We start from the raw sequence: 56929 nt of genomic DNA, 5'->3' as shown, positions 1-56929 counted from the left end.
GGCGCAGTCGCTTGTTGAGACCCCCTCGGGCGACAACTCGCCCCAGATGGCACAATCGGTGCATGGAACGCGACAGCCAACTCGAGCTCTATGGCCAAGTCGCCGCCCGATTGAAAGAAGCACACGCAAAGGTGCGCGAACTGCAAGTCCCGGAGGGCGTACGGATGGCGCTGTCCCGGAAGCTGCTGGTCGTTACGGCCGCGGCTAAGCACGATCTCCCAGGCGCGGCAAGGCGTCTGGACCGGTTGATGAAGGACCTCGACGAGGGCCGATTCCCCGAAGGTGACTGACTCCGCGGACAGCGCGGCGGTCGACTTCGTTGCGGCACTAGGGTGATTAGCCCGTTTCGTGTTTGATTTGCGGTATATATCTGCCTAACGTGCGAAAAAGCCTGAACAGTTTCGTTCCGGCAATGTCTCCGAAGGGGAAGACGTGAACAAGGCGCAGCTCGTAGAAGCGATTGCCGACAAGGTCGGCGGCCGTCAGCAGGCCGCAGACGCGGTCGACGTGGTACTCGACGCGATCGTCCGTGCCGTCGTCGCGGGGGACCGTGTCTCGGTCACCGGCTTCGGCTCGTTCGAGAAGGTCGACCGCCCCGCCCGGTACGCCCGCAACCCGCAGACGGGCGAGCGCGTACGGGTCAAGAAGACCTCCGTGCCCCGTTTCCGTGCGGGACAGGGCTTCAAGGACCTGGTGAGCGGCTCCAAGAAGCTCCCAAAGAACGACGTGGCCGTGAAGAAGGCCCCCAAGGGCAGCCTCTCGGGCGGTTCTTCCACCCGTACGACGGCGAAGGCGGCCGCGAAGAAGGCCACCGCCAAGAAGGCGACGGCACGCAAGACCACGGCGGCCGCGAAGAAGACGGCCCCGGCGAAGACCACCGCCAAGAAGACCACGGCGACGGCCAAGAAGACCGCGCCGGCGGCGAAGAAGGCGGCCCCGGCGAAGAAGACGACGGCGACGAAGAAGACCGCCGCCGCCAAGACGGCGCCCGCCAAGAAGACCACGGCGAAGAAGGCGCCCGCGAAGAAGACCACGGCTCGCACGACCACGGCCAAGAAGGTCACCGCACGCAAGAAGTGAGACCGGGCACCGCTCGTTCCTCATACGCGCCGGGCCGGGCTCCCCTCGGGGAGCCCGGCCCGCGGGCTGTTCGGAGGCGCTCTCAGAGCGTCTGCAGCGTCACCAGGGTGATCCGCAGCGCGGCGCCCTCGCCCTCGGTCTCGATCCGCACCCGCTGCCCCGGGCGCAGCAGCCGCAGCCCTCCCGCGTCGAACGCGGGTGCGTCGAAGTCCACCGGGGTGCCGTCGTCGAGAAGCACGCTGCCGGTGCGGGTCTCGGAGTCGTACGTGAACGAGGTCGCCTGCATGAACGGCAGCCTATCGGTCCGCGGCAGGAACCACGGGGGCCGCGAGCGCGGCGGTGAACCGCCCCACTCCCAGGGCCAGCGCGGCCTCCAGATCGTCGCCCGTGTCCACGTCCCTGCGGACCGAATCGATGCCCGGCAGTGAGATCTCCACCGCCCCCGACGCCAGGTGCCGCGCCCGCGACGCCCCGCCGAAGGCCGGCCGCAATTCCACCCCGGGTGCCGCGGAAAGAAAAGTGGTGCCGATTCCCTGCGCGTCACCGACAAATGTGCGGGGAAATGCCGCGGCGAATTCGAGCACCCGCGCCAGATCATCCGCACGCAATGCCGGAAGATCGGCGTTGAGCACGGCCACCGCCGCACCCCCGCGCCGGCCGCGCGCCGACCGGACCCCGTGCTCCATCGCCGCGTCGAGCCCGGCCGCCGGGGTGTCGGCCACCGTCCGCGCGCCGAGCGCCGCCAGCGCCGTCCCGGCCACCGGGTCGTCCGTGACGACCACCACATCCCGCACCGCCGGGCAGGACAGCGCCACGGACACGGTGTCCTGGGCGAACGCCAGGGCCAGGCGCGGACGCAGACCCCCGCCCACCGCCCGGCCGAGCCTGCTCTTGGCCCGTGCGAGCGGTTTCAGCGGGACGACCAGGGACCAGGGGCCGGTCGGGTCGGTGTTCGTGGCGATCTCCCCCTCCGTACGCATCAGCCCTTATTCTCGCCTGCCGGTACGACAACCCGGAGGTCCGCCCCCACGGGTGAGGCGTACGGTGTTCTCCACACAGCAGGGGCCCAGGGGCGAGGCAGCAGAGCCCGAGCCCCGCGCAGCTCAGTTCCTAGAGGAAGGCACCCGAGTGTCCCGCCGCAGAATCGGCTTCTGGTACCGCCTGGCGGCGGTCATCGCAAAACCGCCCCTGGTGGTTCTGTTCAAGCGCGACTGGCGGGGAATGGAACACATTCCGGCCGATGGCGGATTCATCACCGCGGTCAATCACAACTCCTATCTGGACCCGCTGTCGTACGGGCATTTCCAGTACAACACCGGACGCGTGCCGCGGCTCCTCGCGAAGGCCGGACTTTTCCGGACGCCTTTCGTCGGAATGATTCTGCGCGGCACCGGCCAGATCCCCGTCTACCGGGAGACGACCAACGCGCTCGACGCCTTCCGCGCCGCGGTGGACGCCATCGAGCGGGGCGAGTGCGTCGCCTTCTATCCGGAGGGCACGCTCACCCGCGACCCGGACATGTGGCCGATGGCCGGCAAGACCGGCGCCGCCCGGGTCGCGCTGATGACCAAGGCCCCGGTCATCCCCGTCGCCCAGTGGGGCGCCAACCTGGCGATGCCGCCGTACGCCAAGGAGAACAAGCTCCAGCTGTTCCCCCGCAAGACCCTGCGGGTGCAGGCCGGTCCGCCGGTCGACCTCTCCCGTTACTACGGCCTGGAGCCCACGCCCGACGTCCTGCGCCAGGCGACCGAGACCATCATGGCCGCGATCACCGCCCAGCTCGAGGACGTACGCGGCGAGAAGGCCCCCGCCGAGCTCTACGATCACCGCAAGGCCCGCGCCGAACAGCGGCGCAAGGCAGAGGGAAAGGGAACGACGTGACGCACCCCGCGAAGGCGGCCGTCTTCGGAACCGGCTCATGGGGTACGGCCTTCGCCATGGTCCTCGCCGACGCCGGCTGCGAGGTGACCCTCTGGGGACGCCGCGCCGAGGTCGCCGAGGCCGTCAACACCACCCGCACCAACCCGGGCTACCTGCCGGGCGTGGAACTGCCCGCCTCGGTCCGGGCCACGACCGATGCCGCCGAGGCGCTGCGCGGCGCCGACTTCGCCGTCCTCGTCGTGCCCTCGCAGACCCTGCGCGCCAACCTCGCCGACTGGTCGCGGCATCTGGAGCCCGGCACGGTCCTCGTCTCCCTGATGAAGGGCGTCGAACTGGGCACCGCCAAGCGGATGAGCGAGGTCATCGAGGACGTCACCGAGGTCACCCCGGACCGGATCGCCGTCGTCACCGGCCCCAACCTCGCCAAGGAGATCGCCGAACGCCGCCCCGCGGCCGCCGTCGTCGCCTGCTCGGACGAGAGCGTCGCCCAGCGCCTCCAGGCCGCCTGCCACACCCCGTACTTCCGGCCGTACACCAACACCGACGTGGTCGGCTGCGAGCTCGGCGGCGCCGTGAAGAACGTCATCGGTCTCGCCGTGGGCATCGCCGACGGCATGGGCCTCGGTGACAACGCCAAGGGCTCCCTCATCACCCGCGGCCTCGCCGAGACCACCCGGCTGGGACTCGCCATGGGGGCCGACCCGCTCACCTTCTCCGGACTCGCCGGACTCGGTGACCTGGTGGCGACGTGCTCCTCACCGCTCTCGCGCAACCACACCTTCGGCACGAACCTCGGGCGGGGGATGACCCTCCAGGAGACCGTCGCCGTCACGAGCCAGACCGCCGAGGGCGTCAAGTCCTGCGAATCCGTGCTCGATCTGGCGCGCAGGCACGGCGTCGACATGCCGATCACCGAGACGGTCGTCGGCATCGTCCACGAGGGCAAGCCGCCGGTGGTCGCCCTCAAGGAGCTGATGTCGCGCAGCGCCAAGCCCGAGCGACGCTGACTCGAGCCCTACCAGCAGGTACGCTCATCGCGATATGAGCAGCCAGAACCTCCCCCAGAGCCCTGAGAGCCCGCTGAGCTCCGAGCAGAGCTCCGATCCGGGCCGCAAGCCGCGCGTGGCCGTCGTATTCGGTGGCCGCAGCTCCGAACACGGCATCTCGGTCGTCACGGCCGGTGCCATCATGAGCGCCATCGACCGGACGAAGTACGACGTCCTGCCGATCGGCATCACGAGGGACGGACGTTGGGCCCTCACGTCCGACGACCCGGCCCGCATGGCCATCACGGACCGGCGGGTGCCCGACGTGGAGCAGCTGGCCGACTCCACGCAGGGCGCGGTGACGCTCTCCGTCGACCCCGGCAACCGGGACGTCGTCGTCAGCGAACCCGGTGCGGTGCCCACGGTCCTGGGCGAGGTCGACGTCGTCTTCCCCATGCTGCACGGCCCCTACGGCGAGGACGGCACGCTCCAGGGACTCCTGGAGCTCTCCGGCGTCCCCTACGTCGGCGCCGGTGTGCTGTCCTCGGCCGTCGGCCAGGACAAGGAGTACATGAAGCGGGTGTTCACCTCCTTCGGGCTGCCGGTCGGCCCGTACGAGGTCGTCCGCCCCCGGGAGTGGGAGTCGGACCGCCCCGCCGCCCGCAAGCGCATCATGGAGTTCGCCGCCGAACACGGCTGGCCGCTCTTCGTGAAGCCCGCCCGCGGCGGCTCCTCCATGGGCATCACCAAGGTGGACGACCCCTCCGGCCTCGACGAGGCGATCGAGGAGGCGCGCCGCCACGACCCCAAGTTCCTCGTGGAGTCCCTGCTGCGCGGCCGCGAGATCGAGTGCGGCGTGCTGGAGTTCGAGGACGGACCGCGCGCCAGCGTGCCCGCGGAGATCCCGCCCGTCACCGCGCACGACTTCTACGACTTCGAGGCCAAGTACATCGACTCGGCGGCCGGCCTGGTGCCCGCACCGCTCACCGAGGAGCAGACCGCCGAGGTGCGGCGCCTCGCCGTCGAGGCGTTCGAGGCGGCCTCCTGCGAGGGCCTCGTGCGCGCCGACTTCTTCCTCACCGAGGACGGCACGTTCGTCATCAACGAGATCAACACCATGCCGGGCTTCACCCCGATCTCCATGTTCCCCCGCATGTGGCAGGCGACCGGCGTGGAGTACCCGGAGCTGGTCGACCGGCTGATCACCTCCGCGCTGAACCGCTCCACCGGCCTGCGCTGAGCCGTCAAGGGCTGTCCCGCGCGGGACAGCCTTCAGAGGCTCTCGGGGACCGTCCTGCTCACGGGCACCGCGAACGCGGACAACGGGGTGATGTCATGGGCGTACTCCGTCCCGAGCGTCACTTCGACATACGCCTTGCGGTAGGTGGTCGTGAACCGCGGGCCGGCGTCATCGGGCTGCTCCAGCAGCCAGTTGACGCCGTCCGCGTCGACGCCCTTCGCCTGGGAATCATCCATCCTCGCGGGCCGCGGGACACCGCAGCGCAGTACGATCGCCCCGTCCCCCCAGCCGGCGGTCAGGTCCGAATCCGGTGAGGGATCACTCCGCTCCAGGTCGTCGACGGTCTCCGGCAGCTCCTTGTGCAGTTCCTCGCAGTACCCGGCGGCCTCCGACGACGGCGTGGGAACCGCCACCGAGGGCTGGTCACCGCCGGAACAGCCCGCCACGGCGAGCAGGCACAGAGCGGCGGACGGGGCGAGAACACGGGAACGGGGGGGCCGGCGGCGGGTGTGAGTCACCGGACCAGCGTAGACAGGGGTCAGAGGTGGACGACCGGGCAGGTCAGGGTACGTGTGATGCCGTCCACCTGCTGGACCTTGGCGACCACCATGCGGCCGAGGGCGTCGACCGTGTCGGCCTGTGCGCGCACGATCACGTCGTAGGGGCCTGTGACGTCCTCTGCCTGGATCACTCCCGGAAGCTTTGCGATGGTCTCGGCGACGATCGACGCCTTGCCCACCTCGGTCTGGATGAGGATGTACGCCTGTACCACGGAACCTCCAGGGCGGCCACGAGGATCATGTGGGGGAAAGGGACGCCACGTTATCGCGTTGCCCCGGGCCGCGGGGAGACCTGCGGGCCGGTTGACGCCCACAGCGTGGCGTACGCACCACAGAAGTTGACGTATCTCTTGACGGTACCGACAGCAGTTGGGGCTCGCGACCGCAAGCCCACCGGTGCGTACGGGCGACAGCGACGCCCGTACGCACCGGGGCCACCGGCTCCCGTGGGCCGTCCGTCCACGGTCCGGACCTCCGGCCGCTGAAGCAGCCCGGACAGGTGTCCGGTGCGATAGATGAGAGGTGAGACTCGGTGAAGGGAACCGTGGGCGAGTTGGGGGAGTTCGGGCTCATCAGAGAGCTCACGTCCCGGCTCACCACCACTCCGGCGGTACGGCTGGGACCCGGCGACGACGCCGCGGTCGTGGCCGCTCCCGACCGCAGGGTCGTGGCCAGTACGGACATCCTGCTGGAAGGGCGGCACTTCCGCCGCGACTGGTCGACGGCGTACGACGTCGGCCGCAAGGCCGCCGCCCAGAACCTCGCCGACATCGCCGCCATGGGCGCCGTGCCCACGGCGCTGCTGCTCGGTCTCGTCGTACCGGCCGACCTGCCGGTCACCTGGGCCGCCGAACTCATGGACGGACTGCGTGACGAGTGCCAGGTCGCCGGTGCGGCCGTCGTCGGCGGTGACGTCGTCGGCGGCGACACCATCACCGTCGCGATCACCGCGCTCGGCGACCTGCGCAACCACGAACCCGTCACCCGGGCCGGCGCCCGGCCCGGCGACGTCGTGGCCGTCACCGGGTGGCTCGGCTGGTCCGCCGCCGGATTCGCCGTGCTCTCCCGGGGGTTCCGCTCGCCGCGCGCCTTCGTCGAGGCCCACCGGCGCCCCGAACCGCCGTACCACGCGGGCCCCGCGGCCGCCGGGCTCGGCGCCACGGCCATGACCGACGTCAGCGACGGACTCGTCGCCGACCTCGGGCACATCGCCGAGGCCAGCAAGGTCCGCATAGACCTGCGCTCCGGGCTCATCGACATCCCCTCGCAGATGTCCGACATCGGGCAGGCCGTGGGGGTCGACCCCCTGCAGTGGGTGCTCACCGGGGGAGAGGACCACGCGATCGTGGCGACGTTCCCCGCCGATGTGAAGCTCCCCGCACGCTGGAAGGTCATCGGAGAGGTCCTCAACCCGTCGGCGCTGCCCCAGGTCACCGTCGACGGAGCGCCCTGGACGAGCAAGGGCGGCTGGGACCATTTCGGATCCATCGAGGACGCTTAGGGCGGGCGGACGGCGCTGCTTCCCCCACACGTCCTAGTAGATTCCGGGGCATGACCGCACCTGCCCCGATACCGCCCCGTGTCCTCACCGTCGCCGGATCAGACTCCGGCGGCGGTGCGGGCATCCAGGCCGACCTCAAGACGATGCTGGCCCTCGGCACCCACGGCATGAGCGTGCTGACCGCGGTGACCGCCCAGAACTCGCTGGGCGTGCAGGGAGCCTGGGAGCTGCCGGCCGACGCCGTACGCGCCCAGTACCGCAGCGTCGTCGACGACATCGGCGTCCAGGCGATCAAGACCGGCATGCTGTCCTCGGCCGCGCTCGTCGACACCGTCGCGGAACTCCTCGCGGGGACCGGCGCACCCGTCGTCGTCGACCCCGTCGGGGTGTCCAAGCACGGGGACGCGCTGCTCGCCGCCGAAGCCCTCGACTCCGTACGCACGAAGCTGCTGCCCGTCGCCACGGTCGCCACCCCGAACCTCGACGAGGTGGCCCAGCTCACCGGCGTCACCGTCACCGACGAACCGGGGATGCGCAGAGCAGCCGCCGAGATCCTCGGCCACGGACCGCGCTGGGTGGTGATCAAGGGCGGCCATCTGCCCGGCGACGCCGTGGACCTGCTGACGGACGGCAGCGAGGAGCACTGGCTGCGGGCCCCGAGGCTCGACAACCGGCACACCCACGGCACGGGCTGCACCCTCGCCTCCGCCATCGCCTGCGGACTCGCCCACGGCCAGGACGTCCCGACCGCCGTACGGGGCGCGAAGGAGTACGTCACCGGCGCGATCCGGGGCGGCTTCGCGCTGGGCAGCGGGATCGGCCCCGTCGATCACGGCTGGCTCACGCGCCCCACGGGCTGAACACAGCAAAAAGCCGGTCCACCGAGGTGGACCGGCTTTTTGGGCAACCGGAAGGCTGCGCTACGACGAGACGTCAGCGCGCGACCTTGCCGGCCTTGATGCACGAGGTGCAGACGTTGAGCCGCTTCGGCGTCCGACCGACCACGGCACGCACGCGCTGGATGTTGGGATTCCAGCGACGGGACGTACGGCGGTGCGAGTGCGAAATGCTGTTGCCGAAGCTCGGCCCCTTGCCGCAAACGTCGCAGTTGGCAGCCACGGGTCACTCCAAAGACTTCAGATGCACTTACAGTGAATTCCGGCGCGCCGGAATCATTGCTGAAGTGGCGGTACCGGAGGGATTGGCCCGGCTTTCGTCGGGCAACCGAAGCAGCATACAACGGCTGCGTCGGAGATACGAAACTACCACGGCTCCCCGACGGCTCCGCCCCGCACCTGCGCCCGCCGGGCCCCCGCACGACGGCTACCCTGCGGTGCAGCCAGCCCCCCACGGCCGCCCAAGGAGGACCAACGGTGCCGCAGCCGCCCGACGATCTCGACGCCGTCGCGGTGCGCACCTGGTGCTCACTGGCGCTGGAGGCCCTGGGGCGGGAGCGGGCGGCCATCGACGCCATCAACGTCTATCCCGTCGCCGACGGGGACACCGGCACCAACCTGTATCTCACCGTCGAGTCGGCCGCCGCCGCCGTCGAGGCGGTCTTCGCCGCACATGAGACCGGCACCACCGTGCCCGGCCCCGCCGACGCCGTGCGGGCCATGGCGCACGGCGCGCTGATCGGGGCCCGGGGCAACTCCGGGACCATCCTGGCCCAGCTGCTGCGCGGCATGGCCTCCGTCCTGGCCGAATCGGGTGACGCCCGTCACCTGCGGGCCGCGCTGACGGAGGCCGCCGCGGCGGCGCGGCTGGCCGTGGCCCACCCCGTCGAGGGCACGGTCCTCACCGTCGCCACCGCCGCCGCCGAGGCGGCCGGGGCCACCGCCGGGAGCGCCCGGCTCACCGACGTCGCCGAGGCGGCGTACGAAGGGGCGCGCACCGCCCTGGCGGCCACCCCGGGCCAGCTCGCCGTCCTCGGCCGCGCGGGCGTCGTCGACGCCGGAGGGCAGGGCCTGGTGACCGTGCTCGGCGCACTGCTGGAAGCGGTCGGCGGACGTGTGCGAGAGCGCGCAGTCACCCCCGCCCCCGACGTCCTGCCGCTGACCGGTGACTGCGCGGAGGCGGGCCCGGCCGGCGGGCCGGCCTTCGAGGTCATCTATCTCCTGGAGGCCCCCGACGACGCCGTCGCCCGGCTGCGGAGCCGGCTGGACGCCCTGGGGGACTCACTCGTCGTGGTCGGCGGAGACGGCCTGTGGAACGTCCACGTCCATGTCGACGACGCCGGAGCGGCCGTCGAAGCCGGGGTCGAGGCCGGCCGGCCCTACCGGATCCGGATCACCCACTTCGCCGCCGACCGGGGCGCGGCCCACCGTGAACCCGCCCAGCGCGCGGTCGTCGTGGTCGTACCCGGTGACGGGCTCTCCGGCCTCTGCGCCGAGGCCGGCGCGACCACCGTGCTGGCACGCCCCGGCGAGCCGCCGGCCAGCGGCGAACTGGTCGACGCCATCCGCCGGGCCCACGCCCGGGAGGTGGTCCTGCTGCCGAACGACGCACAGTTGCGCCACACCGCCGCCGCCGCCGCAGAACAGGCCAGGGGCGAAGGCATCCGCGTCGCCCTGGTCCCCACCCGCGCCGCGGTCCAGGGCATCGCCGCGCTCGCCGTCCACGAACCCGGCCGGAGCTTCGACGAGGACGTCGTCGCGATGACGTCGGCGGCCGGCGCCACCCGGTACGCCGAACTGGCCGTCGCCGAACGGCAGTCGTGGACCATGGCGGGCATCTGCCAGGCCGGCGACATCCTCGGCCTGATCGACGGGGACGTCGCCGTCATCGGTCAGGACGTCGTCGGCACGGCCCGCACCGTCCTGGACCGGATGCTGTCGGCGGGCGGCGAACTCGTCACGCTGGTCCTGGGGGAGGACGTGCCCGACGGCCTCGCCGACGAGCTGGGCGCACACGTCCGGGAGGGCTACCTCGCCGTCGACACGGTCGTCTACCGGGGCGGCCACCAGGCGGCGCCGCTGCTCATCGGCGTCGAGTGACACGTCGGGCGGGGCGGCGCACGGAGACATCTGTCAGTGGCGTGGTGTGCAATGGACCGCGTGTCCGCTTTCGATGAACCCCTGAAGAAGCTGCTCGGCGGAGCCACCGCGAAGGTGATGGCCGAACACCTCGACCTGCACACGGTCGGTGATCTGCTGCACCACTACCCGCGGCGCTACGAGGAGCGGGGCCGGCTCACGGCGCTCACCGAGCTCCCGCTCGACGAGCACGTGACGGTCGTCGCCCAGGTCGCCGACGCGCGGATCATGATGTTCAACAACGGCCGGGGCAAGCGGCTGGAGGTGACCCTCACCGACGGGAGCGGCCGGCTCCAGCTGGTCTTCTTCGGCCACGGCGTCCACAAGCCCCACAAGGAACTCCTGCCGGGCCGGCGGGCGATGTTCGCGGGCAAGGTCTCCGTCTTCAACAGGAAGATGCAGCTGGCCCACCCCACGTACCAGCTCCTCGACGCGAACGACGAGGACGAGGCGACCGAGGCCGTGGACGCCTTCGCGGGGCAGCTGCTGCCGATCTACCCCGCCTGCAAGCAGCTCGACTCCTGGCGGATCGCCAAGGCCGTCGACACGGTCCTGCCCAGCGCGCGGGAGGCGGTGGACCCGCTGCCCCCGGCCCTGCGCGAAGGGCGCGGCTTCGTCCCCCTGCCCGAGGCGCTGCTCAGGATCCACCGGCCGCACACCAAGGCGGACGTCGCGGCCGCGCGGGACCGGCTGCGCTGGGACGAGGCCTTCGTCCTCCAGGTCGCGCTCGCACGCCGTCGCTACGCCGACACCCAGCTTCCCGCGGTGGCCCGCAGGTCCGTCCCCGGCGGACTGCTCGACGCCTTCGACGCCAAGCTGCCCTTCACACTCACCGAAGGCCAGCAGAAGGTCACCGGAGAGATCTTCGGCGACCTGGCGACGGAACACCCGATGCACCGGCTGCTCCAGGGAGAGGTCGGGTCCGGCAAGACACTGGTCGCGCTGAGGGCCATGCTCCGGGTCGTCGACGCGGGCGGCCAGGCCGCGATGCTCGCGCCCACGGAGGTGCTGGCCCAGCAGCACCACCGGTCGATCACCGAGATGATGGGCGAGCTGGCCGAGGGCGGCATGCTGGGCGGATCCGACCTCGGCACGAAGGTCGTCCTGCTCACCGGCTCCATGGGCACGGCGGCCCGCCGGCAGGCGCTGCTCGACCTGGTCACGGGCGAGGCCGGGATCGTCATCGGCACCCACGCGCTGATCGAGGACAAGGTCCAGTTCCACGACCTCGGCCTCGTCGTCGTCGACGAACAGCACCGCTTCGGCGTGGAACAGCGCGACGCGCTGCGCTCCAAGGGCAAGCAGCCTCCCCACCTGCTCGTCATGACGGCCACCCCCATTCCCCGTACGGTCGCGATGACCGTCTTCGGCGACCTGGAGACCTCCGTCCTGGACCAGCTCCCCTCCGGCCGGTCACCGATCGCCACCCATGTCGTCCCAGCCAAGGACAAGCCGCACTTCCTCAGCCGTGCCTGGGAACGCGTCCGCGAAGAGGTCGAGAGCGGTCACCAGGCGTACGTGGTCTGCCCCCGCATCGGGGACGACGCCGACGAGGCCGGGAAGAAGAAGGGGAAGAAGAACGCTCCCGAGGACGACGCGGAGAAGCGGCCGCCGCTCGCCGTGCTGGACATCGCCGAGCAGCTCGCCAGGGGCCCGCTGGCCGGCCTGCGCGTCGAGGTGCTCCACGGCAGGATGCCGCCCGACGACAAGGACGACGTCATGCGCCGGTTCGCGGCCGGCCAGGTCGATGCCCTGGTCGCCACCACCGTCATCGAGGTCGGGGTGAACGTCCCCAACGCCACCGCGATGGTGATCATGGACGCGGACCGCTTCGGGGTGTCCCAGCTGCACCAGCTCAGGGGCCGCGTCGGACGCGGCAGCGCCCCCGGCCTCTGTCTGCTGGTCAGCGAGGCCCACGAGGCGAGCCCCGCCCGGGCCAGGCTCTCCGCGGTCGCCGCCACCCTCGACGGCTTCGAGCTCTCCCGCATCGACCTCGAACAGCGGCGCGAGGGCGATGTCCTCGGCCAGGCCCAGTCCGGTGTCCGCTCCTCCCTGCGCGTGCTCAGCGTCATCGACGACGAGGAGGTCATCGCGGCGGCCCGCGAGGAGGCCGTCCGCGTCGTCGCGGACGACCCCGGGCTCGAACGCCTGCCGGAGCTGCGCACGGCGCTGGACGCCCTGCTCGACAAGGACCGGGAGGAGTACCTCGACAAGGGGTGACCGGGCGGATCCCCGGCGACGCCATATCGTGGGGAGCACGGCACACGTCCCGTCCTGTGTGCCGCCCGCGACCCGAGGAACAGACCCATGACCCGCGTGATCGCCGGCTCGGCCGGCGGACGCCGCCTGGCCGTCCCGCCCGGCACCGGCACCCGCCCCACATCCGACCGTGCGCGCGAGGCGCTGTTCTCCACCTGGGAAGCGCTCCTGGGCACCCTCGACGGCGTACGGGTCGCCGATCTCTACGCGGGTTCCGGCGCCGTGGGCCTGGAGGCGCTCTCGCGCGGAGCGGCCCACGCCCTGCTCGTGGAGGCCGACGCCAAGGCCGCGCGCACCGTCCGCGACAACATCCGCTCCCTCGGTCTGCCCGGCGCCGAACTCCGTGCGGGCAAAGCCGAACAGATCGTGACGGGACCGGCACCCTCGGAACCGTACGACGTGGTTTTCCTCGATCCGCCGTACGCCGTCACCGACGACGATCTTGGGGAGATCCTGCTCACACTCCGTGCTCAGGGGTGGCTCACGGGCGACGCCCTCGTCACGGTGGAACGGAGCACCAGAGGCGGAGAATTCAACTGGCCCGAAGGATTCGAGCCACAGCGGGCCCGTCGGTACGGCGAAGCCACGTTTTGGTACGGTCGCGCCGCCTCTACGTGCGAAGACGCACGATGACCGCACCGGAGAGCGAGGGAACCACGTTGCGCCGCGCCGTCTGTCCGGGGTCGTTCGACCCCATCACCAACGGACATCTCGACATCATCGGACGAGCCTCGAAGCTGTACGACGTCGTGCACGTCGCCGTGATGATCAACCAGTCCAAGAAGGGTCTGTTCACCGTCGACGAGCGGATCGAGCTGATCCGCGAGGTCACGGCGGACTTCGGCAACGTGGAGGTCGAGTCCTTCCATGGCCTGCTGGTCGACTTCTGCAAGCAGCGCGACATCCCGGCGATCGTGAAGGGCCTGCGGGCCGTCAGCGACTTCGACTACGAGCTGCAGATGGCCCAGATGAACAACGGTCTCTCGGGGGTCGAGACGCTCTTCGTGCCGACGAACCCGACCTACAGCTTCCTGTCGTCCTCCCTGGTCAAGGAGGTCGCCACCTGGGGTGGCGACGTGGCGCACCTGCTGCCGCCGACGGTCCACGAGGCCCTCGTGGAGCGTCTCGGCGAGAAGTGATGCGCTGACCGGCCGTCACCAGGTGTCGGACGGGAGGCGACTGGCCTTACAGTCGTCCCGTCCGTCTCCAACAGCAGCAGAGAGTGGCGAGCACACGGTGGACGTGCAGAAGAAGCTCGACGAGATCGTCGAAACGGTCGGGAACGCCCGCTCCATGCCCATGTCGGCGTCCTGCGTGGTCAACCGGGCCGAACTGCTCGCGATGCTCGAGGAGGTCCGTGAGGCCCTGCCCGGTTCGCTGGCCCACGCCGAGGAGCTCATCGGCGGCCGTGAGCAGCTCGTCGAGCAGGCCCGGCAGGAGGCCGAGCGGATCATCGAGTCGGCCCGCGCGGAGCGCGGCTCGCTGATCTCCGGCACGGAGATCGCCCAGCGGTCCCAGGCCGAGGCGGACCGCATCCTGTCCGAGGCCCGCCGGGAGGCCGACGAGGTCCGCGGCGAGGCCGACGAGTACGTCGACAGCAAGCTCGCCAACTTCGAGGTCGTCCTCACCAAGACCATCGGCTCCGTCGACCGGGGCCGCGAGAAGCTCCTGGGCCGGAGCGAGGGCCTCGACGAGCAGGGCTACGAGGACCCCGACTACGCCGAGGCTCCGGAGCGCAGCGCCGACCCGGAGACGCTCCGCCGTCGCGCCGACGACTACGTGGACACCAAGCTCGGTGCCTTCGAGGCCGTGCTGGCGAAGACCCTGGAGGCCGTGGGCAAGGGCCGCCAGAAGCTGCACGGCCGGGTCGCCACCGACGAGCTCGGCGCGCACATGGCCGCCCAGGACGCGGCGGGCGGCCACCTGCACACCAGCGACGAGGACCACTGGGCCGGCCTGGCCGAGCTCTCCACCCCCGAGCCGCGGCAGAGCCCCCAGCAGCCGTCGTACGCGGAGCCCGCACAGCCGGACTACACACCGGCCGCCGGCTACCACGACCCCGCGCAGAGCGGCTTCCCGGCCCAGGGGCAGCCCGAGCCGCAGTACGCGCAGACGTACGGCTACCAGGACCAGCAGCCCCAGGACGGCTACGGCTACCAGCAGCAGGACCCGTACGGTGCCTACCAGCAGCAGCCGTACGACCCGAACCAGCAGCAGGAGTACTGGCCGCAGCAGGGCCAGGTGCCCGCGCAGCAGGGCGAGAGCGCGCTCGACGAGACCAGCCTCTTCGACACCAGCATGATCGACCTGGAACAGCTGCGCCGCTACGAACAGGGCCGCTGACCGGAGCGGGCCGTACCGGATTGGGAGCTGGGCGGTACGTCCAGTATCCTGGCTCTTCGGTCGCGTGTATGTCCGCGATCCCGGCTGCCCTCTTTCCGTAAGGACAGGGGTGGCCCTCCCGAAGCCGCACCACGCACATGATCTCGAAAGCAGGAAAAGCCCTGAACGGCCACCTCGACCACCGCAGCCCTCTCGTGTTCGATACGCGCGAGCTGGGTCGGCGTCCTGGTGCCCTGAAGCGGCTGACCCGCACGGTGGAAGCTCCGAAGGACCTCGGTATCGACGGGGTCATCGGTGTGCAGGAGAACGCGCCCCTGGCGCTGGACCTCCGCCTCGAATCGGTCATGGAAGGGGTGCTCGTCACAGGCACCGCCCGTGCGACGGCCGAGGGGGAGTGCGTAAGGTGTCTGGAGCCGCTGGCCATCGAGGTCGAAGCGGACTTCCAGGAGATGTTCTCGTACCCTGACGCCGATGACCGGAACCGCAGCAGGACCGCGGACCCGGTCGACGACGCCGAGGACGACGAGGACAGGTTCTTTCTCGAGGACGACTCGTTCGACCTCGAGCCTGTGCTGCGTGACGCGGTGGTGCTCGCACTGCCGCTGCAGCCGGTGTGCAAGGAGACCTGTGCCGGTCTGTGTTCCGAATGCGGAATCAGGCTGGACGAGAATCCGGACCACCACCACGATGCCGTCGACATCCGTTGGGCGGCACTGCAAGGACTCGCCGAGACCGTTCAGGACGGCGAGAAGGACAACATGGGCGGCGCCGAACCGGGCGTCGACGAGAAGCAGGAGAAGTAGCCGTGGCTGTTCCGAAGCGGAAGATGTCGCGCAGCAACACGCGCCACCGCCGGTCGCAGTGGAAGGCTGCGGTCCCCACCCTGGTTTCGTGCGAGCGTTGCCAGGAGCCGAAGCTCCAGCACATTGCGTGCCCGAGCTGCGGCACCTACAACAAGCGCCAGGTCCTCGAGGTCTGAGCGGCTGGTGAGAGGCCCGATGTCTGAGTTGTCCAGCTCCAAGAAGACAGACAACATCAACACAGCCTCGTCCCACACGCTTCTGGAAGGGCGGCTCGGGTATCACCTCGAGTCCGCCCTTCTGGTGCGTGCGCTGACCCACCGCTCGTACGCGTACGAGAACGGCGGTCTGCCCACCAACGAGCGGCTGGAGTTCCTCGGGGACTCGGTGCTCGGCCTGGTGGTCACGGACACGCTGTACCGCACCCACCCCGACCTGCCCGAAGGCCAGCTGGCCAAGTTGCGGGCCGCGGTGGTCAACTCGCGTGCACTTGCGGAAGTGGGCCGCGGCCTCGAACTCGGCTCCTTCATCCGGCTCGGCCGTGGTGAAGAGGGCACGGGTGGCCGGGACAAGGCTTCCATCCTCGCCGACACCCTTGAAGCGGTGATCGGCGCCGTCTATCTCGACCAGGGCCTCAGCGCGGCCTCGGAGCTGGTCCACCGGCTCTTCGACCCGCTGATCGACAGGTCCTCCAACCTCGGAGCCGGCCTGGACTGGAAGACCAGTCTCCAGGAGCTCACCGCGAGCGAGAGCCTCGGAGTCCCCGAGTACCTCGTCACGGAGACCGGTCCCGATCACGAGAAGACCTTCACTGCTGCCGCTCGCGTCGGTGGTGTCTCGTACGGCACCGGCACCGGCCGTAGCAAGAAGGAAGCGGAGCAGCAGGCCGCCGAGTCCGCCTGGCGTGAGATCAGCGCCGCCGCGGAAGCACGGGAGGCCGCGGCCAAGGCCGTAGCCGACGGAGGGATCGCCGACATCCCTGCCGACCCGTCGCCGCACTCGGACGCGGCTCCTGCCTGAACCGTCCGAGAGCCCCCCGGTGCCTGGTGCACCGGGGGGCTCTCGCTGTCTCACCCTGTGCCGAAGGAGTCACCGTGCCCGAACTGCCCGAGGTCGAAGTCGTACGGCGGGGTCTGGAGCGCTGGACCGCCGGCCGCACCGTCGAGGACGTCGAGGTGCTGCATCCCCGTGCGGTGCGCAGGCACCTCGCGGGCGGCCCGGATTTCGCGGCCCGGCTCCGCGGTCTGCGCTTCGGCACGGCGATGCGCCGCGGCAAATACCTCTGGGTCCCGCTCGACGAGGCGGAGTCCTCGCTCCTGGGGCACCTCGGGATGAGCGGTCAGCTGCTCGTGCAGCCCGAGGAGGCCGCCGACGAGAAGCACCTGAGGATCAGGGTCCGCTTCGACGACGCGCTCGGCACCGAGCTGCGCTTCGTCGACCAGCGGACCTTCGGCGGGCTCTCGCTGCACGACAACACCCCCGACGGCCTGCCCGACGTGATCGCGCACATCGCGCGCGACCCCCTCGACCCGGCTTTCGACGACACCGCGTTCCACCTGGCGCTGCGCCTGCGCCGTACGACGGTCAAGCGAGCGCTGCTCGACCAGTCCCTGATCAGCGGTGTGGGAAACATCTACGCCGACGAGGCGCTCTGGCGCAGCCGGCTGCACTACGAGCGGCCGACGGCGACCCTGACCCGCCCGAAAACGGCGGAACTGCTCGGCCATGTCCGGGACGTGATGCGAGAGGCCCTCGACCAGGGCGGCACCAGTTTCGACAGCCTGTACGTCAACGTGAACGGCGAGTCCGGCTACTTCGACCGGTCGCTGGATGCCTACGGACGCGAGGACGAGCCCTGCCACCGCTGCGGTACGCCGATGCGCCGACGCCCGTGGATGAACCGCTCCAGCTACTTCTGTCCGCGCTGCCAGCGGCCGCCGCGGATCTCCTGACCTGGCCGGCCCGTCCGCCGCGCGGTCCCCGCCGGCCGCGCGGACGGCTCAGAAGCCGAAGTCCTGCGTCCACCAGGGGCCGCCGGAGCCGAGGTGGACCCCCACGCCGAGCGTCTTGTAATCGCAGTTGAGAATGTTTGCGCGGTGGCCGTCGCTGTTCATCCAGGCGTCCATCACGGCCTGTGCGTCGGCCTGGCCCCGGGCGATGTTCTCGCCGCCCAGACCCTGCACACCGGCTGCGGCGGCCCGGTCCCAGGGGGTCGCTCCGTCGGGGTCGGTGTGGCCGAAGAAGTCACGGGCCGCCATGTCCTCGCTGAAGTCCTGGGCGAGCGCGGTCAGCGAGGCGCTCGTGGTGACCGGGCTGCAGCCGACCTTCGCGCGCTCCTGGTTGACCAGGCTGAGCACGGTGGCCTGAGCGGCGGTGGCGGACGGGCTCGCCGGGGCGGTGGCCTCGCGGCCAGGGGCGGCGGACGAGGTCCTCGGAGCCGCCGGCTTGTCGTCCGCGGGGCTGGACGACGTGGTCTTCTCCGGCTTCGGGGCGGGGGCCTTCGTCCGCTCCGGAGCCTTCGTCGCCGGCTTCGTCGCGGTGGCGGACGGCTTCTTGGACGGCTTCTCGTCCGGGGTGGCCGAAGCGGACTTCGAGGGCGCGGCGGAACGGCCGGAACCCCGGTCCGCCTCGGCGGACGCGGAGGCAGAGGTGCGGCCGGTCGGCTCGGCGGACGACTCGCCCTGGGTCAGCAGGTCGGGAGCACCGCCGGCGTGGACCTGCTCGGCCGCACCGCCTCCGCTCACGCTGTAGCCGTCACCGCCGGGCAGCAGGCCCGAGGCCACGGCGACCGCTCCGACGGCCACGGCCGCTGACACGCCGAGGAGTCCGGCGCGTACGGGCAGGGCTCCGCGCTTCTTCCGGCGGGCGCCCCCGGGGCCGTTTTCCGCGTTCGCCGCGTGCTGCTCAGCGGCGGGGGCCGCGCCTGCGCGTCGATGCCGTCCCATGCGCTGTGCCTTCCTCGTGGTCCGGGGGGCGTCGTTCAGACGTCACCGCATCAAAGATCAAACTCACCCGTTCGGGTGAGCTATTGCGAGGGGACCTTACGCCATGGCGGATTGGGGCGGCGTGCTCCTCGATCAATTGGACGGTTAGCGTTCGGGTATGAACGAAGATGCACGACTGGTCGTATGGGTACGCGGCCGAGTACAGCAAGTAGGATTCCGCTGGTTCACCAGGGCAAATGCTTTGGAGATCGGAAACCTCACCGGTTTCGCCCTCAATCTCGACGACGGCCGGGTGCAGGTGGTGGCCGAAGGACCGCGTGAGAATTGCCACCGTCTGCTCGACTGGCTCGGCTCCGACGACACACCCGGGCGCGTGGACGGCGTCACTGAGATCTGGGACACGCCCCGCGGTGGATACGAGGGGTTCGCGATCCGCTGATCACACCGGGGAGATGCGGGCCGGACGCGCTGTGCGCACGGACGGAGGCGAGCGGTGAGCAGAGGGCCGCGGAAGACCTCGCACCCGAAATGACCTGCGGGGGAAGCCGGCATCCGGACATGGTTGCCAAGAGCGGCGCGCCGTGCCAGGCTGCGACATTGACGAAGATCTCCACACCCTTCGGGACCCGCAGGAGAGTCGCGCCGCATGATCGTCAGGCCGCGCGCCCCCGGGACACCCGGCCCACCGGCGTGTGATCGTGTTGACCGTCAAACTTTTTGGTGAGACGCTGAAAACCCCGCGCACCTTAGCTGTTCGGCAGAGCTGGTGACAGCAGAACAGCAGTGAATTCACAGCACTGCCGAGACCGCGGGTGCGATTCCCTCACGACCCACACCGCATCGGTCGGTCACTCAGTGTGGAGGACCTTTCATCATGGCAAAGGCGCTTCTCGGTTACGTCGGCGGTTCCGATCCGCGACTCCTCGCCGAGATGCGACGGCTCCAGAAGCGCGTCCAGGACCTGGAATCCGAGCTCGTACGGATCCAGGACGAGAACGACGCGCTCAACGCCGCCGCCCAGCACCAGGAGTCGCTGCTCGACAGCATCGACATCGACGTACCCCAGGCGGAGCCCGCGCTGACCTGACCCCACGGCCCTGCCGGGGCCGGTCGGGCCACACGCCAGCCGCTCGGGATCAACCACCGAAGTCTTCGTCACGGATCGTCGTCCTGGAACACCGAGGACTGCTCGTGATCCGGTTTGCCAGCGATCCGTAACGCAGGACTGTGCTCGGACCACTGCACAGCAGCACCGTGCAGGATTCACAAGGGACGCTCCGGCGTCCCTTCTTTCTTTCCCCCCGGGCCGTTATCGGCCTGTCGCTCTTCGCTTACCGTCTGATGTGCCCTGCACCTTCATCAGCGAAACCGAGAGCGAAAGGTAGAGTCCGGCGGCGTGCACCTCAAGGCCCTGACCCTCCGTGGTTTCAAATCGTTCGCCTCCGCCACCACTCTGCGCTTCGAACCGGGGATCACCTGTGTCGTCGGACCCAACGGGTCGGGCAAATCCAATGTGGTGGACGCCCTTTCCTGGGTCATGGGGGAGCAGGGAGCCAAATCCCTGCGCGGCGGCAAGATGGAAGACGTGATCTTCGCCGGCACCACGGGAAGGCCGCCTCTCGGCCGCGCGGAAGTGTCGCTGACCATCGACAATAGCGACGGCGCGCTGCCCATCGAGTACGCCGAGGTGACGATCACCCGGATCATGTTCCGCAACGGCGGCAGCGAATACCAGATCAATGGCGACACCTGCCGGCTGCTCGACATCCAGGAACTCCTCTCGGACTCCGGTATCGGCCGCGAGATGCACGTCATCGTCGGCCAGGGCCGTCTGGACTCGGTCCTGCACGCCGATCCGACGGGGCGCCGCGCCTTCATCGAGGAGGCGGCGGGTGTGCTCAAGCACCGTAAACGCAAGGAGAAGGCGCTGCGGAAGCTGGAGGCGATGGGAGCCAACCTCGCCCGCGTCCAGGACCTCACCGACGAACTCCGGCGCCAGCTCAAACCGCTGGGCCGGCAGGCAGCCGTGGCCCGCCGGGCCGCTGTCATCCAGGCCGATCTGCGGGACGCCCGGCTGCGTCTGCTCGCCGACGACCTGGTGCGGCTGAGGGAGGCGCTGCGTGGCGAGATCGCCGACGAAGCGGCCCTCAAGCAGCGCCGGGAGGCTGCTGAGGCCGACCTCAGGACGGCACTGGCCCGCGAGGCGGACCTGGAGGACGAGGTGCGCCGGCTCGCGCCGCGGCTGCAGCGGGCCCAGCAGACCTGGTACGAACTCTCCCAGCTGGCCGAACGCGTGCGGGGCACGATCTCGCTCGCCGACGCCCGGGTGAAGAGCGCCACCGCCGCACCGGAGGAGGAGCGGCGGGGCCGGGACCCCGAGGACATGGAGCGTGAAGCCGCCCGGATCCGTGAGCAGGAGGCGGAGCTGGAGGCCGCGCTCGAAGCGGCCGAGCACGCCCTGGAGGACACCACCGCCCACCGCGCCGAACTGGAGCGGGAGTTGGCCGCCGAGGAGCGCAGGCTCCGGGACGCGGCCCGGGCCATCGCCGACCGGCGCGAAGGGCTCGCCCGGCTCACCGGCCAGGTCAATGCCGCCCGCAGCCGGGCGGGTTCGGCGCAGGCCGAGATCGACCGGCTGGCCGCGTCGCGGGACGAGGCGCAGGAGCGAGCGGTCGCCGCCCAGGAGGAGTACGAGCAGCTCAAGGCCGAGGTCGAGGGGCTGGACGCGGACGATGCCGAGCTGGCGGAGCAGCACGAGGCCGCCAGACGGGAACTCACCGGGGCGGAGGCGGCCCTGAGCGCGGCGCGCGAGGCGGTCACCGCGGCGGAACGCAGCCGCGCGGCGGTCTCCGCCCGGCACGAGGCACTGTCGCTGGGCCTCCGCCGCAAGGACGGCACCGGGGCGCTGCTCGGTGCCGGGGACCGGCTCACCGGACTGCTCGGACCGGTCGCGGAGCTGCTCACGGTGGCCCCGGGTCACGAGGTCGCGGTGGCCGCCGCCCTGGGCGCGGCCGCCGACGCCGTCGCTGTGACGGGTCCGGCAACGGCGGCGGACGCGATCCGCCTGCTGCGTAAGCAGGACGCGGGGCGCGCGGCGCTGGTGACGGGCGGAGCGGCGGGCGGACAGGTGCCCGCGCAGGGTACGGAGCCGGCGCCGGATCCCTTCGACGGCCCCGCGGGACAGGTGCCCGGTCAGACCACAGGGCTGGAGCAGGATTCTCCGGCCGTCACGCTCTCCGGGCCGGAGCAGGATTCTCCGGCCGTCAGGGTCTCCGGCGCGGAGCAGGACTCCCCGGCCGTCACGGTCTCCGGCGCGGCACCGGCAGGCCCGGCCGTCACCACCGGGGGACCCCCCGCGCCCGCCGTCGCGAGCCTGGTGCGGGGGCCCGCCGAACTGGTGGCGGCCGTGCGGCGGCTGGTGCGTGACATGGTCGTCGTCGGCACCCTGGAGGACGCCGAGGAACTGGTCGCCGCCCACCCCGGGCTGACCGCCGTCACCGCCGAGGGCGATGTGCTGGGCTCCCACTTCGCCCACGGTGGATCCGCCGCGGCACCCAGCCTGCTGGAGGTCCAGGCGTCCGTCGACGAGGCGGCAGCCGAGCTCGCCGAGCTCGCCGTGCGCTGCCAGGAACTCGCCTCGGCCCAGCGCGCCGAGGCCGCACGGCGCGGCGAGGCCGCCGCCCGGGTGGAGGAGCTGGGTGACCGGCGCCGGGCCGCCGAGCGGGAGAAGTCGGGGGTGGCACAGCAGCTCGGACGGCTGGCCGGGCAGGCGCGTGGCGCCGTGGGAGAGGCCGAGCGGATGACCGCGTCCGCCGCCCGGGCCCAGGAAGCGCTTGAGCGTGCCACCGAGGAGGCCGAGGAGCTGGCGGAACGGCTGCTGGTCGCGGAGGAGACCCCGGTCGAGGAGGAGCCCGACACCTCCGTACGCGACCGCCTCGCCGCCGACGGGGCCAACGCACGCCAGACCGAGATGGAGGCCCGCCTCCAGGCCCGTACGCATGAGGAGCGGGTCAAGGCGCTCGCCGGACGGGCCGACGCCCTCGACCGCGGGGCCCGGGCCGAGCGCGAGGCGCGCACCCGTGCCGAGCAGCGCCGTGCCCGGCTGCGCCACGAGGCGGCCGTGGCCTCCGCCGTGGCTTCGGGCGCGCGGCAACTGCTCGCCCATGTCGAGGTCTCGGTCGTACGGGCGGACGAGGAACGGACCCGCGCCGAGGCGGCGAAGGCCGAGCGTGAGCGGGACCTGGCGGCCGAACGCGGCCGCGGCCGCGACCTCAAGAGCGAGCTGGACCGGCTCACCGACTCGGTGCACCGGGGCGAGGTGCTCGGGGCGGAGAAGCGGCTGCGCATAGAGCAGGTGGAGGCCAGGGCGCTGGAGGAGTTCGGCGTCGAGCCCGCCGGCCTGGCCGCCGAGTACGGTCCGGAACAGCCGGTGCCGCCGTCGCCCGCCGCCGAGGGCGAGGAGCTCCCGGCGGATCCGGAGGACCCGCGCAACCAGCCGAAGCCGTTCGTCCGGGCCGAGCAGGAGAAGCGGCTGAAGGCGGCCGAACGGGCGTATCAGCAACTCGGGAAGGTGAATCCGCTCGCCCTGGAGGAGTTCTCGGCGCTGGAGGAGCGGCACAAGTTCCTCTCCGAGCAGCTCGAAGACCTGAAGAAGACCCGGGCCGATCTGATGCAGGTGATCAAGGAGGTCGACGAGCGGGTCGAGCAGGTGTTCACGGAGGCGTTCCGGGATACCGCACGCGAGTTCGAAGGCGTCTTCTCCCGGCTCTTCCCCGGTGGTGAGGGCCGTCTCATCCTCACCGACCCGGACAACATGCTGACGACCGGTCTCGACGTCGAGGCCAGGCCGCCCGGCAAGAAGGTCAAGCGGCTCTCCCTGCTGTCCGGCGGCGAGCGATCCCTTACGGCCGTTGCCCTGCTGGTCTCCATCTTCAAGGCCAGGCCGAGCCCGTTCTACGTCATGGACGAGGTGGAGGCGGCCCTCGACGACACCAATCTGCAGCGGCTGATCCGGATCATGGTGGAGCTCCAGGAGAGCTCCCAGCTCATCGTCATCACGCACCAGAAGCGGACGATGGAGGTCGCCGACGCGCTGTACGGGGTCTCGATGCAGGGCGACGGAGTCTCCAAGGTGATCAGCCAGCGGCTTCGCTGAGCCCTTCGTACATCGGCTGACGGGTGGTCACACCCCCTTCACCGAATCTTCGACACTTCAACGCACCTTCTGGACACTTCTGGGTACTCGTGAGGCATCGCTTCACTCGGACCCGAGTCTTGACTTCGAGACTTGAACACATAACCTCAGCAATGTTGTTTTTACCTTCAAGTGGTGGTCAGCTGAAAGTTGTGCGCCACTAGGAGGGCTCACCCCCCACACCTGACGTTGCGGCCAGGTACCAGGAGTTCATGTGACCAGCACAGCGCGCGGACCGGAGTCCGGAGCCCGGGAGGCCCACCCGGACCACCTCGGCCATGTCATCTTCATCACCGCAGCCGCAGCGATGGGCGGCTTCCTCTTCGGCTACGACAGCTCCGTGATCAACGGTGCCGTCGAGGCAATCCGGCACCGCTACGACATCGGGTCGGGAACGCTCGCACAGGTGATCGCGATCGCGCTGATCGGCTGTGCGATCGGCGCGGCGACGGCGGGGCGGATCGCCGACCGGATCGGGCGCATCCGCTGCATGCAGATCGCGGCGGTCCTCTTCACCATCAGCGCCGTCGGCTCAGCGCTGCCGTTCGCCCTCTGGGACCTCGCCATGTGGCGGGTCATCGGCGGCTTCGCGATCGGCATGGCCTCCGTCATCGGCCCGGCCTACATCGCCGAGGTCTCACCGCCCGCCTACCGCGGCCGCCTCGGCTCCTTCCAGCAGGCGGCCATCGTCATCGGCATCGCCATCTCCCAGCTGGTCAACTACGGCATCCTGCAACTCGCCGACGGTGACCAGCGCGGCAAGATCGGCGGCTTCGAGGCATGGCAGTGGATGCTCGGCGTGATGGTCGTGCCGGCGATCCTGTACGGGCTGCTGTCCTTCGCGATCCCCGAGTCGCCGCGCTTCCTGATCTCCGTCGGGAAGAGGGACCGGGCCCGGAAGATCCTCGAAGAGGTGGAGGGCAAGAACGTCGATCTCGACGCGCGTGTGAACGAGATCGAGACGGCCATGCGCCGTGAGCACAAGTCGAAGTTCAGCGACCTGCTCGGAAGCCGCTTCGGCTTCCTGCCGATCGTCTGGGTCGGTATCGGTCTGTCGGTCTTCCAGCAGCTCGTCGGCATCAACGTGGCGTTCTACTACTCGGCGACGCTGTGGCAGTCCGTCGGCATCGACCCGTCCGGCTCGTTCTTCTACTCCTTCACCACATCGATCATCAACATCATCGGCACGGTGATCGCCATGATCCTGGTGGACCGGGTGGGCCGTCGGCCGCTCGCGCTCATCGGCTCCACCGGTATGGCCATCGCCCTGGCGTTCGAGGCGTGGGCGTTCTCCGCGGATCTCGTGGACGGCAAGCTGCCGAGTACCCAGGGCGTCGTGGCACTGGTCGCGGCCCACGTCTTCGTGCTCTTCTTCGCCCTGTCATGGGGTGTCGTGGTCTGGGTCTTCCTCGGCGAGATGTTCCCGAACCGGCTCCGCGCCGCCGCACTCGGTGTCGCCGCCTCCGCGCAGTGGATCGCCAACTGGGCCATCACCGCGAGCTTCCCGAGCCTGGCCGACTGGAACCTGTCGGGCACCTACATCATCTACACCTGCTTCGCCGTGCTCTCCATCCCCTTCGTGCTCAAGTTCGTGAAGGAGACCAAGGGCAAGGCGCTGGAGGAGATGGGCTGATCCCCGCTGCCCCTCTCCTCGACCCCGCTGCCCCGGTCCGGCCCATGCCGGCCCGGGGCAGCGTTCTGTCGTGCCGGGAAGTGCGGGAACCGCGGGAAGCGCCGGGAACTGCCGGGAGCGCCGGGGAGTGCCGCCGACTGCCGGGCGCAGTCCGCCGATACGGCGTCAGGACCGAGTGGGCGCGCCGTCCGTCCCCCCAGCCGGGCGCGGCAGCGCCGCGTACACCCCCGCCGCGACGAGGATCGTGGCCGCCCAGCCCAGGCCGTGACGCCCGATCCAGCAGCCGGCGAGCGGGCCGGCGAACCACTCGACATCGGTGAACAGCAGCCCGGTCACCAGCGCCGCTCCCCAGGCACCCATGGCCTGCCGGCCGAATCCCCCGGCGTACCAGTAACCGCTGCCCGGAGTGGTGTCCATGAGGGCCTCGGCGTCGTACGTACGGCCACGCAGCAGATCGACGCCGAAGACCCCGGCCCAGGCGGAGAAGGTCACACCCAGCAGGGTCAGGAACGAGAGGAAGGTGTCGACGAAACTCGTCGCCACCATCATCAGGGCCCCGCCCAGCAGCAGGCTGATCGCCGCGTTCACCCCCACGGCCCAGGCGCGGGGCACCGCGAACCCGAGGGTCTGCGCGGTGAATCCGGCGGAGTACATCGACATCGCGTTGATCAGCACCATGCCGACGACGGCGGTCAGGAGACAGGGCACCGAGAGCCACTTCGGCAGCAGCTCGCCGATGAACGCCACGGGATCCTTGGTGACGGCCAGGTCCGGTGAGCTCACCGCCATCACCGCGCCCATCATCACCAGCGGCGCCACCGTGACCAGCGCCCCGCCCACGGTCGCGCCGACCATCGCCCGGCCGGACGCGGAGCGCGGCAGGTAGCGGGCGAAGTCCGGGGCGGAGGGGACCCAGCTGATGCCCCCGGCGGCCAGAGTGCCCATCCCCGCGATCATCATCGCCGCCGGGCCCGGCGGCCGGTCCAGGACGGTCCGCCACGGGGTCGAGCCGATCAGATGGACCAGGACCAGGAGGCTCGCCGCTCCGAAGAGCCGGACGGAGACCCAGGAGGCCACCCGGAGCGCTCTGATCCCGAGCGCCGAGACGAGGAAGCCCGCTGCGACGAAGGCCGTCAGGACGACCAGAACCAGCGCGTGGGTACGCCGGATGCCGAACAACAGATCGAGTACGGCCAGGAGGGCGTAGGAGCCGGTGACGGCGTTCACGGTCTCCCATCCCCAGCGGGCGACCCACAGCAGGGCTCCGGGGAAGAGATTGCCGCGCTGCCCGAAAACCGCCCTGGACAGTGCCATGCCGGGCGCCCCGCCGCGTTTGCCCGCGATCGACACGAGGCCGACCAGCCCGAACGAGAGAACGGGGGCCGCCACCGCCACGGCCAGCACCTGCCAGAGATTCAGCCCGTTGAAGACGGTGAGCCCTGCCCCCACGGTCAGCAGCAGTACCGTCATGTTCGCCGTCACCCAGGTGGGGAAGAGGGCCCGGACCCGGCCGGTGCGCTCGTCATCGGGGACGGGATCCAGGCCGCGGTTCTCCACGGGCAGCAGCGTACCTTTACGCCCAAACGTGGCATACCGGCCATGCGGTCGACACCCGGCGCCCTCCAGGGCCGCGCCGGACCGCGGCCGTGGCCGATACTGGACGCGTTATGGAAATCGTCATCCTTGCTGTAGTCATCGCACTGGTCGCGGTCGGCCTGATCACCGGGCTCGTGGTCAGCAGCCGCAAGAAGAAGCAGCTGCCGCCCTCGGCGCCGTCGAGCACGCCGACCCTCACTCCTCCCGCCGAGCCCCGCGTCGGCGAGGAGGCCGAGACGCCGCGCGACGAAGCGCGGCGCACCATCGAGGAGGTCGGTCTCCCCGGCGCCGGGACTCCCGTCGAGGAAGCTCCCGTCGTCATCGAGCCGGAGGTTCCCGAGCTCGAAGTCCCCGAGCCCACCGCGGGCCGCCTGGTGCGGCTCCGCGCCCGGCTCGCCCGTTCGCAGAACTCCCTGGGCAAGGGGCTCCTCACGCTCCTGTCCCGCGACAACCTCGACGAGGACACCTGGGAGGAGATCGAGGACACCCTCCTCACCGCCGATGTCGGCGTCGCTCCCACCCAGGAGCTGGTGGAGCGGCTCCGCGAGCGGGTCCGTGTCCTCGGCACCCGTACGCCCGACGAACTGCGCACCCTGCTGCGCGAAGAACTCGTCACCCTGCTGGGTCCCGGCTTCGACCGCGCGGTGAAGACCGAGGGCGGCGAGGCGACGCCCGGCGTCGTGATGGTCGTCGGGGTCAACGGCACCGGCAAGACGACCACCACGGGCAAGCTCGCACGGGTGCTGGTCGCCGACGGCCGGAGCGTCGTGCTCGGCGCCGCGGACACCTTCCGCGCCGCCGCCGCCGACCAGCTCCAGACCTGGGGCGAGCGCGTCGGTGCCCGTACGGTGCGCGGCCCCGAGGGCGGTGACCCGGCGTCGATCGCCTTCGACGCGGTGAAGGAGGGCATCGCCGAGGGTGCCGACGTGGTGCTCATCGACACCGCGGGCCGGCTGCACACCAAGACCGGCCTCATGGACGAGCTCGGCAAGGTCAAGCGGGTCGTCGAGAAGCACGGCCCGCTCGACGAGATCCTGCTCGTCCTCGACGCCACGACCGGACAGAACGGCCTCGTCCAGGCGCGGGTCTTCGCCGAGGTGGTCGACATCACCGGCATCGTGCTCACCAAGCTGGACGGCACCGCCAAGGGCGGCATCGTGATCGCCGTCCAGCGTGAGCTGGGTGTCCCCGTGAAGCTCATCGGTCTCGGCGAGGGTCCGGACGACCTCGCCCCGTTCGAGCCGGGCGCCTTCGTCGACGCGCTGATCGGCGACTGACCGGCCGTACCCCCGCGTACGCGCGAAGGGCGGTGGGCCCCGGGAGGGGTTCACCGCCCTTCGGCGTTCACCACCGGTGGCATATGTACGCGAGCGTGCCCAGCAGCAGCCGGGCCTGCGGGGGAGCGGCGGCCGTGTCCGGCACCGGCGGGCGCAGCCAGCGGACCGGGCCGAGGCCGCCGAGGTCCGACGGGGGAGCGGTGACGTACGCGCCACGGCCCAGGGCGCGCAGGTCCAGAACCGCGTCGTCCCAGCCCATCCGGTAGAGCAGCCCGGGAAGTCCCGCCGCCGCCCCCGGCGCGACGAAGAACTGTGTACGGCCGGTCGGTGTCACCGACACCGGGCCCAGGGGCAGTCCCATCCGCTCCATCCGCACCAGCGCGCGCCTGCCCGCCGCCTCGGGAACATCGAGGACGTCGAAGGAACGGCCGACGGGGAGCAGCATCGAGGCGCCCGGCACCTCGGCCCAGGCGTCCGAGGCCGTCCCCAGGGTGGCGCCCGGCGGCACCTCGCGGGCGAAGTCCAGCGGATGCGCGCCGGGGGCGGCGCACGCGGGGTCGCCGCAGGAGCAGACGCCCGCCGCGGCACGCGCGCCCGGAGCCACCGCCCAGCCCCAGAGTCCTGTGTACTCGGCCACCGCGGTCGCCCCGGCCGTACGCCCGCGCCGCCGCGTGCCGGACCGCATCTCCCGGATGCCGCCGATCGTGAAGCCCATGCCCCCTCCAACGGGTCCGACTCACCGGTGGTTACGACCCGGAGCACCGGACGTCCTCCGTCGCCGCCGATCCGCCGGAGCGCGGGGGTCGCGTCACGAGGGTGCGCGAGGTGCACCGCGCGCCCCTGAATGCTTCACTCCGCTCGCTGCTGATCGCGGCCTGTCAAGTGAATCGCGGACCGCGCCGAACGGGTTCATCCGAAGGGGTGGCGAATGGTGGCGTTTCCGCAACGGCCCTCGCCGCAGCGGTGATCGTGGGATTACCGTGGGTACTCGAAGCTGCAATTGCATCTGCAGTTGAGTATGCCGATGGCAATTCGCCGATCTGTTCGATGGGGCGCAACGGGCGTACGGGCAGCACCGGGGCGCGGCATTCTGATAGAGGTTCGCGCGACAGGTTTCAGCGGGATGGGGGCGTTCCAGTGAGTGGCAGCGGCGCAGGCGAGACGAATGCCGGAAAGCGCCCCAACGGGCCATTGGGATCGTGGTTCGTGCGGAGCGGCTGGTCGAAGGGCGAGCTCGCCCGCCAGGTGAACCGGCGTGCCCGCCAGCTCGGTGCCCACCACATCAGCACCGACACGTCCCGGGTGCGCCGCTGGCTCGACGGCGAGCAGCCCCGCGAGCCGATCCCGCGCATCCTCTCCGAGCTCTTCTCCGAGCGCTTCGGCACCGTCATCTCCGTGGAGGACCTCGGACTGCGCGCCGCCCACCAGGCGCCCTCGGTGGCGGGCGTCGACCTTCCCTGGGCCGGGCCCCAGACGGTCGCACTGCTCAGCGAGTTCTCCCGCAGCGACCTCATGCTCGCCCGGCGCGGCTTCCTCGGCAGCTCCCTCGCGCTGGCCGCCGGACCCACCCTCATCGAGCCCATGCAGCGCTGGCTGGTGCCAGTCATCCGCCAGGGGCAGCCGGAGCCCGAGCTGCCGACAGCGGAGAGCCGCCCTTCACGCCTCTCAGGCCCCGAGCTCGACCTGCTGGAATCCACCACGGCGATGTTCCGTCAGTGGGACGCCCAGTGCGGCGGCGGGCTGCGCCGCAAGGCCGTCGTCGGCCAGCTCCACGAAGTCACCGACCTGCTGCAGGAGCCGCAGCCCCAGGCCACCGCCAGGCGTCTGTTCCGCTGCGCGGCCGAACTGGCCGAGCTCGCGGGCTGGATGAGCTACGACGTGGGCCTCCAGCCCACCGCCCAGAAGTACTTCGTGCTCGCCCTGCACGCCTCGAAGGAGGCCGGTGACAAGCCGCTGGGTTCGTACATCCTCTCCAGCATGAGCCGCCAGATGATCCACCTCGGCCGGCCCGACGACGCACTCGAACTCATCCACCTCGCCCAGTACGGCAGTCGTGACTGCGCCACCGCCCGGACCCAGGCCATGCTGTATGCGATGGAGGCACGCGCCTACGCCAACATGGGCCAGCCGAGCAAGTGCAAGCGGGCGGTCCGGATGGCCGAGGACACCTTCGCCGACGCCGTACTCGACGACGAGCCCGAGCCCGACTGGATCCGCTTCTTCTCCGACGCCGAACTCCACGGAGAGAACGCCCACTCCTACCGGGACCTCGCCTATGTCGCCGGTCGCAGCCCCACCTACGCCTCGCTCGCCGAGCCCGTCATGACCCGTGCCGTCGAGCTCTTCGGCGAGGACGACGAGCACCAGCGGTCCTACGCGCTCAATCTGATCGGCATGGCCACCGTGCACCTCCTCAAGCGCGAGCCGGAGGAGTCGACGGTCCTGGCCACCAGGGCCCTGAAGATCGCCAAGAAGGTCAGGTCGGAGCGCGTCAACACCAGGCTCCGTAAGACCGTCGACACCGCTGCCAGGGACTTCGGTGACATTCCCGAGGTCGCCCGGCTCACCGACCTGCTCACCGAGCAGCTCCCGGAGACCGCCGAAGCGGTCTGACCGGCACTCCTGCCACCGGCCACGACGGCCGCCCCCGCACCACCCGACCCGGCTCCCCCATTGCCCGGTCAGCGGGGACCCGTCGTGGCCGGTTCACGTTCCCGGCCGCTCCGTATGCGGCGCAGGCAGCATGGTAGGCAGCACACCGGGCCCGACACCCCTGGTTCATCGGTACGTAACACGCGGGGCCCAGCCGTCACTGCGGTGAAACATCGTGCGGCATCCGTGGAAACCGCGCTGCGCGAATCTCATGGCGCATAACCGGCCCGCACCTTTTCACCGTGGTCCCGCACCCCCGCACGTGGCCGCACCGACGACGAGGAGACGCCGATGCCCCCAGGCATCACGACGCTTGCCGCAGACGCCCCGGAGCTGTCTGCCGCCAACACAGGGTTCATGCTCATCTGCTCCGCGCTGGTGATGCTCATGACCCCGGGTCTGGCCTTCTTCTACGGAGGCATGGTCCGCGTCAAGAGCACCCTGAACATGCTGATGATGAGCTTCATCAGCCTCGGGATCGTCACGGTCCTCTGGGTGCTCTACGGATTCAGCCTCGCCTTCGGCACCGACGTCGGCTCCGTCATCGGCTGGAGCTCGGACTTCGTCGGCCTCAGCGGAATCGGTGTGACCGAGCTCTGGGACGGCTACACCATCCCGACCTACGTCTTCGCGGTCTTCCAGCTGATGTTCGCCGTGCTCACCCCGGCCCTCATCAGCGGCGCCCTCGCCGACCGGGTCAAGTTCACCTCCTGGGCCCTCTTCATCACGCTCTGGGTCACCGTCGTCTACTTCCCCGTCGCCCACTGGGTGTGGGGCGCGGGCGGCTGGCTCTTCGAGCTGGGCGTCATCGACTTCGCCGGCGGTACGGCCGTCCACATCAACGCGGGTGCGGCGGCCCTCGGCGTGATCCTCGTCATCGGCAAGCGGGTCGGCTTCAAGAAGGACCCGATGCGGCCGCACAGCCTGCCGCTCGTCATGCTCGGTGCCGCCCTCCTGTGGTTCGGCTGGTTCGGCTTCAACGCCGGCTCATGGCTCGGCAACGACGACGGTGTCGGTGCCGTCATGTTCGTCAACACGCAGGTCGCCACGGGTGCGGCGGTCCTCGGCTGGCTCGCCTACGAGAAGATCCGCCACGGCTCCTTCACCACCCTGGGCGCCGCGTCCGGCGCCGTCGCGGGCCTCGTCGCGATCACCCCCGCGGGCGGTGCGGTCAGCCCGCTCGGCGCCATCGCGATCGGCATCATCGCCGGTGTCCTGTGCGCCATGGCCGTCGGCCTCAAGTACAGGTTCGGTTACGACGACTCGCTGGACGTCGTCGGCGTCCACCTCGTCGGCGGTATCCTCGGCTCCCTCCTCGTCGGCTTCTTCGCCACCGGCGGTGTGCAGTCCGACGCCAAGGGCCTCTTCTACGGCGGCGGACCCGACCAGCTCGGCAAGCAGGCCGTCGGAGTCTTCGCGGTCCTCGCCTACTCCCTGGTCGTCTCCGCGGTCCTCGCCCTCATCCTGGACAGGACGATCGGGATGCGCGTCTCCGAGGACGACGAGATCTCCGGCATCGACCAGGTCGAGCACGCCGAGACCGCATACGACTTCAGCGGCGCCGGCGGCGGCGCGGCACAGCGCACCACGGGACCGGCCCCCGGCACCCCGGCAGCCCCGACGAACAAGAAGGTGGACGCATGAAGCTCATCACCGCAGTCGTGAAGCCGCACAGGCTGGACGAGATCAAGGAGGCACTCCAGGCCTTCGGCGTCCAGGGCCTCACGGTCACGGAGGCCAGCGGTTACGGGCGCCAGCGCGGACACACCGAGGTCTACCGCGGTGCCGAGTACACCGTCGACCTCGTCCCGAAGATCCGTATCGAGGTCCTCGTCGAGGACGAGGACGCCGAACAGCTCATCGACGTGGTCGTCAAGGCCGCCCGGACGGGCAAGATCGGTGACGGCAAGGTCTGGAGCGTCCCGGTCGAGACCGCGATCCGCGTACGGACCGGCGAACGCGGCCCGGACGCCCTCTGACCCACGGTCCCTGTGAACGGAAAGGCAGCCGGGTGACGAGCACCGAAGTGACCACCGAATCCGAGGACTCGGGACCCAGCGGCTACGCGGCGGCCCGGCTGCGTCTTCTCAAGGGGAGGACGCGGTCCGGGCCGCCGCGCCGTGCGGCCCTGGCCCGGCTCACCGACGACTGGCTCACCGGGCTCTTCACCGCGTCCGCCGAGCGCGCTGGTGTCCGGGGCGCCGCCCTCGTCGCCGTCGGCGGATACGGGCGCGGCGAGCTCTCCCCGCGCAGCGACCTCGACCTCCTGCTCCTGCACGACGGCACCGCCGACTCCGCAGCGGTCGCCGCGCTCGCCGACGGCATCTGGTACCCCGTCTGGGACCTCGGCCTCGCCCTCGACCACTCCGTACGCACGCCCGGCGAAGCCCGCAGGACCGCGGGGGAGGACCTCAAGGTCCAGCTCGGACTGCTCGACGCGCGCCCCGTCGCCGGAGACCTCGGCCTCGTCGCCGGACTGCGGACCGCGATCCTCGCCGACTGGCGCAACCAGGCCTCCAAGCGCCTCCCCGCCCTCGACGAACTCTGCCGCGAGCGGGCCGAACGCATGGGTGAGCTCCAGTTCCTCCTGGAACCCGACCTCAAGGAGGCCCGCGGCGGCCTCCGCGACGCCACCGCCCTGCGTGCCGTCGCCGCGTCATGGGTCGCGGACGCGCCCCGGGAAGGGCTCGCGGAGGCCCGGCGCACGCTCCTCGACGCGCGCGACGCGCTCCACCTCACCACCGGCCGGGCCACCGACCGCCTCGCCCTCCAGGAACAGGACCAGGTCGCCGACGCCCTCGGCCTCCTCGACGCCGACGCCCTCCTGCGCCAGGTGTACGAGGCCGCCAGGACCGTCTCGTACGCCACCGACGTCACCTGGCGCGAGGTCAACCGCGTCCTGCGCGCACGCTCCGCCCGGCCCCGGCTGCGCACGATCCTCGGCGGCGCCAAGGCCGCACCGGAACGCACCCCGCTCGCCGAGGGCGTCGTCGAGGCCGACGGCGAAGTGGTCCTCGCGCGCACCGCCCGCCCCGAACGCGACCCCCTGCTCACGCTCAGGGCCGCCGCCGCTGCCGCCGAGGCCGGACTGCCGCTCTCCCGCCACCTCGTACGCCATCTGGGCACCGCCGCCCAGCCGCTGCCCGTGCCCTGGCCCGCCGAGGCCCGCGAGGAGCTCGTCACCCTGCTCGGTGCCGGCGAACCGACCGTGGAGGTGTGGGAAGCCCTCGAATCGGAAGGCATCATCACCCGCCTGCTGCCCGACTGGGAGCGGGTCCACTGCCGGCCGCAGCGCAACCCCGTCCACACCTGGACCGTCGACCGCCATCTCGTCGAGACGGCCGTCCGCGCCTCCCACCTCACCCGACGCGTCGGCCGTCCCGACCTCCTGCTGATCGCCGCCCTGCTCCACGACATCGGCAAGGGCTGGCCGGGGGACCACTCCGTCGCGGGCGAGGTCATCGCCCGCGACATGGCCGCCCGTATCGGCTTCGACCAGCAGGACGTGGGCGTCGTCGCCACCCTCGTGCGCCACCACCTGCTGCTCGTCGACACCGCCACCCGGCGCGACCTCGACGACCCCGCGACCGTCCGCTCCGTCGCCACGGCCGTCGGCAGCGCCTCCACCCTGGAACTCCTCCACGCGCTCACCGAGGCCGACGCCCTGGCCACCGGGCCCGCCGCCTGGAGCTCCTGGCGGGCCTCCCTCGTCGCCGACCTGGTCAAACGCGTCGCGGCGCTCCTGGCCGGCGAAGAGCCACCCGCACCGGAGCCGCTCGCCCCCAGCGCCGAACAGGAACGCCTCGCCGTCGAGGCGCTGCGCACCGGCGGGCCCGTCCTGTCCCTGCACACCCGGCCCGAGCCGGCCCCCGAGGACGGCGGACCGGAACCCGTCGGCGTCGAACTCCTCATCGCCCTGCCCGACCGCCCCGGCGTCCTGCCCGCCGCAGCCGGAGTGCTCGCGCTGCACCGCCTCACCGTGCGCGCCGCCGACCTGCGCGCCGTCGAGCTCCCCACCGAGATGGGCGAGACCGCCGGACTGCTGGTACTCAGCTGGCGGGTCGCCGCCGAGTACGGCTCGCTCCCGCAGGCCACCCGGCTGCGCGCCGACCTCGTACGCGCCCTGGACGGCTCCCTGGACATCCGGGCGAGGCTCGCCGAACGCGAGGCCGCCTATCCACGCAGGCGCGGGGTGAAGGCCCCGCCCCCCAGGGTCTCCGTGGCGGCGGCGGGCTCCCGCCTGGCCACCGTGATCGAGGTCCGCGCCCAGGACGCCCCCGGGCTGCTGCACCGGATCGGCCGGGCCCTGGAGCGCAGCGCGGTACGGGTGCGCAGCGCCCATGTCTCCACGCTCGGAGCGAACGCCGTGGACGCCTTCTACGTCACGGACGGCGACGGTGAGCCGCTGGCTCCGGAGCGGGCCGCCGAGGTGGCCGGGGAGGTCGAGAAGGAGCTGGGCTGAGCCCCCCGCCCCGGGCCCGTTCGTCACGAGAAACGGGCGAGGGCTTTGCGTTCTCCGGGGTCCGGATACCCTGGAGAGCGACTGACCTGCCACGCCCCCGACCCTGAGGACCGACGAGCGCCGTGTTCGATACTCTCTCCGACCGCCTTAGCGCGACTTTCAAGAACCTCAGGGGCAAGGGCCGCTTGTCCGAGGCGGACATCGACGCCACGGCTCGCGAGATCCGTATCGCCCTGCTCGAAGCCGACGTCGCCCTCCCCGTGGTCCGCGCGTTCATCGCCAACATCAAGGAGCGGGCGCGCGGCGCCGAGGTCTCCCAGGCGCTGAACCCGGCCCAGCAGGTCGTCAAGATCGTCAACGAGGAGCTCGTCGGCATCCTCGGCGGCGAGACGCGGCGGCTGCGGTTCGCCAAGAACCCGCCCACCGTGATCATGCTCGCGGGTCTGCAGGGTGCCGGTAAGACCACCCTCGCCGGAAAGCTCGGTCTCTGGCTCAAGAGCCAGGGCCACTCCCCGCTGCTCGTCGCCTGTGACCTCCAGCGCCCCAACGCCGTCAACCAGCTCAGCGTCGTCGCCGACCGCGCGGGCGTCGCGGTGTACGCGCCGGAGCCGGGCAACGGTGTGGGGGACCCGGTCAAGGTCGCCAAGGACTCGATCGAGTTCGCCAAGGCCAAGGTCCACGACATCGTGATCGTCGACACCGCCGGCCGCCTCGGCATCGACGAGGAACTGATGCGGCAGGCCGCGGACATCCGCGACGCCGTCAGCCCCGACGAGATCCTCTTCGTCGTCGACGCGATGATCGGCCAGGACGCGGTCAACACCGCCGAGGCCTTCCGCGACGGCGTCGGCTTCGACGGCGTGGTGCTCTCCAAGCTCGACGGTGACGCCCGCGGTGGTGCCGCCCTGTCGATCGCCCACGTCACGGGCAAGCAGATCATGTTCGCGTCGAACGGTGAGAAGCTCGAGGACTTCGACGCCTTCCACCCCGACCGCATGGCGTCCCGCATCCTCGACATGGGTGACCTGCTCACCCTGATCGAGCAGGCGGAGAAGACCTTCAGCCAGGAAGAGGCCGCCAAAATGGCCTCCAAGCTGGCGTCGAGCAAGGGCAAGGACTTCACGCTCGACGACTTCCTGGCGCAGATGGAGCAGGTCAGGAAGATGGGCTCCATCTCCAAGCTGCTCGGGATGCTGCCCGGCATGGGGCAGATCAAGGAACAGATCAACAACATCGACGAGCGTGACGTCGACCGCATGGCCGCGATCATCAAGTCGATGACCCCGAAGGAACGCGCCGAGCCGACGATCATCAACGGATCGCGCCGCGCCCGCATCGCCAAGGGCTCGGGTTCCGAGGTCTCCGCCGTCAAGGGCCTCGTCGAGCGGTTCTTCGAGGCCCGCAAGATGATGTCGAAGATGGCGCAGGGCGGTGGCATGCCCGGGATGCCGGGGATGCCCGGCATGGGCGGCGGCCCCGGCCGTCAGAAGAAGCAGGTCAAGCAGGCCAAGGGCAAGCGTAAGAGCGGCAACCCGATGAAGCGCAAGGCCGAGGAGCAGGCCGCGGCGGCCCGCCGCGAGCAGGCGGCGCAGGGTGGCGCGCTGGGTCTGCCCGCGCAGGAGGACAAGAACTTCGAACTCCCGGACGAGTTCAAGAAGTTCATGGGCTGACCGGCCAGGAACACGGACGAAGGGGCGCCCCGCCCGGCGGGGCGCCCCTTCGCTGTCCCTGACGACCGTTACGACACGCACACCAGGTAGCGGAAGACGTTCGGCATCCACACCGTGCCGTCGGGCCGCAGATGCGGATGCAGGGCCTCCGCGACCTCCTTCTCCACCTGGGTGCGGTCCGTCGCCCGTATGGCCGTGTCGAACAGCCCGGTCGACAGCAGCCCGCGCACCGCGCTGTCCACGTCCGCGTAACCGAACGGGCAGGACACCCGGCCCGAGCCGTCCGGCTTGAGCCCGGCCCGCGCCGCCACCTCCTCCAGGTCGTCCCGGAGCGCGGGCCGCCAGCCGCTCCCGGAGCGCGGGGCGCGCGCCGACTCCGTGAGCCGGGCCGCCACCCTCAGCACCGGAGCCGTGGCGCACCGCTCCGGCGGCCCCCAGCCGGCCAGCACCACCGTGGCCCCCCGCACGGCCAGCGGTACGGCGGAGGCGAGAGCGGGCGCGAGCCCCTCGGAGTCCCCGGCCGCGCAGCCGATCGGCTGGAAGGCGGTCAGCAGGTTGTACGGCGCGCCGCCGTCGGGGACGGCCGCCGGAACGCTGTCGACGAGCCGCGCCCGCGGCTCCGTACGGCCCGCGTCCTGCCCCGGGCCGGAGGCGAGGCGCTCGCGGGCCAGGGCGAGCCGTTCGTGGTCGGAGTCGACGCCGGTGACGCGTGCCCCGCGTGAGGCCGCGATCAGCAGCGCAAGCCCGGAACCGCAGCCGAGGGAGAGCATCCGCGTACCGCCTCCGACTTCGAGGCGCTCGTACACCGCCTCGTAGAGCGGTGCCAGCATGCGCTCCTGGATCTCGGCCCAGTCACGGGCGCGGGTACCGGCGTCCACCGGGGCGGACGAATCCGCGTACCTGTGGTGCCGGACGAGCGTAGGTGTCATGGAATGCGCCCCAATCCGCCGTGAGGTCGGTCGTGCCCGAGTGAGGTCCCCCATGTCTATGTGCTGTGTGTGTGCGCCCACAGCCCCCGTATGTCAGAGAACTCCGCATCGGCGGTCCCGTCCAGAGGTGGGACGGGGTGGGATGGCTTTGCTCGCGTGCTCCGGCCGTGCGCCCCCGGGCGCGCCTTTGCGGACGCGGGCGCCGGGAACAGCACGCCTGCTGCTCGCTTCCTCACAGTCTTACCCGACACGCGGGGCGCAGCACGTCGAGCGCCCCGGCCGCCGGTCACGACCGGTGTGCGGCCGCCGCTCCGTGCCGGGTACTGTCACCCGCGGGGCGTCCGTCCACGCCGGTGCGTACGCGTTGCTACGTACCGGCTTGGTGCGAGCTGTGAGGCTTCTCCGCTGATCTGCGCACCCGCCCTCGTCCGGACGCATCAAGGGCAACTGACTGGTACGTGCAAATTATTTGAGATGCCCCGGAATAGGAACACCGGAGCACTCAGGCTCGTTGTCACGACGTGAGCACGACACCACCTGTACTTGCCGCAGAGCTGGCACAGGCGTGGGCCGACATTCAGCGGTACCACCCCGAGCTGCCCGATCTAGCCGCGCCAGAGTCCCTGATCGGAGAGTCCTCGTCCGCCTGTGGCGCCGAGCTCTCCTTCGAACGACTGCTCCATGAGGCAGTCCACGGCATCGCTGCCGCGAGAGGTGTCCGGGACACCTCCCGGGCCGGCCGCTACCACAACCGACGCTTCCTCGCGATCGCCGAGGAGCTGGGCCTCGATCACGCCGAGGAACCCCACCCCAGCAGCGGATTCTCGCTGGTGACGCTGAATCCCGAGGCCAAACGCAGATACCGCCCGACGACCGAACGGCTGCAGCGGGCGCTCAAGGCGCACACCGTGGCCACCGCGGCGGACACCAAGCGCTCGTTCCGCGGTCCCGCCGCGCGGCACGGCTCGTCCGGGGGAGGGGTGCGGGTCAAGGCCGTCTGTGACTGCGGGCGCAACGTCCGTGTCGTTCCCTCCGTCCTCGCGCAGGCCCCGATCGTCTGCGGTGGCTGCGGCAAGCCCTTCCGTATCCCGGAAGCGGCGGTCGCGGTGGGGTGACCCGACGCGGTGTGGCACAATGGGTCGCTGTACTCGACAGTCGCACAGGACCCCTCTCTCCTCCGGCTGACGCGTCCATCGGGCACCCGAGTACCGCAACCCCACGTGGCATCTTTTGTGCCCAACCACGTCAGAGACCAGGAGACACCACTTCCGTGGCAGTCAAGATCAAGCTGAAGCGTCTGGGCAAGATCCGTTCGCCTCACTACCGCATCATCGTCGCCGACTCCCGCGTCCGCCGTGACGGCCGGGCCATCGAGGAGATCGGTCTGTACCACCCGGTGCAGAACCCGTCCCGCATCGAGGTCAACTCGGAGCGCGCGCAGTACTGGCTGTCCGTCGGCGCCCAGCCGACCGAGCCGGTCCTCGCGATCCTGAAGCTCACCGGTGACTGGCAGGCCCACAAGGGCCTCCCGGCCCCCGCGCCGCTGCTGCAGCCGGAGCCCAAGGCTGACAAGCGCGCCCTGTTCGAGGCCCTGGCCACGGACGGCGACGAGGCCAAGGGTGAGGCCATCACCCAGAAGGCCAAGAAGTCGGACAAGAAGGCGGACGAGGCGGCTGACGCTGCCGCGTCCACCGAGTCGACCGAGGCCTGAGCATGCTCGAGGAGGCTCTTGAGCACCTCGTGAAGGGCATCGTCGACAACCCCGACGATGTGCAGGTCGCCTCGCGTGACCTGCGCCGTGGACGCGTTCTCGAGGTCCGGGTTCACCCCGACGACCTCGGCAAGGTGATCGGCCGCAACGGCCGCACCGCACGCGCCCTGCGTACCGTCGTGGGTGCCATCGGCGGCCGTGGAATCCGTGTCGACCTCGTCGATGTGGACCAGGTTCGCTGAAAGAGTTGAACACCGGCCGGGGCCGGGGAGGGCTTTCGAGCCGTCCCCGGCCTTTGTCGTCCGTACACCTCAGGTCGTCCGTACACCTCAGTAAGAGAACACCGGGAGAAGTAGCGTGCAGTTGGTAGTTGCGCGGATCGGTCGCGCCCATGGCATCAAGGGCGAGGTCACCGTCGAGGTGCGCACCGACGAGCCCGAGCTCCGGCTCGGGCCCGGGGCCGTACTGGCCACGGAGCCCGCCCATGCCGGGCCGCTGACGATCGAGACCGGCCGGGTGCACAGCGGCAGGCTGCTGCTGCGGTTCGAGGGCGTGCGCGACCGTACGGCCGCCGAGGCGCTGCGCAACATCCTGCTGATCGCCGAGGTCGACCCGGCGGAACTGCCCGAGGATCCCGAGGAGTTCTACGACCACCAGCTGATGGACCTCGACGTCGTCCTCACCGACGGCACGGAGATCGGCCGCATCACCGAGATCACGCACCTGCCGTCGCAGGACCTGTTCATCGTGGAACGGCCGGACGGCAGCGAGGTGATGATCCCGTTCGTCGAGGAGATCGTCACCGAGATCGACCTGGAGGAGCAGCGGGCCGTCATCACGCCGCCGCCGGGTCTGATCGACGAGAGCGAGGCCGTGATCGCCTCCGCGCGCGACGAGGACGCCCCCCGCGACGAGGACGTCTCCACCCGCGACGAGGACGGCTCCGAGAGGGGCGCGGCGGACGACGGCGGGAAGGGCGACGCGTGATGCGGCTCGACGTCGTCACGATCTTTCCCGAGTACCTGGAACCCCTGAACGTCTCGCTCGTCGGCAAGGCGCGCACCCGGGGACGCCTCGACGTACACGTCCACGACCTGCGCGACTGGACGTACGACCGGCACAACACGGTGGACGACACCCCTTACGGCGGCGGCCCCGGCATGGTCATGAAGACGGAGCCCTGGGGTGACGCCCTGGATGATGTGCTGGCCGGCGGGTACGAGGCCGGGGCGCACTCCCCGGTGCTCGTGGTGCCCACGCCCAGCGGCAGGCCCTTCACCCAGGAACTGGCCGTCGGGCTCTCGGAACGGCCGTGGCTGATCTTCACCCCCGCCCGCTACGAGGGCATCGACCGCAGGGTGATGGACGAGTACGCGACCCGGATGCCGGTCATCGAGGTGTCCATCGGGGACTACGTCCTCGCGGGCGGGGAAGCCGCGGTCCTGGTGATCACCGAGGCCGTGGCCCGGCTGCTGCCCGGGGTGCTCGGCAACGCCGAGTCGCACCGCGACGACTCCTTCGCGCCCGGGGCCATGGCCGACCTGCTCGAGGGGCCGGTCTACACGAAGCCCCCCGAGTGGCGCGGACGCGGTATCCCCGAGGTGCTGCTGAGCGGCCACCACGGCCGGATCGCGCGCTGGCGCCGGGACGAGGCCTTCCGCCGTACCGCTGCCAACAGGCCCGACCTGATCGAGCGTTGCGAGGCCTCGGGTTTCGACAAGAAGGACCGCGAGATGCTCTCCATCCTCGGCTGGTCCCCGGGGCCCGACGGGCGATTTTGGCGCAGGCCCGAGGCCGTGGAAGAATAGGCCCGCTGTACGTCCGGCGTGCGCCCCTGCCACAGGGGGAAAGACGCCCGCCCGATGTGATCAGCATCCGAACTTCACTCTCTCCCGTCGATGACCTGTGGCATCGGCGAAGAAAGCAGACAACATGACTTCCCTGCTCGATGGCGTCAACGCCGCCTCGCTCCGTACCGACCTCCCGGCGTTCCGCCCGGGTGACACGGTCAACGTCCACGTGCGCGTGATCGAGGGCAACCGCTCCCGTATCCAGCAGTTCAAGGGCATTGTCATCCGTCGCCAGGGCTCGGGCATCAGCGAGACCTTCACGGTCCGCAAGGTCTCCTTCAGCGTCGGCGTCGAGCGCACCTTCCCGGTGCACAGCCCGATCTTCGAGAAGATCGAGCTCGTCACCCGCGGTGACGTCCGTCGCGCCAAGCTGTACTTCCTCCGTGAGCTCCGCGGCAAGGCCGCGAAGATCAAGGAGAAGCGCGACCGCTGATTCACCTCCGGCGTCCACAGCGCGGCCGGATAGGATTCGGCCCCGATGGACACGGAAGCACAGCACATGGAGCGCGATCTCTCCTCCGGCCCCGCAGAAGGGGCGGAGGAGGGGTCGCGCTCCACGCATGTCCGGGACCGGCCGGCCGGGTCGGTCACCTGGGGGCGGACCGTCTTCCTGGGCATGCTCTGCACGGTCGCCCTGCTGCTCTTCAGCGCCTTCGTGCTGCAGCCCTTCCTCATCCCCAGTGGCTCGATGCAGCCCACGCTGCGCGTCGGGGACCGGGTCCTCGTCAACAAACTGGCGTACCGTTTCGGCTCGGAGCCCCGGCGCGGCGACGTGGTGGTCTTCGACGGCACCGGGTCCTTCGTACAGGAGACCGCGTCCGGCGGGAACGCCCTCGGTGTGCTGCTGCACGGTGCGGCCGCGTCCCTGGGACTGGCCGAACCCGCCGGGTCCGACTTCGTGAAGCGGGTGGTGGGCGTGGGGGGCGACCGTGTGGTCTGCTGCGACAAGCGGGGGAGGCTCGAGGTGAACGGCGCTCCGGTGGACGAGGAGTACCTGTACCCGGGTGATCGCCCGTCCGACGTCTCCTTCGACATCGTCGTGCCCGACGGCAGGCTGTGGGTGATGGGCGACCACCGCAGCAACTCGCGGGACTCCCGGGACCACCTGGGGGAGCCGGGGGGCGGCATGGTGCCCGTGGAGCGGGTGACAGGGCGGGTCGACTGGCTCGGCTGGCCGCTCGGCAGACTCGGCTCCCTGGAGGGCACCGACGCCTTCACGGGCATACGGCCGGCGGACGCGGCTCATGGGTAACAGGGGGCGCGGGCGGGGAGTGCCGGACAACGGCGCGCCGCTGCCCACCGGACCGGGGCCCGCCACCGGCCGCTCACTGCCCACGCGGGCGGAGCGCCGCAAGCTGGCCCGTAAGGTGAAACGCCGCCGGCGCCGGTCCGCGATCAAGGAGATACCCCTCCTCGTCCTGGTCGCGCTGCTGATCGCGCTCGTACTCAAGACCTTCCTCGTCCAGGCCTTCGTGATCCCCTCCGGGTCGATGGAGCAGACCATCCGGATCGGCGACCGGGTGCTGGTGGACAAGCTGACGCCCTGGTTCGGCTCCGAACCGCAGCGCGGTGACGTGGTCGTCTTCAAGGACCCGGGCGGCTGGCTGCAGCAGGAGGCCGCAGCCGCCGAGGAACCGCCCGCCGGCGTCAAACAGGTCAAGGAACTGCTGACCTTCATCGGACTGCTGCCCTCGGAGGACGAGCAGGACCTGATCAAGCGCGTGGTGGCCGTCGGAGGCGACACCGTGAAGTGCTGCGGCGCCGACGGCAGGATCACGGTCAACGGCGTGGGGCTCGACGAGCCGTACCTGAATCCCGGCGACGTGCCCTCCACCCTCAAATTCGAGGTAAAGGTTCCCGAGGGCCGCATCTTCGTGATGGGCGACCACCGGTCGAATTCCGCAGACTCGCGATTCCATCTCGACAAGCCGGGGAACGGCACTGTCTCCGAGGACGAGGTGGTGGGCCGGGCCGTGGTGATCGCCTGGCCCTTCGGCCATTGGCGCAGGCTGGAAGAGCCCGGAACGTATGCCTCCGTTCCTGAGGGGGGCGCCGGAGCGACCGCTGCGAAGGCCCCGTCGAATAGTGTGTCCTCCCAGGATCGCAACGGAATGGTCCTGCTCCCGACCCCTGCGGAACTCCCGCTCGTTATGGGAGTGGTGGGCCTGCGCCGAATCGGGCGCGGGCGGTGGCACGGAGTGAGGAGTGGATGTGGGGGATTTGGCGGTCGGCGCACGATCCGGACACGACGAACCCGAGGACCGGCCTTCGAGCGACGGGGTCCCGGTGGAGGCGGAGAGTGACGGCACGTCCCCGGGCGGTGGCAGTTCGGCGGTGAAGAAACCCCGTTCGTTCTGGAAGGAGCTGCCGCTCCTCATCGGCATCGCGCTCGTTCTCGCGCTGTTGATCAAGACGTTCCTGGTACAGGCCTTCTCGATCCCCTCGGACTCCATGCAGAACACCCTGCAGCGGGGTGACCGGGTGCTGGTCGACAAGCTGACCCCTTGGTTCGGTTCGGAGCCTGAGCGTGGAGAGGTCGTGGTCTTCCACGACCCGGGCGGCTGGCTGGAGGACACCGCGACGCCCGAGCCCAACGCGGTGCAGAAGTTCCTGAGCTTCATCGGACTGATGCCGTCCGCAGAGGAGAAGGACCTGATCAAGAGGGTCGTGGCCGTCGGCGGCGACACGGTCCAGTGCAAGAAGAACGGCCCGGTGACGGTCAACGGCAAGGCGCTGGACGACAAGTCGTTCATCTTCGAGGGCAACAGCGCCTGCGACGACGAGCCGTTCGGGCCGATCCATGTGCCCGAGGGCCGGATCTGGGTGATGGGGGACCACCGGCAGAATTCGCTGGACTCCCGTTACCACCAGGAGCTTCCCGGCCAGGGCACGGTTTCCACGGACGAGGTGGTCGGACGGGCCGTGGTCGTGGCGTGGCCCATCAACCGCTGGGCGACGCTTCCGGTGCCGAAGACGTTCGACCAGCCCGGGCTGAACGCGGCCGCCTCGGCGGCGGTCCCCGGAGCACTCGGTGTAGCCGGGGCGCTGCCCCTCGTGTTCTGGCGTCGCCGCAGGCTGACCCGCGGGCATACCGCCGGGTAGGGTGCCGCTCGGATCAGCGATTGTCGATCTCCGATGGGGGAGCGCTGGGATGAGTGGATCAGAACGTGACGACGGCCGCGGCCGGCTCGGCAACGTGTTGTCGAACCTGGCCGTGGCCGTCGGCTGTGTGCTCTTCCTCGGCGGTTTCGCCTGGGGAGCGGTGGTGTACAAGCCGTACACCGTGCCGACCGACTCGATGACGCCGACCGTGAACGCCGGCGACCGGGTCCTCGCGGAGCGGATAGAAGGCGGCGACGTGCGGCGCGGAGACGTGGTCGTCTTCAGCGACTCGACGTGGGGTGATGTGCCCATGGTGAAGCGGGTCGTGGGCGTCGGCGGCGACAAGATCGCCTGCTGTGACAAGGAAGGCCGGCTCACCGTCAACGGCAAGCCGATCGAGGAACCGTATCTGCGCGCCGAGGGCGCCTCGTCCCTCATCCCGGCGGGCGGGGACGCCCCGGCCTCGCCCCAGAACTTCACGGCCGATGTGCCCGAGGGCCAGCTCTTCCTCCTCGGGGACGAGCGCAGCACCTCCATGGACTCCCGGGTGCACCTGGAGGAACCGGGACAGGGCTCGGTGCCGCGTAGCGCCGTCCAGGCGCGGGTGGACGCCGTCGCCTGGCCCTTGAACGGCATGATCGGCCGCCCCGACGCCTTCGCGTCCCTGCCCGGCGGCGTGTCCTCCGAGGGACCGCTGCCGTTGCAGCTGGGTGCTCTCGTGGTGGGGTTGGTGCTCATCCTGGGAGGAGCCGCCTACGGCCCGCTGTCGGCGCGTTCCGCGCGGGCGGGCAAGAGGCCGAAGGTGTCCGCCGGTGCTCGCTGAGGCACGCAAGGTCGCCCGGGTGGTGCTCCTGGACCCGGACGACCGGATCCTGCTGCTGCACGGCTTCGAGCCCGCCGACCCGGCCGAGAGCTGGTGGTTCACCCCGGGCGGCGGCCTGGAGGGCGACGAGACCCGCGAGGAGGCCGCCCTGCGTGAGCTCGCCGAGGAGACCGGGATCACGGATGTCCGCCTCGGTCCCCTGCTGTGGACGAGGGCCTGCTCCTTCCCGTTCGACGGGCGGCGCTGGGACCAGGACGAGTGGTACTTCCTCGCCCGTACGTCGCAGACCGCGACCGACCAGAAGGGGCTCACCGAGCTGGAGCTGCGCAGTGTCGCCGGTCTGAGGTGGTGGACTTCCGCCGAACTTCTCGCCACGCGTGAGACGGTGTACCCGACCAGGCTCGCCGGGCTGCTGCGCACGCTGCTCGACGAGGGTCCCCCGAGTGTTCCGCTGGTTCTCGCCCCCGAAATCGTCTAATCGGCCAGGGGTGCGTGGGACTGACGCACAATAGGGGGACGCACGGCTGAAGGGGAACATGCCATGAGTGCCGAGGACCTCGAGAAGTACGAGACCGAGATGGAGCTGAAGCTCTACCGGGAGTACCGCGATGTCGTCGGTCTGTTCAAATATGTGATCGAGACCGAACGGCGCTTCTACCTCACCAATGATTACGAGATGCAGGTGCACTCGGTCCAGGGTGAGGTCTTTTTCGAGGTTTCCATGGCGGATGCGTGGGTCTGGGACATGTACAGGCCCGCCCGGTTCGTCAAGCAGGTCCGCGTGCTGACGTTCAAGGACGTGAATATCGAGGAGCTCAACAAGAGCGATCTCGAACTTCCGGGCGGCTGATCCCGGCGTGCTCCCCCGATATCCCGGTTCACTCGTCCGAGTGGCCGGGATATCCACATCGGTCTGGTTGTCCACCAAGATCCAACAGATCGGGCGGGGCACGTCACAGTCGGTGCCGGAGGTGGTGCCGATATGAACGCACGGGGGGCACTCGGGCGGTACGGCGAGGATCTGGCGGCACGGCTGCTGGCGGATGCCGGCATGACTGTGGTGGAGCGCAACTGGCGGTGTCGGGCAGGAGAGATCGACATCGTCGCCAGGGACGGCGACGCGGTGGTCGTCTGCGAGGTGAAGGCCCGCAGGGCGGGCTCCTTCGAGCATCCCATGGAGGCCGTCACACCGGCCAAGGCGGAGCGGCTGCGCAGGCTCGCCGAGATCTGGCTCGAACGGCACGGCGGTCCCCCGCCGGGCGGGGTCCGGATCGATCTGATCGGCGTGATCCTGCCCAGGCGTGGCGCCCCGGTCGCCGAGCATGTGCGGGGCGTGGCCTGATGGGGTTCGCGCGGGCGTGCTCGGTGGCTCTGGTCGGCGTCGAGGGCGTGGTGGTGGAGGTCCAGGCCGATCTGGAGCCGGGCGTGGCGGCGTTCACGCTCGTGGGACTGCCGGACAAGAGCCTCGTGGAGAGCCGGGACCGGGTCAGGGCCGCAGTCGTCAACTCCGGGGCGGAGTGGCCGCAGAAGAAGCTCACGGTGGGCCTGTCCCCGGCCTCCGTGCCCAAAAGCGGTTCGGGCTTCGATCTCGCCGTCGCGTGTGCGGTCCTCGGCGCGGCCGAGCGGATCGACCCCGCGGCCATCGCCGATGTGGTCATGATCGGGGAGCTGGGGCTCGACGGCAGGGTGCGCCCGGTGCGCGGGGTGCTGCCCGCGGTCCTCGCGGCGGCCGAAGCGGGGTACCGGCACGTTGTCGTCCCGGAGCAGACCGCAGGGGAGGCCGCGCTCGTGCCGGGCGTCTCCGTCCTCGGGGTACGGAGCCTGCGCCAGCTGATCGCCGTCCTCGGCGACGAACCCGTTCCCGAGGAGCCGGCCGCCGACCGGGGACGCCCCGACACGATGCTGGCCGGCCTGATGGTGCCCGGAGCGGGCCTGGGCACAGGGCTGGCCTCGCTGTCGGCCGACGGCACGGCGCACCGGCCCGATCTGGCCGACGTCGCGGGCCAGGTCCGGGCGCGCACGGCCCTGGAGGTGGCGGCGGCAGGGGGACACCACCTGCTGCTCTCCGGGCCGCCCGGGGCGGGGAAGACCATGCTGGCCGAGCGGATCACGGCGATTCTGCCGCCGCTCTCCCGGCAGGAATCCCTCGAGGTGACGGCGGTGCACTCGGTCGCGGGCATCCTCCCGCCGGGCGAACCCCTGATCAGCAGAGCGCCGTACTGCGCCCCGCACCACTCGGCGACGATGCAGTCACTCGTGGGCGGTGGCAACGGCCTGCCGCGGCCGGGAGCGGTGTCCCTGGCGCACAGGGGCGTCCTCTTCCTGGACGAGGCCCCGGAGTTCTCCGGGCGGGCCCTCGACGCGCTGCGCCAGCCCCTGGAGTCCGGACACGTGGTGGTCGCACGCGCGGCCGGGGTCGTCCGGCTGCCCGCGCGCTTCCTGATGGTCCTGGCCGCCAACCCCTGCCCGTGCGGCAGGCACACCCTGGCCGGGGCGGGCTGTGAATGCCCGCCGTCGGCGGTCCGCCGTTACCAGGCGCGGCTGTCGGGCCCGCTACTCGACCGGGTGGATCTGCGCGTCGAGGTCGAGCCCGTCGGAAGGGCGGACCTGATGGGGAGCGGCGGTCGCGGGGAGTCCTCCGCCGAGGTGGCCGCCCGGGTGCGGGCGGCAAGGGAGCGCGCCGCCGAACGGCTCGCGGGCACCCCCTGGACCACCAACAGCGAGGTGCCCGGGCACGAGCTGCGGACCAGGCTGGTCGCGGCCCCCGGCGCCCTGATGGCGGCCGAGCGGGACATGGAGCGGGGAATCCTCACCGCCCGCGGCCTCGACCGGGTCCTGCGCGTGGCCTGGACCGTGGCGGACCTGAGGGCCGCCGACCGCCCGGACGCGTCGGACATCGCGGTGGCGCTGGAGCTGCGGACGGGCATCCAGCGGGGGGTCCCGATGCAGGCGGGCGCCCGGTGAACGCCCCACCGGCCCACGGCGAGCCCGAGCGACTGGCCCGCGCCGCCCTCACCCGGGTGTTCGAGCCGGGGACGAGCGCGCCGGCCGCTGGATCCGTGAGATCGGTCCCGTCGAGCTGATACGGCGTCTCACGGCCACGGCCACGGCCACGGCCACGGCCACGGACGCACCGGCGCAGGCGCTGGAGGGGATGACGGCGGCCCGGCTCGCCGGGTACCGCCTGCGGGCGTCGAGTGCCGCCCCCGGAAGGGACCTGGCGGCGATTGCCGCGATCGGAGGGCGGTTCGTCTGCCCCGGTGACCGGGAGTGGCCGAGCCAGCTCGACGACCTGGGGGACGCGCGCCCGATCGGCCTCTGGGTGCGCGGCCGGTCCGACCTGCGCCTCTGGGCGCTGCGCTCCGTCGCGCTCGTGGGCGCCCGGGCCTGCACGCCCTACGGGGCGCACATGGCGGCGACCCTCGCCGCAGGGCTGGCGGAGCGGGGCTGGGTCGTGGTCTCCGGCGCTGCGTTCGGGGTGGACGGGGCCGCCCATCGCGGGGCGCTGGCCGCGGGCGGCGCCACCATGGCGGTGCTGGCCTGCGGGGTGGACGTGGCCTACCCCCGGGGACACGCAGAGCTGATCGGACGCATCGTGGAACAGGGCGTGGTCATGGGAGAGCTGCCGCCGTCGGACCATCCGACGCGCAGCAGATTCATCCTCCGGAACAGGGTGATCGCGGCACTCACCAGGGGCACCGTGGTGGTGGAGGCCGAATACCGCAGCGGCTCGCTGGTCACCGCGAGGAACGCGCAGCGCCTGGGCCGTTTCACGATGGGGGTCCCGGGCCCCGCCACGAGCGGTCTCTCGGCAGGGGTGCATGAACTCCTCCGCGGTGAGGGAGTCCTGGTCACCGACGCCGCCGAGATCTCCGAACTGGTGGGGGAGATCGGTGAGCTGGCTCCGGCCAGAAGCGGGCCCGTCCTGCCCCGGGACCTCCTCGACGCCGCCTCGGCGCGGGTGCTGGACGCGCTGCCGGGGACGGGCGTGATGGAGGGGCGCGACGTGGCCAGAAGTGCCGGAGCGTCCACGGATGAAGCCCTCGGGCGATTGTACGAACTCCACTCACTGGGGTTCGTCGAACGCGAGGGCGACGGGTGGAGGTTGACGCGGGGACGGACACGCAATGGGGACGCGCGGCGAGGCGGTACTTGACCCGGAGCATTCGGGTGAAAAGGTGATGCAGATGGCCCCGGAGGTACCCGGTCAGGCCTCCGGGGGCGGGGTGAACGGTGACGGTCCTCGCCGTCACCCCCGTCAGCTGGAGGGAGAACGGCAAGGGATTTGGTACGCAATCGCACCGCACGGTTCCCTTGTCCTGCGCACACCGCAACGCCTCAGTCACGCTACGCTCACAAGGATTCCGCCCCAGAGACACGTCCCAGCACTTCACAGCAGAACGGCTCAAGGCACCACATGCCCCAGCACACCTCCGGGTCTGACCGCGCGGCAGTACCACCGGCTGCGCGTGGCACTGTGCGTCCTCCCGCGCCCTCCTCCCTCGACGAGTTGTGGCGTTCGTACAAGACCACCGGTGACGAGAGGCTGCGGGAGCAGCTGATCCTGCACTACTCACCGCTGGTGAAGTACGTCGCCGGCCGGGTCAGCGTGGGGCTGCCGTCCAACGTGGAGCAGGCGGACTTCGTCTCGTCCGGGGTCTTCGGGCTGATCGACGCCATCGAGAAGTTCGACATCGAACGGGCCATCAAGTTCGAGACCTATGCGATCACCAGGATCCGCGGCGCGATGATCGACGAACTCCGGGCGCTGGACTGGATTCCGCGGTCCGTGCGGCAGAAGGCACGCAACGTCGAGCGCGCCTACGCCACGCTGGAGGCGCAGCTGCGGCGGACACCCTCGGAGGCCGAGGTCGCCGCGGAGATGGGCATCGCCCTGGAGGAACTGCACGCGGTTTTCAGCCAGTTGTCGCTCGCCAACGTGGTGGCGCTGGAGGAACTGCTGCATGTCGGAGGGGAGGGCGGCGACCGGCTGAGCCTGATGGACACCCTGGAGGACACAGCGGCCGACAACCCGGTCGAGGTCGCCGAGGACCGCGAGCTCAGACGGCTGCTCGCCCGCGCCATCAACACGCTCCCCGATCGGGAGAAGACCGTGGTCACGCTCTACTACTACGAAGGCCTCACCCTCGCCGAGATCGGCAACGTCCTCGGTGTCACCGAGAGCAGGGTCAGTCAGATCCACACCAAATCGGTGCTGCAGCTCCGGGCGAAGCTGGCCGACGCCGGACGCTGAGCCGGAGCGGCTTCGGCCAACCGGCCGCCGACGCGCACCCCCCTTCGAACCGCCGCCGCCGTAGAGTGGAGGGGTGCCCAGGATTCGAGCGGCCTCCGTGGCCGAGCACCGGACCATGCAGCGCGGCGCCCTCCTGGACGCCGCACGCTCCCTGCTGTCCGAGGGCGGTACGGAGGCGCTGACCTTCCCCGCCCTCGCCGAGCGCACCGGCCTCGCCAGGTCCTCCGTCTACGAGTATTTCCGCTCCCGCGCGGCCGTGGTCGAGGAGCTCTGCGCCGTCGACTTCCCGGTCTGGGCCGCCGAGGTCGAGAACGCGATGGAGCGGGCCGGTACGCCCGAGGGCAAGATCGAGGCCTATGTGCGCCGGCAGCTCGACCTCGTCGGGGACCGGCGGCACCGCGCGGTCGTGGCGATCTCCGCGAGCGAACTGGACGCCGGCGCCCGGGAGAAGATCCGTGCCGCGCACGGCGGGCTGATCGCCATGATCGTCGAGGCCCTCGCCGACCTGGGCCACACCGAACCGAGGCTCGCGGCCATGCTCCTGCAGGGCTCGGTGGACGCCGCGGTGCGCAGGATCGAGCTGGGCGCGGCCGAGGAGCCGGGCACCGTGGCGGACACGGCCGTGGCCATGGTCCTGCGAGGCGTCCGGGGCTGAGCGCGCCTCCGGTCCGCCTCCGGGACCGGTACGCCGAACACCGGCAGCAGCCTGGAGGGCCCCCGTCGCAGCAGTGACGGAGGAAGCAGCGACAGTGGATCGAGATAGACGTCTCCGCGCCGCAGCCCCCAGTGCAGACAGCCGGAGGCGCAATGGGACGGCTCCGGCCCGACCGCCCCCACCACCTGCCCCGCGACCACCTCGTCGCCCTCGGAGACCCGCGCCCGCACCGGCTCGTACGTGAAGCGCAGCGGCGGGTCCCCGCTGCCGGACACGTCGACGGAGACCACCCCGCGCCCCGCGACCGGCCCCGCGAAGGCGACCCGGCCAGAGGCCGCCGCCAGCACAGGCGTCCCCGGCGGGGCGGCGAGGTCGACCCCGCGGTGACCAGGCGCGTACGGACCGGCGGGCGGCTCCCAGCCCCGTACGACCAGGGGCCGGCCCGCGAGCGGCCAGACACGGTCGCCGGCCGGAGGCGGCGTCGCCCAGGCTCTCGCGGAGGGCGGGCCCAGCAGGACGGCGAGCAGCGCTGCGGGCAGTACGGCGAGCAGGACGGCCACCCGCGCGGGACGCGGCCGACCGGTGGTTTCTCCAGGTGAGCGGCACATGACGCAACGATCTCCCGCAGGCCCGTTCCGTGGGGATCATGACCCGGATCTGTGGACGGCCGAGGGGTTGTGGACATCGCCGTCACCCTGGACCCGGCGGGTCCCGTACACTTCTTCTGGCGATCCGGGTCACCGGGTCGACTTCGCACGCCCCGCCACCTCCCTCTCTGCGGACGGTGGCCGCGCTCCTCGGTCCTTCGTGGCACGGCGCGTCGGGGCGTCAGGCGCGACAGCAATCCTGCGGTCGCGAAAACCGAGTACCTCAAGGAGTACGGCCATGGCCGTCGTCACGATGCGGGAGCTGCTGGAAAGCGGCGTCCACTTCGGTCACCAGACCCGTCGCTGGAACCCGAAGATGAAGCGCTTCATCTTCACCGAGCGCAACGGCATCTACATCATCGACCTGCTCCAGTCGCTGTCGTACATCGACCGCGCCTACGAGTTCGTCAAGGAGACCGTCGCCCACGGCGGCTCCATCATGTTCGTGGGTACGAAGAAGCAGGCCCAGGAGGCCATCGCCGAGCAGGCGACGCGCGTCGGCATGCCGTACGTCAACCAGCGTTGGCTCGGTGGCATGCTCACCAACTTCTCCACCGTCTACAAGCGCCTTCAGCGTCTGAAGGAGCTCGAGCTCATCGACTTCGAGGACGTGGCCGCCTCCGGCCTCACCAAGAAGGAGCTCCTGGTCCTCTCCCGCGAGAAGGCCAAGCTGGAGAAGACCCTCGGTGGTATCCGCGAGATGCAGAAGGTGCCGAGCGCCGTCTGGATCGTCGACACCAAGAAGGAGCACATCGCCGTCGGTGAGGCGCGCAAGCTCCACATCCCGGTCGTCGCGATCCTCGACACCAACTGCGACCCCGACGAGGTCGACTACAAGATTCCGGGCAACGACGACGCGATCCGCTCCGTCACCCTGCTCACCCGCGTGATCGCCGACGCCGTCGCCGAGGGCCTCATCGCCCGTTCCGGTGCCGCCACCGGTGACTCGAAGCCGGGCGAGAAGGCCGCCGGCGAGCCCCTCGCCGAGTGGGAGCGTGACCTGCTCGCGGGCGACAAGAAGGACGACGCCGAGGCCACGGCCGAGGTCCAGTCCTCGGTCGAGACCGAGAAGGACGCCGACGAGGACGCCAAGCCGGCCGCCGTCGCCGCCGAGCAGGACGAGGCCCCGGCTGCCGAGGCCCCCGCCGCCGAGGCTCCGGCCGCGGACGCCGAGCAGGCCTGACACCCGTCAGTCACGGCTGAATGACGGCGGGGGCCGGTGCACCGGCCCCCGCCGTTCACCCGTAGATCTTTCAGACTTCGAGAGAGAAACAGACTCATGGCGAACTACACCGCCGCTGACGTCAAGAAGCTCCGCGAGCTCACCGGCGCCGGCATGATGGACTGCAAGAAGGCGCTCGACGAGGCCGACGGCAACGTCGACGGCGCCGTCGAGGCGCTTCGCATCAAGGGCCAGAAGGGCGTCGCCAAGCGCGAAGGCCGTTCCGCCGAGAACGGTGCCGTCGTCTCCCTCGTCTCCGAGGACAAGACGTCCGGCGTCCTGCTCGAGCTGAAGTGCGAGACGGACTTCGTCGCCAAGGGTGACAAGTTCCAGGCCGTCGCCAACACGCTGGCCGCGCACGTCGCCGCGACCTCCCCGGCCGACATCGAGGCGCTCCTCGCGTCCGAGATCGAGGCCGGCAAGACCGTCCAGGCGTACGTGGACGAGGCCAACGCCAACCTCGGCGAGAAGATCGTCCTGGACCGCTTCGCGCAGTTCACCGGCGACTACGTCACCGTGTACATGCACCGCACCATGCCCGACCTGCCGCCGCAGATCGGTGTCCTGGTCGAGCTGGACAAGGCCGACGCCGACCTGGCCAAGGGCATCGCCCAGCACATCGCCGCCTTCGCCCCGAAGTACCTCTCCCGCGAGGACGTCCCGGCCGAGGTCGTCGAGGCCGAGCGCCGCGTCGCCGAGGAGACCACGCGCGCCGAGGGCAAGCCCGAGGCCGCGCTCCCGAAGATCGTCGAGGGTCGCGTCAACGGCTTCTTCAAGGAGGCCACCCTCCTGGGCCAGCCGTACGCGCTGGACAACAAGAAGTCCGTCCAGAAGGTCCTGGACGAGGCCGGTGTCACCCTGAAGCGCTTCACGCGTATCAAGGTCGGCATCTGAGTCCGTCCGCGAACAACGGTGGACCCCGATAGGGTCTGGTGCAGTCGACGGCCGCACTCAGCCGGACGACCGCAGATCTGACGAGGAGGCCATTGCCGCTGAGGGACAACAGACCCACCGGCAATGGCCTTCTTCGTATGTGCACGAGGAGAATCTCCATGAACAAGGGCGCGGACGCCACACAGGGTGACCACAAGCGCGACGACGCGGTTTCCGGGCGCTTCATGCTGAAGCTGTCCGGCGAGGCCTTCGCCGGTGGCGGCGGACTCGGAGTCGACCCCGACGTCGTGCACGCCATCGCCCGCGAGATCGCCGCGGTCGTACGCGACGGAGCGGAGATCGCGGTCGTCATCGGCGGCGGCAACTTCTTCCGTGGCGCCGAGCTCCAGCAGCGCGGCATGGACCGGGCGCGGTCCGACTACATGGGCATGCTCGGCACGGTCATGAACTGCCTGGCGCTGCAGGACTTCCTGGAGAAGGAGGGCATCGACTCGCGCGTCCAGACGGCCATCACCATGGGCCAGGTCGCGGAGCCGTACATCCCGCTCCGTGCCGTGCGGCACATGGAGAAGGGACGCGTCGTGATCTTCGGAGCAGGCATGGGCATGCCGTACTTCTCCACCGACACGACCGCCGCGCAGCGCGCCCTGGAGATCGACGCCGAAGCGCTGCTGATGGGGAAGAACGGTGTGGACGGTGTCTACGACTCCGACCCGAAGGCCAACCCCGACGCGGTGAAGTTCGACGCCCTGGAGTACGGCGAAGTGATCGCCCGGGACCTCAAGGTCGCCGACGCCACCGCCATCACTCTCTGCCGTGACAACCAGCTCCCGATCCTCGTCTTCGAGCTCACCACGGAGGGCAATATCGCCCGCGCGGTGAAGGGTGAGAAGATCGGCACGTTGGTGAGCGACCGGAGCACCCGGGCCTGACGGCCCAGAAGATGGACAACGGCCTGCCGGTCGGACACCGTGCAGGTGAGGACGCGACGCAGGATCCGCAGGACCCGACGATGCCGGGTCCGCTCAAGACACGCAGGAGCACGTGGTGATCGAAGAAATCCTCCTCGAGGCCGAGGAGAAGATGGAGAAGGCCGTCGTGGTCGCGAAAGAGGACTTCGCCGCGATCCGGACCGGCCGTGCGCACCCGGCGATGTTCAACAAGATCGTCGCCGACTACTACGGCGCGCTGACCCCGATCAACCAGCTCGCCTCGTTCTCGGTCCCCGAACCGAGGATGGCCGTGGTGACCCCGTTCGACAAGACGGCACTGCGCAACATCGAGCAGGCGATCCGCGACTCCGACCTCGGTGTCAACCCGAGCAACGACGGCAACATCATCCGCGTGACGTTCCCCGAGCTCACGCAGGACCGCCGCAAGGAGTACATCAAGGTCGCCAAGACCAAGGCCGAGGACTCCAAGATCTCGATCCGCTCCATCCGCCGCAAGGCCAAGGAGTCGCTCGACAAGCTCGTCAAGGACAAGGAGTCCGGCGAGGACGAGGTCCGCCGCGCGGAGAAGGAGCTCGACGACACCACCGCGAAGTACGTCGCGCAGGTGGACGAGCTGCTCAAGCACAAGGAAGCCGAGCTGCTCGAAGTCTGATGAACGACTCTTCCTGGGGCGCCCCGCAGGGAGCCGGCTACTGGAGCGCGCCCGAGATGGGGGGCGCTCCGGCGGGTCCTGCATACGATGTGCACGGCGCCCAGCAGACTCGGCCCATGCCCATCGTGCCGGACGTTCCCGACGCAGGTAGAGACGCTGACGACCGCGACGACCGGAGCGGGGACGCCGCGCGCGTCAGCGGCCCCCTGTTCCGTGACGAGAAGCCGCAGGAGCCCATGTCCACCCCGCTGCCGTCGCCCCCGCCGCAGAAGAAGCGTGCGGGGCGTGATCTGCGTGCCGCCATAGGGGTCGGTCTCGGGCTCGGCGCGCTCGTGGTCGGCTCCCTGTTCATCGTGAAGGCAGTCTTCGTCGGCGTGGTCGTGCTGGCGGTGGTGGTCGGCCTCTGGGAGCTCACGTCCCGCCTCAAGGAGCGCAAGGGCATCAACGCTCCGCTCGTGCCGCTCGCCGTCGGCGGCGCCGCGATGGTGGTCGCCGGTTATGTGCGGGAGGCGGAGGGCGCCTGGGTCGCGATGGCTCTCACCGCCCTCGCGGTGCTCGTGTGGCGGATGACGGAGCCGCCCGAGGGGTACCTCAAGGACGTCACGGCGGGCGTCTTCGCCGTGTTCTACGTGCCGTTCCTGGCGACGTTCGTCGCGATGATGCTCACCGCGGACGACGGCGCCTGGCGTGTGCTGACCTTCCTCCTGCTGACCGTGGTCAGTGACACAGGCGCGTACGCCGTGGGCTGGCGGTTCGGCACCCACAAGCTGGCACCCCGCATCAGCCCCGGGAAGACCCGCGAGGGCCTGTTCGGCGCGGTCGGCTTCGCGATGGTGGCCGGCGCCCTGTGCATGGAGTTCCTGATCGACGGCGGGAGCTGGTGGCAGGGCCTGTTGATGGGCCTCGCCGTCGCCGCCAGCGCCACGCTTGGGGACCTCGGTGAGTCCATGATCAAGCGGGACCTGGGGATCAAGGACATGGGCACGCTGCTGCCCGGTCACGGCGGCATCATGGACCGGCTCGACTCGCTGCTGCCGAGCGCCCCGGTCGTCTGGCTGCTGCTGGTGCTGTTCGTCGGATCCGGCTGAGCGGAGCGACGACTTCCCGAGTGGCTCTTCGACGG

At 70.7% G+C, this 56929-nt stretch carries 56 protein-coding genes and 2 pseudogenes; 48 read left to right on the top strand and 10 right to left on the bottom strand.

Features of this window, described 5'->3' with window-relative positions:
- The first annotated feature begins 62 nt into the window (after positions 1–62).
- Entirely contained in the window at positions 63–290 is a 228-nt protein-coding gene (locus AB0P41_RS26440; protein ID WP_356713538.1) for a hypothetical protein, read from the top strand.
- A gap of 142 nt (positions 291–432) precedes the next feature.
- Positions 433–1080, top strand: coding sequence for an HU family DNA-binding protein (locus tag AB0P41_RS26435; protein WP_365934515.1), 648 nt, complete (start codon positions 433–435; stop codon positions 1078–1080).
- 82 nt (positions 1081–1162) lie between these two features.
- Here the strand turns inward: AB0P41_RS26435 and AB0P41_RS26430 are convergent, their stop codons facing one another.
- Positions 1163–1366: a hypothetical protein gene (locus tag AB0P41_RS26430; protein ID WP_356713541.1), complete on the bottom strand. Its 204-nt coding sequence runs from the start codon at positions 1364–1366 to the stop codon at positions 1163–1165.
- A gap of 10 nt (positions 1367–1376) precedes the next feature.
- Positions 1377–2060 (bottom strand): 2-phospho-L-lactate guanylyltransferase, encoded by a 684-nt coding sequence (gene cofC / locus AB0P41_RS26425; protein WP_356713543.1) that lies wholly within the window; start codon positions 2058–2060, stop codon positions 1377–1379.
- A 148-nt stretch (positions 2061–2208) separates the two neighbouring features.
- Here cofC and AB0P41_RS26420 point away from each other — a divergent pair, with 148 nt between their 5' ends.
- The 3 genes from AB0P41_RS26420 to AB0P41_RS26410 are packed head-to-tail and all read left to right on the top strand — an operon-like array spanning position 2209 to position 5187.
- The gene (locus tag AB0P41_RS26420) at positions 2209–2961 is read left to right on the top strand and encodes a lysophospholipid acyltransferase family protein (protein WP_365934513.1); all 753 of its coding nucleotides are present in this window, start codon (positions 2209–2211) and stop codon (positions 2959–2961) included.
- Positions 2958–3968, top strand: coding sequence for an NAD(P)H-dependent glycerol-3-phosphate dehydrogenase (locus AB0P41_RS26415; protein ID WP_356713547.1), 1011 nt, complete (start codon positions 2958–2960; stop codon positions 3966–3968). Before AB0P41_RS26420 ends, AB0P41_RS26415 begins: the two co-directional genes overlap by 4 nt.
- Before the next feature lie 34 nt (positions 3969–4002).
- Positions 4003–5187: a D-alanine--D-alanine ligase family protein gene (locus AB0P41_RS26410; RefSeq protein ID WP_356713549.1), complete on the top strand. Its 1185-nt coding sequence runs from the start codon at positions 4003–4005 to the stop codon at positions 5185–5187.
- Positions 5188–5219: 32 nt separating this feature from the next.
- Here the strand turns inward: AB0P41_RS26410 and AB0P41_RS26405 are convergent, their stop codons facing one another.
- On the bottom strand, positions 5220–5705 hold the full coding sequence (locus AB0P41_RS26405) for a DUF3515 domain-containing protein (protein ID WP_365934510.1): 486 nt from the start codon (positions 5703–5705) through the stop codon (positions 5220–5222).
- Between the two features lie 20 nt (positions 5706–5725).
- Positions 5726–5959 carry an Lrp/AsnC ligand binding domain-containing protein gene (locus AB0P41_RS26400; protein ID WP_056791028.1) on the bottom strand — a complete coding sequence of 78 codons (234 nt, stop codon included), beginning with the start codon at positions 5957–5959 and terminating at the stop codon, positions 5726–5728.
- Between the two features lie 320 nt (positions 5960–6279).
- Between AB0P41_RS26400 and AB0P41_RS26395 the strand changes: the two genes are divergently transcribed.
- Together AB0P41_RS26395 and thiD are read left to right on the top strand one after the other, a co-directional pair.
- A complete protein-coding gene (locus AB0P41_RS26395; protein ID WP_124274882.1) occupies positions 6280–7248 on the top strand; it encodes a thiamine-phosphate kinase in 969 nt (322 codons plus the stop codon).
- 50 nt (positions 7249–7298) lie between these two features.
- Positions 7299–8108, top strand: a complete 810-nt coding sequence (gene thiD, locus AB0P41_RS26390; RefSeq protein ID WP_356713553.1) for a bifunctional hydroxymethylpyrimidine kinase/phosphomethylpyrimidine kinase — start codon at positions 7299–7301, stop codon at positions 8106–8108.
- A 73-nt stretch (positions 8109–8181) separates the two neighbouring features.
- On the opposite strand, the gene rpmB is transcribed toward thiD, so the two are convergent.
- Positions 8182–8367 carry a 50S ribosomal protein L28 gene (gene rpmB / locus AB0P41_RS26385; RefSeq protein WP_003965989.1) on the bottom strand — a complete coding sequence of 62 codons (186 nt, stop codon included), beginning with the start codon at positions 8365–8367 and terminating at the stop codon, positions 8182–8184.
- A gap of 254 nt (positions 8368–8621) precedes the next feature.
- Here rpmB and AB0P41_RS26380 point away from each other — a divergent pair, with 254 nt between their 5' ends.
- From AB0P41_RS26380 to mutM, 9 genes are all read left to right on the top strand, one after another.
- On the top strand, positions 8622–10244 hold the full coding sequence (locus tag AB0P41_RS26380; protein WP_365934508.1) for a DAK2 domain-containing protein: 1623 nt from the start codon (positions 8622–8624) through the stop codon (positions 10242–10244).
- 51 nt (positions 10245–10295) lie between these two features.
- Positions 10296–12503 (top strand): ATP-dependent DNA helicase RecG, encoded by a 2208-nt coding sequence (gene recG, locus AB0P41_RS26375; RefSeq protein ID WP_365934506.1) that lies wholly within the window; start codon positions 10296–10298, stop codon positions 12501–12503.
- Positions 12504–12590: 87 nt separating this feature from the next.
- On the top strand, positions 12591–13175 hold the full coding sequence (gene rsmD / locus AB0P41_RS26370) for a 16S rRNA (guanine(966)-N(2))-methyltransferase RsmD (RefSeq protein WP_356713560.1): 585 nt from the start codon (positions 12591–12593) through the stop codon (positions 13173–13175).
- Between the two features lie 26 nt (positions 13176–13201).
- A complete protein-coding gene (gene coaD / locus AB0P41_RS26365) occupies positions 13202–13681 on the top strand; it encodes a pantetheine-phosphate adenylyltransferase (protein ID WP_187355992.1) in 480 nt (159 codons plus the stop codon).
- A gap of 97 nt (positions 13682–13778) precedes the next feature.
- Positions 13779–14885 carry a cell division initiation protein gene (locus AB0P41_RS26360; RefSeq protein ID WP_356713562.1) on the top strand — a complete coding sequence of 369 codons (1107 nt, stop codon included), beginning with the start codon at positions 13779–13781 and terminating at the stop codon, positions 14883–14885.
- 137 nt (positions 14886–15022) lie between these two features.
- On the top strand, positions 15023–15688 hold the full coding sequence (locus AB0P41_RS26355; protein WP_356713564.1) for a DUF177 domain-containing protein: 666 nt from the start codon (positions 15023–15025) through the stop codon (positions 15686–15688).
- Between the two features lie 2 nt (positions 15689–15690).
- Complete coding sequence (gene rpmF / locus AB0P41_RS26350; protein ID WP_003965982.1) at positions 15691–15864, top strand: 50S ribosomal protein L32; 174 nt, start codon at positions 15691–15693, stop codon at positions 15862–15864.
- Between the two features lie 19 nt (positions 15865–15883).
- Positions 15884–16705 (top strand): ribonuclease III, encoded by an 822-nt coding sequence (rnc, locus tag AB0P41_RS26345; RefSeq protein WP_356713566.1) that lies wholly within the window; start codon positions 15884–15886, stop codon positions 16703–16705.
- A 74-nt stretch (positions 16706–16779) separates the two neighbouring features.
- On the top strand, positions 16780–17637 hold the full coding sequence (gene mutM / locus AB0P41_RS26340; protein WP_356713568.1) for a bifunctional DNA-formamidopyrimidine glycosylase/DNA-(apurinic or apyrimidinic site) lyase: 858 nt from the start codon (positions 16780–16782) through the stop codon (positions 17635–17637).
- Positions 17638–17685: 48 nt separating this feature from the next.
- Here the strand turns inward: mutM and AB0P41_RS26335 are convergent, their stop codons facing one another.
- On the bottom strand, positions 17686–18630 hold the full coding sequence (locus tag AB0P41_RS26335; protein WP_356713570.1) for a CAP domain-containing protein: 945 nt from the start codon (positions 18628–18630) through the stop codon (positions 17686–17688).
- A gap of 157 nt (positions 18631–18787) precedes the next feature.
- Here AB0P41_RS26335 and AB0P41_RS26330 point away from each other — a divergent pair, with 157 nt between their 5' ends.
- From AB0P41_RS26330 to AB0P41_RS26315, 4 genes are all read left to right on the top strand, one after another.
- The gene (locus tag AB0P41_RS26330; protein ID WP_073745712.1) at positions 18788–19069 is read left to right on the top strand and encodes an acylphosphatase; all 282 of its coding nucleotides are present in this window, start codon (positions 18788–18790) and stop codon (positions 19067–19069) included.
- A gap of 435 nt (positions 19070–19504) precedes the next feature.
- Positions 19505–19717: a hypothetical protein gene (locus AB0P41_RS26325; protein WP_033304037.1), complete on the top strand. Its 213-nt coding sequence runs from the start codon at positions 19505–19507 to the stop codon at positions 19715–19717.
- Positions 19718–20026: 309 nt separating this feature from the next.
- Entirely contained in the window at positions 20027–23785 is a 3759-nt protein-coding gene (locus tag AB0P41_RS26320) for an AAA family ATPase (protein WP_365934503.1), read from the top strand.
- A 253-nt stretch (positions 23786–24038) separates the two neighbouring features.
- Positions 24039–25457 carry a sugar porter family MFS transporter gene (locus AB0P41_RS26315; protein ID WP_356713574.1) on the top strand — a complete coding sequence of 473 codons (1419 nt, stop codon included), beginning with the start codon at positions 24039–24041 and terminating at the stop codon, positions 25455–25457.
- Positions 25458–25622: 165 nt separating this feature from the next.
- On the opposite strand, the gene AB0P41_RS26310 is transcribed toward AB0P41_RS26315, so the two are convergent.
- Positions 25623–27014: a cytosine permease gene (locus tag AB0P41_RS26310; protein WP_365934500.1), complete on the bottom strand. Its 1392-nt coding sequence runs from the start codon at positions 27012–27014 to the stop codon at positions 25623–25625.
- 110 nt (positions 27015–27124) lie between these two features.
- Between AB0P41_RS26310 and ftsY the strand changes: the two genes are divergently transcribed.
- Positions 27125–28330, top strand: a complete 1206-nt coding sequence (ftsY, locus tag AB0P41_RS26305; RefSeq protein ID WP_356713578.1) for a signal recognition particle-docking protein FtsY — start codon at positions 27125–27127, stop codon at positions 28328–28330.
- Positions 28331–28397: 67 nt separating this feature from the next.
- Here the strand turns inward: ftsY and AB0P41_RS26300 are convergent, their stop codons facing one another.
- The gene (locus tag AB0P41_RS26300; protein ID WP_356713580.1) at positions 28398–29045 is read right to left on the bottom strand and encodes a bifunctional DNA primase/polymerase; all 648 of its coding nucleotides are present in this window, start codon (positions 29043–29045) and stop codon (positions 28398–28400) included.
- Between the two features lie 422 nt (positions 29046–29467).
- Between AB0P41_RS26300 and AB0P41_RS26295 the strand changes: the two genes are divergently transcribed.
- The 5 genes from AB0P41_RS26295 to ffh all read left to right on the top strand — a co-directional run bounded on the left by AB0P41_RS26295 (position 29468) and on the right by ffh (position 37114).
- Entirely contained in the window at positions 29468–30943 is a 1476-nt protein-coding gene (locus AB0P41_RS26295; RefSeq protein ID WP_365934498.1) for a hypothetical protein, read from the top strand.
- 330 nt (positions 30944–31273) lie between these two features.
- Positions 31274–32626, top strand: coding sequence for an ammonium transporter (locus AB0P41_RS26290; RefSeq protein WP_365934496.1), 1353 nt, complete (start codon positions 31274–31276; stop codon positions 32624–32626).
- Complete coding sequence (locus AB0P41_RS26285; protein ID WP_014048583.1) at positions 32623–32961, top strand: P-II family nitrogen regulator; 339 nt, start codon at positions 32623–32625, stop codon at positions 32959–32961. The genes AB0P41_RS26290 and AB0P41_RS26285 overlap by 4 nt, the downstream gene beginning before the upstream one ends.
- A 32-nt stretch (positions 32962–32993) precedes the next feature.
- Positions 32994–35444 (top strand): [protein-PII] uridylyltransferase, encoded by a 2451-nt coding sequence (locus AB0P41_RS26280; protein ID WP_365934494.1) that lies wholly within the window; start codon positions 32994–32996, stop codon positions 35442–35444.
- 122 nt (positions 35445–35566) lie between these two features.
- Positions 35567–37114 (top strand): signal recognition particle protein, encoded by a 1548-nt coding sequence (gene ffh / locus AB0P41_RS26275; RefSeq protein WP_356713588.1) that lies wholly within the window; start codon positions 35567–35569, stop codon positions 37112–37114.
- A 68-nt stretch (positions 37115–37182) separates the two neighbouring features.
- On the opposite strand, the gene AB0P41_RS26270 is transcribed toward ffh, so the two are convergent.
- Positions 37183–38043 carry a methyltransferase domain-containing protein gene (locus AB0P41_RS26270; RefSeq protein WP_365934492.1) on the bottom strand — a complete coding sequence of 287 codons (861 nt, stop codon included), beginning with the start codon at positions 38041–38043 and terminating at the stop codon, positions 37183–37185.
- 521 nt (positions 38044–38564) lie between these two features.
- Here AB0P41_RS26270 and AB0P41_RS26265 point away from each other — a divergent pair.
- The 17 genes and pseudogenes from AB0P41_RS26265 to AB0P41_RS26185 all read left to right on the top strand — a co-directional run bounded on the left by AB0P41_RS26265 (position 38565) and on the right by AB0P41_RS26185 (position 51438).
- Entirely contained in the window at positions 38565–39158 is a 594-nt protein-coding gene (locus tag AB0P41_RS26265; RefSeq protein ID WP_003965961.1) for a hypothetical protein, read from the top strand.
- A gap of 155 nt (positions 39159–39313) precedes the next feature.
- The gene (rpsP, locus tag AB0P41_RS26260) at positions 39314–39754 is read left to right on the top strand and encodes a 30S ribosomal protein S16 (RefSeq protein WP_356713593.1); all 441 of its coding nucleotides are present in this window, start codon (positions 39314–39316) and stop codon (positions 39752–39754) included.
- 2 nt (positions 39755–39756) lie between these two features.
- A complete protein-coding gene (locus tag AB0P41_RS26255) occupies positions 39757–39996 on the top strand; it encodes an RNA-binding protein (protein ID WP_014153811.1) in 240 nt (79 codons plus the stop codon).
- Positions 39997–40111: 115 nt separating this feature from the next.
- Complete coding sequence (gene rimM, locus AB0P41_RS26250; RefSeq protein WP_356713595.1) at positions 40112–40741, top strand: ribosome maturation factor RimM; 630 nt, start codon at positions 40112–40114, stop codon at positions 40739–40741.
- Complete coding sequence (trmD, locus tag AB0P41_RS26245) at positions 40741–41562, top strand: tRNA (guanosine(37)-N1)-methyltransferase TrmD (protein WP_356713752.1); 822 nt, start codon at positions 40741–40743, stop codon at positions 41560–41562. Before rimM ends, trmD begins: the two co-directional genes overlap by 1 nt.
- Positions 41563–41686: 124 nt before the next feature.
- Positions 41687–42037 carry a 50S ribosomal protein L19 gene (gene rplS / locus AB0P41_RS26240; RefSeq protein WP_033304056.1) on the top strand — a complete coding sequence of 117 codons (351 nt, stop codon included), beginning with the start codon at positions 41687–41689 and terminating at the stop codon, positions 42035–42037.
- 45 nt (positions 42038–42082) lie between these two features.
- Positions 42083–42856, top strand: coding sequence for a signal peptidase I (gene lepB / locus AB0P41_RS26235; protein WP_365934489.1), 774 nt, complete (start codon positions 42083–42085; stop codon positions 42854–42856).
- The gene (lepB, locus tag AB0P41_RS26230; RefSeq protein WP_356713599.1) at positions 42849–43907 is read left to right on the top strand and encodes a signal peptidase I; all 1059 of its coding nucleotides are present in this window, start codon (positions 42849–42851) and stop codon (positions 43905–43907) included. The genes lepB (AB0P41_RS26235) and lepB (AB0P41_RS26230) overlap by 8 nt, the downstream gene beginning before the upstream one ends.
- Complete coding sequence (gene lepB / locus AB0P41_RS26225) at positions 43825–44706, top strand: signal peptidase I (protein ID WP_356713753.1); 882 nt, start codon at positions 43825–43827, stop codon at positions 44704–44706. Before lepB (AB0P41_RS26230) ends, lepB (AB0P41_RS26225) begins: the two co-directional genes overlap by 83 nt.
- 49 nt (positions 44707–44755) lie before the next feature.
- Positions 44756–45529 carry a signal peptidase I gene (gene lepB / locus AB0P41_RS26220; protein ID WP_356713601.1) on the top strand — a complete coding sequence of 258 codons (774 nt, stop codon included), beginning with the start codon at positions 44756–44758 and terminating at the stop codon, positions 45527–45529.
- Positions 45519–46007 (top strand): NUDIX hydrolase, encoded by a 489-nt coding sequence (locus tag AB0P41_RS26215; protein WP_356713603.1) that lies wholly within the window; start codon positions 45519–45521, stop codon positions 46005–46007. The genes lepB (AB0P41_RS26220) and AB0P41_RS26215 overlap by 11 nt, the downstream gene beginning before the upstream one ends.
- A 63-nt stretch (positions 46008–46070) precedes the next feature.
- Entirely contained in the window at positions 46071–46379 is a 309-nt protein-coding gene (locus tag AB0P41_RS26210) for a DUF2469 domain-containing protein (RefSeq protein WP_003965949.1), read from the top strand.
- A 132-nt stretch (positions 46380–46511) separates the two neighbouring features.
- On the top strand, positions 46512–46871 hold the full coding sequence (locus tag AB0P41_RS26205) for a YraN family protein (protein WP_356713605.1): 360 nt from the start codon (positions 46512–46514) through the stop codon (positions 46869–46871).
- Positions 46871–48493 (top strand): YifB family Mg chelatase-like AAA ATPase, encoded by a 1623-nt coding sequence (locus tag AB0P41_RS26200; RefSeq protein ID WP_365934486.1) that lies wholly within the window; start codon positions 46871–46873, stop codon positions 48491–48493. The genes AB0P41_RS26205 and AB0P41_RS26200 overlap by 1 nt, the downstream gene beginning before the upstream one ends.
- Positions 48490–49685 (top strand): annotated as a pseudogene (gene dprA, locus AB0P41_RS26195) (DNA-processing protein DprA). Before AB0P41_RS26200 ends, dprA begins: the two are co-directional and overlap by 4 nt.
- A gap of 261 nt (positions 49686–49946) precedes the next feature.
- Positions 49947–50783 carry an RNA polymerase sigma factor WhiG gene (gene whiG / locus AB0P41_RS26190; RefSeq protein ID WP_356713611.1) on the top strand — a complete coding sequence of 279 codons (837 nt, stop codon included), beginning with the start codon at positions 49947–49949 and terminating at the stop codon, positions 50781–50783.
- 97 nt (positions 50784–50880) lie between these two features.
- Complete coding sequence (locus AB0P41_RS26185) at positions 50881–51438, top strand: helix-turn-helix domain-containing protein (RefSeq protein WP_356713754.1); 558 nt, start codon at positions 50881–50883, stop codon at positions 51436–51438.
- A 155-nt stretch (positions 51439–51593) separates the two neighbouring features.
- On the opposite strand, the pseudogene AB0P41_RS26180 reads toward AB0P41_RS26185, so the two are convergent.
- Positions 51594–52046, bottom strand: a pseudogene (locus AB0P41_RS26180) (M23 family metallopeptidase); the annotation flags it as partial.
- 277 nt (positions 52047–52323) lie between these two features.
- On the opposite strand from AB0P41_RS26180, the gene rpsB reads away from it, so the two are divergent.
- The 5 genes from rpsB to AB0P41_RS26155 all read left to right on the top strand — a co-directional run bounded on the left by rpsB (position 52324) and on the right by AB0P41_RS26155 (position 56894).
- A complete protein-coding gene (rpsB, locus tag AB0P41_RS26175) occupies positions 52324–53268 on the top strand; it encodes a 30S ribosomal protein S2 (RefSeq protein WP_356713613.1) in 945 nt (314 codons plus the stop codon).
- Between the two features lie 96 nt (positions 53269–53364).
- Positions 53365–54201, top strand: a complete 837-nt coding sequence (gene tsf / locus AB0P41_RS26170) for a translation elongation factor Ts (protein ID WP_356713615.1) — start codon at positions 53365–53367, stop codon at positions 54199–54201.
- 158 nt (positions 54202–54359) lie between these two features.
- Positions 54360–55133, top strand: coding sequence for a UMP kinase (gene pyrH / locus AB0P41_RS26165; protein WP_356713617.1), 774 nt, complete (start codon positions 54360–54362; stop codon positions 55131–55133).
- Between the two features lie 115 nt (positions 55134–55248).
- Positions 55249–55806 (top strand): ribosome recycling factor, encoded by a 558-nt coding sequence (gene frr / locus AB0P41_RS26160; protein WP_031100531.1) that lies wholly within the window; start codon positions 55249–55251, stop codon positions 55804–55806.
- The gene (locus AB0P41_RS26155; protein ID WP_356713619.1) at positions 55806–56894 is read left to right on the top strand and encodes a phosphatidate cytidylyltransferase; all 1089 of its coding nucleotides are present in this window, start codon (positions 55806–55808) and stop codon (positions 56892–56894) included. Before frr ends, AB0P41_RS26155 begins: the two co-directional genes overlap by 1 nt.
- Positions 56895–56929: the final 35 nt, after the last annotated feature.

Source organism: Streptomyces sp. NPDC079167 (genome assembly GCF_040686735.1).
In the GTDB taxonomy this organism is placed as follows: Bacteria; Actinomycetota; Actinomycetes; order Streptomycetales; family Streptomycetaceae; genus Streptomyces.
Note: the sequence above shows the minus strand (reverse complement) of the source record. Positions and strands in the feature narration are given on the sequence as shown.

What these genes read in the sequence shown, in the direction of transcription:
- trmD (WP_356713752.1), top strand. Translation starts at nt 40,741, where the DNA reads ATGCGGCTCGACGTCGTCACGATCTTTCCCGAGTACCTGGAACCCCTG.
- AB0P41_RS26440 (WP_356713538.1), top strand. Translation starts at nt 63, where the DNA reads ATGGAACGCGACAGCCAACTCGAGCTCTATGGCCAAGTCGCCGCCCGA.
- rpsB (WP_356713613.1), top strand. Translation starts at nt 52,324, where the DNA reads ATGGCCGTCGTCACGATGCGGGAGCTGCTGGAAAGCGGCGTCCACTTC.
- pyrH (WP_356713617.1), top strand. Translation starts at nt 54,360, where the DNA reads ATGAACAAGGGCGCGGACGCCACACAGGGTGACCACAAGCGCGACGAC.
- AB0P41_RS26200 (WP_365934486.1), top strand. Translation starts at nt 46,871, where the DNA reads ATGGGGTTCGCGCGGGCGTGCTCGGTGGCTCTGGTCGGCGTCGAGGGC.
- AB0P41_RS26330 (WP_073745712.1), top strand. Translation starts at nt 18,788, where the DNA reads ATGAACGAAGATGCACGACTGGTCGTATGGGTACGCGGCCGAGTACAG.
- thiD (WP_356713553.1), top strand. Translation starts at nt 7,299, where the DNA reads ATGACCGCACCTGCCCCGATACCGCCCCGTGTCCTCACCGTCGCCGGA.
- AB0P41_RS26255 (WP_014153811.1), top strand. Translation starts at nt 39,757, where the DNA reads ATGCTCGAGGAGGCTCTTGAGCACCTCGTGAAGGGCATCGTCGACAAC.
- AB0P41_RS26210 (WP_003965949.1), top strand. Translation starts at nt 46,071, where the DNA reads ATGAGTGCCGAGGACCTCGAGAAGTACGAGACCGAGATGGAGCTGAAG.
- AB0P41_RS26155 (WP_356713619.1), top strand. Translation starts at nt 55,806, where the DNA reads ATGAACGACTCTTCCTGGGGCGCCCCGCAGGGAGCCGGCTACTGGAGC.
- rsmD (WP_356713560.1), top strand. Translation starts at nt 12,591, where the DNA reads ATGACCCGCGTGATCGCCGGCTCGGCCGGCGGACGCCGCCTGGCCGTC.
- lepB (WP_356713601.1), top strand. Translation starts at nt 44,756, where the DNA reads ATGAGTGGATCAGAACGTGACGACGGCCGCGGCCGGCTCGGCAACGTG.
- rplS (WP_033304056.1), top strand. Translation starts at nt 41,687, where the DNA reads ATGACTTCCCTGCTCGATGGCGTCAACGCCGCCTCGCTCCGTACCGAC.
- AB0P41_RS26205 (WP_356713605.1), top strand. Translation starts at nt 46,512, where the DNA reads ATGAACGCACGGGGGGCACTCGGGCGGTACGGCGAGGATCTGGCGGCA.
- AB0P41_RS26285 (WP_014048583.1), top strand. Translation starts at nt 32,623, where the DNA reads ATGAAGCTCATCACCGCAGTCGTGAAGCCGCACAGGCTGGACGAGATC.
- cofC (WP_356713543.1), bottom strand. Translation starts at nt 2,060, where the DNA reads ATGCGTACGGAGGGGGAGATCGCCACGAACACCGACCCGACCGGCCCC.
- lepB (WP_356713599.1), top strand. Translation starts at nt 42,849, where the DNA reads ATGGGTAACAGGGGGCGCGGGCGGGGAGTGCCGGACAACGGCGCGCCG.
- AB0P41_RS26355 (WP_356713564.1), top strand. Translation starts at nt 15,023, where the DNA reads ATGATCTCGAAAGCAGGAAAAGCCCTGAACGGCCACCTCGACCACCGC.
- lepB (WP_365934489.1), top strand. Translation starts at nt 42,083, where the DNA reads ATGGACACGGAAGCACAGCACATGGAGCGCGATCTCTCCTCCGGCCCC.
- AB0P41_RS26290 (WP_365934496.1), top strand. Translation starts at nt 31,274, where the DNA reads ATGCCCCCAGGCATCACGACGCTTGCCGCAGACGCCCCGGAGCTGTCT.
- tsf (WP_356713615.1), top strand. Translation starts at nt 53,365, where the DNA reads ATGGCGAACTACACCGCCGCTGACGTCAAGAAGCTCCGCGAGCTCACC.
- AB0P41_RS26410 (WP_356713549.1), top strand. Translation starts at nt 4,003, where the DNA reads ATGAGCAGCCAGAACCTCCCCCAGAGCCCTGAGAGCCCGCTGAGCTCC.
- AB0P41_RS26430 (WP_356713541.1), bottom strand. Translation starts at nt 1,366, where the DNA reads ATGCAGGCGACCTCGTTCACGTACGACTCCGAGACCCGCACCGGCAGC.
- AB0P41_RS26270 (WP_365934492.1), bottom strand. Translation starts at nt 38,043, where the DNA reads ATGACACCTACGCTCGTCCGGCACCACAGGTACGCGGATTCGTCCGCC.
- recG (WP_365934506.1), top strand. Translation starts at nt 10,296, where the DNA reads ATGGACCGCGTGTCCGCTTTCGATGAACCCCTGAAGAAGCTGCTCGGC.
- ftsY (WP_356713578.1), top strand. Translation starts at nt 27,125, where the DNA reads ATGGAAATCGTCATCCTTGCTGTAGTCATCGCACTGGTCGCGGTCGGC.
- rnc (WP_356713566.1), top strand. Translation starts at nt 15,884, where the DNA reads ATGTCTGAGTTGTCCAGCTCCAAGAAGACAGACAACATCAACACAGCC.
- AB0P41_RS26325 (WP_033304037.1), top strand. Translation starts at nt 19,505, where the DNA reads ATGGCAAAGGCGCTTCTCGGTTACGTCGGCGGTTCCGATCCGCGACTC.
- AB0P41_RS26335 (WP_356713570.1), bottom strand. Translation starts at nt 18,630, where the DNA reads ATGGGACGGCATCGACGCGCAGGCGCGGCCCCCGCCGCTGAGCAGCAC.
- whiG (WP_356713611.1), top strand. Translation starts at nt 49,947, where the DNA reads ATGCCCCAGCACACCTCCGGGTCTGACCGCGCGGCAGTACCACCGGCT.
- AB0P41_RS26300 (WP_356713580.1), bottom strand. Translation starts at nt 29,045, where the DNA reads ATGGGCTTCACGATCGGCGGCATCCGGGAGATGCGGTCCGGCACGCGG.